At 65.7% G+C, this 52,299-nt stretch carries 47 protein-coding genes and 2 pseudogenes; 30 read left to right on the top strand and 19 right to left on the bottom strand.

The features are described from left to right. Both HV773_RS32380 and HV773_RS32375 read right to left on the bottom strand, forming a co-directional pair. Positions 1 to 225 (bottom strand): annotated as a pseudogene (locus tag HV773_RS32380) (sulfonate ABC transporter permease); the annotation flags it as partial. A gap of 875 nt (positions 226 to 1,100) precedes the next feature. Further along, positions 1,101 to 1,565, bottom strand: a complete 465-nt coding sequence (locus HV773_RS32375) for a hypothetical protein (RefSeq protein WP_175197964.1) — start codon at positions 1,563 to 1,565, stop codon at positions 1,101 to 1,103. Between the two features lie 322 nt (positions 1,566 to 1,887). Between HV773_RS32375 and andR the strand changes: the two genes are divergently transcribed. The 7 genes from andR to HV773_RS32340 all read left to right on the top strand — a co-directional run bounded on the left by andR (position 1,888) and on the right by HV773_RS32340 (position 9,020). Beyond that, entirely contained in the window at positions 1,888 to 2,880 is a 993-nt protein-coding gene (gene andR, locus HV773_RS32370) for an anthranilate 1,2-dioxygenase regulatory protein AndR (RefSeq protein WP_175197963.1), read from the top strand. A 165-nt stretch (positions 2,881 to 3,045) separates the two neighbouring features. Continuing rightward, a complete protein-coding gene (locus tag HV773_RS32365) occupies positions 3,046 to 4,002 on the top strand; it encodes a PDR/VanB family oxidoreductase (RefSeq protein WP_175197962.1) in 957 nt (318 codons plus the stop codon). A 29-nt stretch (positions 4,003 to 4,031) separates the two neighbouring features. Continuing rightward, on the top strand, positions 4,032 to 5,375 hold the full coding sequence (locus HV773_RS32360) for an aromatic ring-hydroxylating dioxygenase subunit alpha (protein WP_175197961.1): 1,344 nt from the start codon (positions 4,032 to 4,034) through the stop codon (positions 5,373 to 5,375). Continuing rightward, the gene (locus HV773_RS32355; RefSeq protein ID WP_175197960.1) at positions 5,375 to 5,917 is read left to right on the top strand and encodes an aromatic-ring-hydroxylating dioxygenase subunit beta; all 543 of its coding nucleotides are present in this window, start codon (positions 5,375 to 5,377) and stop codon (positions 5,915 to 5,917) included. The genes HV773_RS32360 and HV773_RS32355 overlap by 1 nt, the downstream gene beginning before the upstream one ends. 35 nt (positions 5,918 to 5,952) lie before the next feature. Continuing rightward, a complete protein-coding gene (locus tag HV773_RS32350) occupies positions 5,953 to 6,585 on the top strand; it encodes a cysteine hydrolase family protein (protein WP_377729402.1) in 633 nt (210 codons plus the stop codon). Continuing rightward, complete coding sequence (locus tag HV773_RS32345) at positions 6,582 to 7,385, top strand: SDR family oxidoreductase (protein WP_175197959.1); 804 nt, start codon at positions 6,582 to 6,584, stop codon at positions 7,383 to 7,385. Before HV773_RS32350 ends, HV773_RS32345 begins: the two co-directional genes overlap by 4 nt. 33 nt (positions 7,386 to 7,418) lie before the next feature. Continuing rightward, the gene (locus tag HV773_RS32340) at positions 7,419 to 9,020 is read left to right on the top strand and encodes a phytoene desaturase family protein (RefSeq protein WP_175197958.1); all 1,602 of its coding nucleotides are present in this window, start codon (positions 7,419 to 7,421) and stop codon (positions 9,018 to 9,020) included. A gap of 64 nt (positions 9,021 to 9,084) precedes the next feature. On the opposite strand, the gene HV773_RS32335 is transcribed toward HV773_RS32340, so the two are convergent. Beyond that, complete coding sequence (locus HV773_RS32335) at positions 9,085 to 9,537, bottom strand: zinc-finger-containing protein (RefSeq protein WP_175197957.1); 453 nt, start codon at positions 9,535 to 9,537, stop codon at positions 9,085 to 9,087. Positions 9,538 to 9,869: 332 nt separating this feature from the next. Between HV773_RS32335 and HV773_RS32330 the strand changes: the two genes are divergently transcribed. Beyond that, entirely contained in the window at positions 9,870 to 10,409 is a 540-nt protein-coding gene (locus HV773_RS32330; RefSeq protein WP_175197956.1) for a hypothetical protein, read from the top strand. 112 nt (positions 10,410 to 10,521) lie between these two features. Beyond that, positions 10,522 to 11,856 (top strand): DUF2325 domain-containing protein, encoded by a 1,335-nt coding sequence (locus HV773_RS32325; protein ID WP_175197955.1) that lies wholly within the window; start codon positions 10,522 to 10,524, stop codon positions 11,854 to 11,856. 11 nt (positions 11,857 to 11,867) lie between these two features. Here the strand turns inward: HV773_RS32325 and HV773_RS32320 are convergent, their stop codons facing one another. From HV773_RS32320 to HV773_RS32310, 3 genes are read right to left on the bottom strand one after another with little or no spacing between them, the layout of a single operon-like run. Then, a complete protein-coding gene (locus HV773_RS32320; RefSeq protein ID WP_246282553.1) occupies positions 11,868 to 12,266 on the bottom strand; it encodes a winged helix-turn-helix domain-containing protein in 399 nt (132 codons plus the stop codon). A 46-nt stretch (positions 12,267 to 12,312) separates the two neighbouring features. After that, complete coding sequence (locus HV773_RS32315) at positions 12,313 to 12,942, bottom strand: nitrogen fixation protein NifQ (protein WP_175197954.1); 630 nt, start codon at positions 12,940 to 12,942, stop codon at positions 12,313 to 12,315. A gap of 38 nt (positions 12,943 to 12,980) precedes the next feature. Next, positions 12,981 to 13,409, bottom strand: coding sequence for a TOBE domain-containing protein (locus HV773_RS32310; RefSeq protein ID WP_175197953.1), 429 nt, complete (start codon positions 13,407 to 13,409; stop codon positions 12,981 to 12,983). Between the two features lie 241 nt (positions 13,410 to 13,650). Between HV773_RS32310 and HV773_RS32305 the strand changes: the two genes are divergently transcribed. Beyond that, positions 13,651 to 14,502 carry an extracellular solute-binding protein gene (locus tag HV773_RS32305; protein ID WP_377729411.1) on the top strand — a complete coding sequence of 284 codons (852 nt, stop codon included), beginning with the start codon at positions 13,651 to 13,653 and terminating at the stop codon, positions 14,500 to 14,502. 16 nt (positions 14,503 to 14,518) lie between these two features. After that, a complete protein-coding gene (locus HV773_RS32300) occupies positions 14,519 to 16,375 on the top strand; it encodes an ABC transporter ATP-binding protein/permease (RefSeq protein ID WP_175197951.1) in 1,857 nt (618 codons plus the stop codon). Positions 16,376 to 16,777: 402 nt separating this feature from the next. Here HV773_RS32300 and HV773_RS32295 read toward each other — a convergent pair whose 3' ends face one another. Beyond that, positions 16,778 to 17,800 carry a hypothetical protein gene (locus HV773_RS32295; RefSeq protein WP_175197950.1) on the bottom strand — a complete coding sequence of 341 codons (1,023 nt, stop codon included), beginning with the start codon at positions 17,798 to 17,800 and terminating at the stop codon, positions 16,778 to 16,780. 296 nt (positions 17,801 to 18,096) lie between these two features. Between HV773_RS32295 and HV773_RS37600 the strand changes: the two are divergent. The 5 genes and pseudogenes from HV773_RS37600 to HV773_RS37125 form a co-directional block, all read left to right on the top strand. Further along, positions 18,097 to 18,279: pseudogene (locus HV773_RS37600) on the top strand (4-hydroxyacetophenone monooxygenase); the annotation flags it as partial. A 152-nt stretch (positions 18,280 to 18,431) separates the two neighbouring features. Then, positions 18,432 to 19,400: a DUF1571 domain-containing protein gene (locus tag HV773_RS32290; protein WP_246282552.1), complete on the top strand. Its 969-nt coding sequence runs from the start codon at positions 18,432 to 18,434 to the stop codon at positions 19,398 to 19,400. Positions 19,401 to 19,893: 493 nt separating this feature from the next. Continuing rightward, positions 19,894 to 20,946 (top strand): glycosyltransferase family 2 protein, encoded by a 1,053-nt coding sequence (locus tag HV773_RS32285; protein ID WP_175197949.1) that lies wholly within the window; start codon positions 19,894 to 19,896, stop codon positions 20,944 to 20,946. Positions 20,947 to 21,036: 90 nt separating this feature from the next. Next, positions 21,037 to 22,185 (top strand): DegT/DnrJ/EryC1/StrS family aminotransferase, encoded by a 1,149-nt coding sequence (locus HV773_RS32280; RefSeq protein WP_281365320.1) that lies wholly within the window; start codon positions 21,037 to 21,039, stop codon positions 22,183 to 22,185. Continuing rightward, on the top strand, positions 22,182 to 23,447 hold the full coding sequence (locus tag HV773_RS37125; RefSeq protein WP_246282551.1) for a glycosyltransferase family protein: 1,266 nt from the start codon (positions 22,182 to 22,184) through the stop codon (positions 23,445 to 23,447). The genes HV773_RS32280 and HV773_RS37125 overlap by 4 nt, the downstream gene beginning before the upstream one ends. 135 nt (positions 23,448 to 23,582) lie before the next feature. On the opposite strand, the gene HV773_RS32270 is transcribed toward HV773_RS37125, so the two are convergent. From HV773_RS32270 to HV773_RS32250, 5 genes are all read right to left on the bottom strand, one after another. Beyond that, entirely contained in the window at positions 23,583 to 24,038 is a 456-nt protein-coding gene (locus HV773_RS32270; RefSeq protein WP_175197966.1) for a hypothetical protein, read from the bottom strand. Positions 24,039 to 24,304: 266 nt separating this feature from the next. Beyond that, positions 24,305 to 24,799: a nuclear transport factor 2 family protein gene (locus HV773_RS32265; protein WP_175197947.1), complete on the bottom strand. Its 495-nt coding sequence runs from the start codon at positions 24,797 to 24,799 to the stop codon at positions 24,305 to 24,307. A gap of 55 nt (positions 24,800 to 24,854) precedes the next feature. Next, positions 24,855 to 25,517, bottom strand: coding sequence for a TetR/AcrR family transcriptional regulator (locus HV773_RS32260; protein ID WP_175197946.1), 663 nt, complete (start codon positions 25,515 to 25,517; stop codon positions 24,855 to 24,857). Positions 25,518 to 25,640: 123 nt separating this feature from the next. Next, positions 25,641 to 26,570 (bottom strand): DMT family transporter, encoded by a 930-nt coding sequence (locus tag HV773_RS32255; protein WP_175197945.1) that lies wholly within the window; start codon positions 26,568 to 26,570, stop codon positions 25,641 to 25,643. A 115-nt stretch (positions 26,571 to 26,685) separates the two neighbouring features. Then, positions 26,686 to 27,519, bottom strand: coding sequence for a helix-turn-helix transcriptional regulator (locus tag HV773_RS32250; RefSeq protein WP_175197944.1), 834 nt, complete (start codon positions 27,517 to 27,519; stop codon positions 26,686 to 26,688). Between the two features lie 297 nt (positions 27,520 to 27,816). Between HV773_RS32250 and HV773_RS32245 the strand changes: the two genes are divergently transcribed. Beyond that, on the top strand, positions 27,817 to 28,509 hold the full coding sequence (locus HV773_RS32245; protein ID WP_377729393.1) for a YceI family protein: 693 nt from the start codon (positions 27,817 to 27,819) through the stop codon (positions 28,507 to 28,509). Positions 28,510 to 28,528: 19 nt separating this feature from the next. Here the strand turns inward: HV773_RS32245 and tdh are convergent, their stop codons facing one another. Both tdh and HV773_RS32235 read right to left on the bottom strand, forming a co-directional pair. Beyond that, entirely contained in the window at positions 28,529 to 29,560 is a 1,032-nt protein-coding gene (tdh, locus tag HV773_RS32240; RefSeq protein ID WP_175197943.1) for an L-threonine 3-dehydrogenase, read from the bottom strand. Between the two features lie 18 nt (positions 29,561 to 29,578). Further along, positions 29,579 to 30,778 (bottom strand): glycine C-acetyltransferase, encoded by a 1,200-nt coding sequence (locus HV773_RS32235; RefSeq protein WP_175197942.1) that lies wholly within the window; start codon positions 30,776 to 30,778, stop codon positions 29,579 to 29,581. 123 nt (positions 30,779 to 30,901) lie between these two features. Between HV773_RS32235 and HV773_RS32230 the strand changes: the two genes are divergently transcribed. The 3 genes from HV773_RS32230 (at position 30,902) to HV773_RS32220 (ending at position 33,173) form a co-directional block, all read left to right on the top strand. Further along, on the top strand, positions 30,902 to 31,618 hold the full coding sequence (locus HV773_RS32230) for a helix-turn-helix domain-containing protein (protein WP_175197941.1): 717 nt from the start codon (positions 30,902 to 30,904) through the stop codon (positions 31,616 to 31,618). An 81-nt stretch (positions 31,619 to 31,699) separates the two neighbouring features. Next, the gene (locus HV773_RS32225) at positions 31,700 to 32,104 is read left to right on the top strand and encodes a DUF2471 family protein (RefSeq protein ID WP_175197940.1); all 405 of its coding nucleotides are present in this window, start codon (positions 31,700 to 31,702) and stop codon (positions 32,102 to 32,104) included. A gap of 73 nt (positions 32,105 to 32,177) precedes the next feature. Beyond that, positions 32,178 to 33,173 carry a tyrosine-type recombinase/integrase gene (locus tag HV773_RS32220; protein ID WP_246282550.1) on the top strand — a complete coding sequence of 332 codons (996 nt, stop codon included), beginning with the start codon at positions 32,178 to 32,180 and terminating at the stop codon, positions 33,171 to 33,173. Between the two features lie 116 nt (positions 33,174 to 33,289). Here the strand turns inward: HV773_RS32220 and HV773_RS32215 are convergent, their stop codons facing one another. Beyond that, entirely contained in the window at positions 33,290 to 34,501 is a 1,212-nt protein-coding gene (locus HV773_RS32215) for a DNA-binding protein (protein WP_175197938.1), read from the bottom strand. 2,008 nt (positions 34,502 to 36,509) lie between these two features. Here HV773_RS32215 and HV773_RS32210 point away from each other — a divergent pair. After that, positions 36,510 to 37,868, top strand: a complete 1,359-nt coding sequence (locus tag HV773_RS32210; protein ID WP_175197937.1) for a replication initiation protein — start codon at positions 36,510 to 36,512, stop codon at positions 37,866 to 37,868. 143 nt (positions 37,869 to 38,011) lie between these two features. Here the strand turns inward: HV773_RS32210 and HV773_RS32205 are convergent, their stop codons facing one another. Both HV773_RS32205 and parA read right to left on the bottom strand, forming a co-directional pair. Continuing rightward, a complete protein-coding gene (locus HV773_RS32205) occupies positions 38,012 to 39,073 on the bottom strand; it encodes a ParB/RepB/Spo0J family partition protein (RefSeq protein WP_175197936.1) in 1,062 nt (353 codons plus the stop codon). A 24-nt stretch (positions 39,074 to 39,097) separates the two neighbouring features. Continuing rightward, positions 39,098 to 39,760 (bottom strand): ParA family partition ATPase, encoded by a 663-nt coding sequence (parA, locus tag HV773_RS32200; RefSeq protein ID WP_175197935.1) that lies wholly within the window; start codon positions 39,758 to 39,760, stop codon positions 39,098 to 39,100. A 704-nt stretch (positions 39,761 to 40,464) separates the two neighbouring features. On the opposite strand from parA, the gene arsC reads away from it, so the two are divergent. Together arsC and HV773_RS32190 are read left to right on the top strand one after the other, a co-directional pair. After that, positions 40,465 to 40,824: an arsenate reductase (glutaredoxin) gene (gene arsC / locus HV773_RS32195; protein WP_175197934.1), complete on the top strand. Its 360-nt coding sequence runs from the start codon at positions 40,465 to 40,467 to the stop codon at positions 40,822 to 40,824. Between the two features lie 396 nt (positions 40,825 to 41,220). Continuing rightward, positions 41,221 to 41,775 carry an NADPH-dependent FMN reductase gene (locus HV773_RS32190; protein ID WP_175197933.1) on the top strand — a complete coding sequence of 185 codons (555 nt, stop codon included), beginning with the start codon at positions 41,221 to 41,223 and terminating at the stop codon, positions 41,773 to 41,775. A gap of 57 nt (positions 41,776 to 41,832) precedes the next feature. Here HV773_RS32190 and HV773_RS32185 read toward each other — a convergent pair whose 3' ends face one another. Together HV773_RS32185 and HV773_RS32180 are read right to left on the bottom strand one after the other, a co-directional pair. Then, entirely contained in the window at positions 41,833 to 42,585 is a 753-nt protein-coding gene (locus HV773_RS32185; RefSeq protein ID WP_175197932.1) for a hypothetical protein, read from the bottom strand. A gap of 80 nt (positions 42,586 to 42,665) precedes the next feature. Further along, positions 42,666 to 45,032: a hybrid sensor histidine kinase/response regulator gene (locus HV773_RS32180; protein WP_175197931.1), complete on the bottom strand. Its 2,367-nt coding sequence runs from the start codon at positions 45,030 to 45,032 to the stop codon at positions 42,666 to 42,668. A 522-nt stretch (positions 45,033 to 45,554) separates the two neighbouring features. Here HV773_RS32180 and HV773_RS32175 point away from each other — a divergent pair. The 7 genes from HV773_RS32175 to HV773_RS32145 all read left to right on the top strand — a co-directional run. Beyond that, entirely contained in the window at positions 45,555 to 45,923 is a 369-nt protein-coding gene (locus HV773_RS32175) for a response regulator (RefSeq protein WP_175197930.1), read from the top strand. Beyond that, positions 45,916 to 46,533, top strand: coding sequence for a chemotaxis protein CheC (locus tag HV773_RS32170; RefSeq protein WP_175197929.1), 618 nt, complete (start codon positions 45,916 to 45,918; stop codon positions 46,531 to 46,533). The genes HV773_RS32175 and HV773_RS32170 overlap by 8 nt, the downstream gene beginning before the upstream one ends. 44 nt (positions 46,534 to 46,577) lie before the next feature. After that, on the top strand, positions 46,578 to 47,516 hold the full coding sequence (locus HV773_RS32165; protein WP_175197928.1) for a sensor domain-containing diguanylate cyclase: 939 nt from the start codon (positions 46,578 to 46,580) through the stop codon (positions 47,514 to 47,516). Positions 47,517 to 47,756: 240 nt separating this feature from the next. Further along, complete coding sequence (gene hpnD, locus HV773_RS32160; RefSeq protein ID WP_175197927.1) at positions 47,757 to 48,608, top strand: presqualene diphosphate synthase HpnD; 852 nt, start codon at positions 47,757 to 47,759, stop codon at positions 48,606 to 48,608. After that, the gene (hpnE, locus tag HV773_RS32155; RefSeq protein WP_175197926.1) at positions 48,608 to 49,876 is read left to right on the top strand and encodes a hydroxysqualene dehydroxylase HpnE; all 1,269 of its coding nucleotides are present in this window, start codon (positions 48,608 to 48,610) and stop codon (positions 49,874 to 49,876) included. The genes hpnD and hpnE overlap by 1 nt, the downstream gene beginning before the upstream one ends. Next, entirely contained in the window at positions 49,873 to 51,897 is a 2,025-nt protein-coding gene (shc, locus tag HV773_RS32150) for a squalene--hopene cyclase (RefSeq protein ID WP_175197925.1), read from the top strand. Before hpnE ends, shc begins: the two co-directional genes overlap by 4 nt. A gap of 95 nt (positions 51,898 to 51,992) precedes the next feature. After that, positions 51,993 to 52,299: phosphorylase family protein (locus tag HV773_RS32145; RefSeq protein WP_484555907.1), on the top strand; the 307-nt coding region annotated here is incomplete at its 3' end.

Raw genomic sequence — 52,299 nt, 5'->3', positions numbered from 1 at the left:
CATGCGCAGCGTGGTGCGCATGGCGTACTCGGGCAGGTTGGCCGGGTCGAGCGAGATCGCCTGGGTCTTGAGCGTGGCGATGGGCGCCATGGTCTCGTGAAAGCCCACCACGGCCATGGCGATCAAACAGATGATCAGCGGGAACGCCACGAAATCCCAGCGATTGGGCAGCACGCGCCACGCCGAGGCGTTGGCCGTACGGTTCAGGTTGAATCTGAACTCCATCAGCGGCCTCCTGGGGCGAATAACAGGTTGAACTGATTCATGTCTTGAAGCACCAGCGTTTCTGGATGTTGCTGCTTAATGCATGCTAAATGCTGCTTAATGCGGCTTGTTGCGGTTTATTGCTGTTACGCGGCCTCAGGCGCTGCCTGCAACGCCGGCACAGGGCGGGCGGCATGGAAGCGCGGCGAATCCCGAATGGCGGCAAGACGGAGCAACTGGCGCGCGCTGGCGGGCGCCCGTTGCATCGGCCTGGGCCATGCGCAACGCAAGTGACGGCCCGTGGGTTGCGCGGCATCGACTGCCTGCCGATGCGCGCAATGAACGGACCGTGCCGCGAGCGAAATTCGCTCACGGCGCGATGTCGGCCTTACGCTGCGCGCGAGAAAAAACGCGGCTGCGCCGGGTCGACGCTAATTAGAGTGCACGGAAATTACTGCGAGACGCGCACCATCTGCCTGGCTGGCAAGACGGCGGCTGAAAGAAAAGGGAGCGCGGACGTCGTGCCGGTCAGGCAGCGAAACTATTCGAAGATCGACAACTGCTACTGTCCAAGGCGTCAGCCCCTTTTGTTAAGACGGGCGAATTTTAGTCACGCCCACTGCCGGAAGTCAACACGATTCGCGCCGCTCGTCAAATGTCGTGCCAATGCTGCCACACGGCCACTGCACGGCCATTGCACAGGCATGGCCGTGGCGCGGGACGATGCGCCAGAGACCCCTGCTTTTATCCGGCCCTGTTTGCAGGCAATACGTAAGCTATCGAGGTCTCGTGGCGGCGATGCATGTGGGGACTGATCGGCAAAAAACAGGCCATTCCGGTGAATCGCGAGCCGCAATCGACGTGCCCGCCTGAGCCTGAGCGTCTGTCCGCCAGCCTCAGGCGTGCTTGCGCATCGGCTGCCGGGTGTCGCCCGCGCCGCCCGTGCGCATGCGCTCCAGCCGCTCGCTGGCCTCGGCCAGCACCCAGAACGGCGCGCTCTGCAACTGCTGGTCGTAGACACCCACAATCGCCTTGACCGCCTCGAACTCGGGTTCGTCGAACCGCCAAACGCTCTCGGCTGCACCACGCGCGAAGCACGCGAGGATCGCCTCGTCGGCGCAACGGACCTGGTCGGGCGTCAGCGCGCCGTAGCCCGCGCCGGCAATCGACTGCGCGAGCACGTGCGCATGCAGGAGCGCCTGCGCATCGTGCTGTGCGCCGCCCGCGCGCAGCGAAGCGAGCGCCAGATGCAGTTGCAGCGCGAGTTCGTCCGCGTTCGCGCGCGGCATCGGCAGCAACTCGGCCTTTTGGCGCCGGGCGCGGGTGGTCTTGTGCTGCGGAAAGGGGATCGTCTTGGCCATGTCGCCCATCGGTATCGATTCAGGTGCGTGTACAGGTGCACTTTCAGGTTCATTAACGGCACGCGGCGGCCAAGGTTGAGCGCCGCCGCTCAAGATCGATGTAACAGTGGGTGACAGGCCGATGCTCGAAGCTGCGGCGTTGTCCACTCTGGCAAGTGGTTCGTCCCCGCGCGAGGGCATTTTTTTGATGTAGGTCACGAACGTGTACAGTGAGGTACGCTCGGGACATTGCGCGGGCAACCGACTCGCGCCGCCCGATCCTTACGCTTCCCGTGGCCCTCCAGGGCCTTCGAGTCGCCAAAACACGCAGCGAAGAACGCCTATGCCGCCTGCTTCCATGCTGATCGAACCGGCCCTGTTGCGCCAATACCGGTACTTCGAGTCGAACGACGTCGACGACACGCGCCAGCGCATCGCGGCGGTGCTGCAGCCGCACCGCCTGATGCCGGGCGTCGCGCGCGCCGGCCATTCGGCGTACATGAACCATGTGCGCATCGACAGCCTCGGCTTCGGGACCATCGGCTATGCGGGCGCGATGGGCGTGGACGCGGGCGAGATCGAGGACTATTACCTCGCGATCCTGAGCCTCTCGGGCTATGCCGACGTGACGGTGGCCGGGCGCCGCGCCATCGTCGGGCCCACGCAGGGCGTGATCGTCGGGCCGCAGATGCGCTTCGGCGGCACGTTTTCCGGCGACTGCGAGCAGTTCTTCGTGCGCATCGACAAGCGCGCGATGCTCGCGCACACGGGCTACGACCATCTGCACATCGAGCCGCTGCTCGACCTGACGCGCCCCGAACTCGCGCCATGGCTCGCGCAGTTGCGGCTGCTCGCGTCGTCGCCGGAGACCATCGCGCTTGCGCAGCGCGACCGCCGCGTAGCCGTCGAATTCGAGCGCCTGCTGGTGACGATGCTGCTCGCGGGCCAGCCCCACCATTGCCAGACGCGGGCCACGCCCGCCGCACCCGCCGCGTTCGTGCCGCGCACGGTCAAGCGCGCGAAAGCCTACATCGACGAGCACGCATGCGAGCCGATCACGCTCGCCAATATTGCACAAGCCGCAGGCGTGCCCGTGCGCACGCTGCTCGACAGCTTCCAGCGCCACTCGCACGCGAGCCCGATGCAGATGGTGCGCGAGGCGCGGCTCGAACGCGCGCGCGACCTGCTGCTGCGCGCGAGGGACACCGAGCGCGTGGCCGACATCGCGCTCGGCTGCGGGTTCGCCAATCTCGGCCGCTTCGCGAACGCCTATCGCGAGAAGTTCGGCGAAACGCCTTCAGCCACGCTGCGCGCGGTGCGCCAGCGCGCGAGCTAGGCGTCGCCGGGGGGGGCGCCCCACGCTCGCCCCACGCTCGCCGCGCCCCGGAAAAAGCCGCGCCGCCGATTCCTGCGCATGCCGGACAGCCATTGCGTTCCGCGGATATCCGGCCGATTTTGACCGCCATACAGTCGATCCGTCTCACCACCACGGAGCCGCTGTATGTCCCCGCTCAGGATGCGCGTTGCGCATATCGATTCCCTGACTCCCGCAATCCGCCGCCTGCGCCTCGTCGCGGCCGACGGCGCGCCGCTGCCCGCCTTCACAGCGGGCGCGCACATCGGCGTGCACGTGCCGCTCGGCGAGCGCACGCAGCGCCGCGCCTATTCGCTCGTCAATGCCCACGGCCCCGCCGATCACTACGAAATCGCCGTGCTGCTCGAACCCGCGAGCAGCGGCGGCTCGCGCTGGATGCACGCGCTCCAGGCAGGCGATGAATTCGACATCGATGCGCCGCGCAACGACTTTGCGCTCGCAACCGGCGCGCGCCGCCATCTGCTGATCGCGGGCGGCATCGGCATCACGCCGATTCTCGCGATGGCGCACGCGCTGGGCGCCGCGGGCGAGCCGTACGCGCTCCATTACGCGGCGCGCGACGCGAGCAGCATGGCTTACCACGACGAAGTGGGCGCGCTGCCCGTGGCGACGCGCTGGTTCGACGGCGGCGATCCGCGCCACGGCATCCCGCTCGCCGAGACGATCGGCAAGCCCGAGGCCGGCGCGCATCTCTACGTGTGCGGCCCGGCGGGCCTGATCGCGGCGACGCTGGCGGCCGCACGCGCGCTCGGCTGGCCCGACGACGCGCTGCACAGCGAGTTGTTCGCAGCAACGCCAGCCGCGCCCGGCGACGCCGAAGCCCCCTTCGAAGTGCGCCTCGCGGCCTCCGACCGCGTACTCGTCGTGCCTCCCGGCACCTCGATTCTCGACGTGATGATCGACGCCGGGCTCGACCCGCTTTACGACTGCAAGCGCGGCGACTGCGGTGTATGCGCGACGCAACTGATCGACGGCGAGCCCGACCATCGCGACATCTGCCTGAGCGACGACGATCGCGCGCGCGGCGCGTTCTGCCCCTGCGTGTCGCGCGCGAAAAGCGCGTGCCTCGTCCTCGATCTTTAACGGTCTTCACCTCACTGCAAGGAAGCGGCATGAGCCTTAATCATGAAACCCTCGCCAGCCTCGTGCGGCCGGACAGCGTCAACAAGCGCGTCTACACGGACCCGGAGATTTTCGTGCTGGAGATGGAGCGCATTTACGGCCGAGCGTGGATCTACGTTGGCCACGAAAGCCAGGTCAAAGCGCCGGGCGACTATCACACCACGCGCCTCGGCGACCAGGACGTGGTGATGGTGCGCGCCTCGGACGGCCAGATTCACGTGGTCTACAACCGCTGCCCGCACAAGGGCGCGCAGATCGTGCCCGACGGCGACGGCTCGGCCGGCAAGTTCTTTCGGTGCCCCTATCATGCGTGGACCTTCAAGCTCGACGGCACGCATCTTTCCGCGCCGCTGCGCAACGGCCTGCAAAACACCTGCTTCGACCCGAAGCATCCCGACTTTTCGATGCGCCGCCTCGCGCGCGTGGACAGCTATCGCGGCTTCGTGTTCGCGAGCCAGGCAAGCGATGGACCCGACCTCAAGACCTTCCTGAACGGCGTGGCCTCGTCGATCGACAACCTGTGCGACCGCTCGCCCGTAGGCGAGGTCGAAGTCACGGGCGGCGTGTTCCGCGTGCTGCAACGCTCGAACTGGAAGGTGTTCTACGAAAATCTGCACGACACCATGCATGCGCCGGTGACGCACGAATCGTCGGTGGTCTCGGCACGCTCGCAGGCTGCCGAAATGGGCGCGATGCCGTTCGAACTGCTGATCATGGACGGCAATGGCGAGCCCTACGAGTTTTGGGAAAAGCTCGAACTGCGCGCTTATGAATATGGCCACGGTTACATGGAAGGCATTTTCGACCCCACGGCCGCCACGCGCGACCCGGTGTCGAACGCGCACTTCGCGGCGCTCGCCGAGACTTACGGCGAGGAACGCGCGCGCGGCATTCTCGGCATGAACCGTCATAACACGGTGATTTACGGCAGCGGCTCGCCGCATACGGTGTTCCAGCAATTCCGCGTGATCCGGCCGATAGCCGTCGACAAGACGCTCGTGGAGATCCAGGTATTTCGCCTGAAGGGCGCGCCCGAGGCGGTGTTCGATCGCGCACTCACCTACGCCAACGTGATCAACTCGCCTTCGTCGAATGTGATGCCCGACGATGTCGAGGTCTACGCGCGCTGCCAGCAAGGCAATCAGACACATGGCGGCGACTGGGTCAGCATGCACCGCTACGCAGGCACGGACCGCGCCGTGGAAGACGGCTTCGTGTCGATCAACGGCACCAGCGAGTTGCCGATGCGCAACCAGTTCGCGGCGTGGAAGCGCTTCATGGTGGACGACGCCGCGCAAACCCAAAAGCAAACGCAGAATCAGGGAGACGCGTGATGCTCAACGACCCGACCTTCGATCTTTCGACCGTCGCAGCGCGGAGCGCTTCGGTCGATGGCCAGCTCGACGCGGCGCTGCGCGCCGAAGCCGAGCAATTTCTCTATCGCGAGGCGCGCCTGCTCGACACACGCGCGTTCGACGCATGGCTCGACCTGTGGACGCCCGACGGCATGTACTGGCTGCCGCACGAGCCCGGCCAGACCAGCGCGCGCGATCACATTTCGCTGTTCTGGGAAGACGCAACGCTGCGCGAAGTGCGCGCGCGTCGGCTCTCGAACGCACGCAACTGGTCGCAGCAACCGCCCACGCGCACGGCGCGCCTGGTCGGCAACGTGATTGTCGACGGTCATGACGAGGCAGGACGCCTGATCGTGCATTCGACGCTCTTCGTCACCGAATGGCGGCTCGGGCAACGCACGCTCGCGGGCCTCGTCACGCACAAGCTCGACACGCGCGGCGACGAGTGGAAGATCTACCTGAAGCGCGTCGATCTCATCAATTCGACCGATGCGTTCGCGAATCTCGAGGTGTTCTTGTGATGGCGCCTGCTGTGTCAGCTTCGGTGTCAGCCTCGGTGTCAGCCTCGGCATTCGCGCGCAGCGCCGTGATCGCGCTGCACTACCAGAACGATGTGCTCGATCCCGGCGGGCAGATTCGCGTGGGTTTCGACGCGGTGCAGCCCGAGCGCGCGGCCGTGCTCGACGCGGCGCGCGCACTGCTTGCGGCGGCGCGGCGGCATGCGTTGCCGCTCCTTCACATTCGCATCGCGTTTCGCCACGACTACGCCGACCTGCTTCGCAACGCGCCCATCTTCGTGCGCACGGCCGAGGCGGGCGCACTGCGCGAGGGCACATGGGGCGCGCAGTTCTACCCGGGCCTCGAACCCGACGATACGCGCGCGCTCGACTACGTGCTGCATCACCGGCGCACCAGCGGCTTCATCGGCACGCCGCTCGAACAGATCCTCGCCGCGCACGACGTACGCCATTTGATCGTCGCGGGCGTTGCCACGCATTCGACTGTCGAGATGACCGTGCGCCATGCCGTCGATCTCGGCTACACCGCGACCGTGGCCGCCGACGCATGCTCGTGTGCGGACCGGCGCGCGCACGATGCCTCGCTCGAAGCAATGCGGTTGATCGCGGAAATTTCCACTGTCGCGGATATCTTCGGCGCGCCGCATTCAAGCGATAAGGATCACGAATGAAAAATCATCAAGTCGGCAAGCTCGCAGGAAAACTCGCCATCGTTACGGGCGCCACGCAAGGCCTGGGCGCCGACATCGCGCGCGGTCTCGCCCACGAAGGCGCCCATGTGCTGATTGTCGGACGCGGTGCGCAAGCGGGCCGCGCGGTGAGCGAATCGATCGGGCCGCTCGCGCGTTTCGTCGAAACTGACATCACCGACGATGCGCAACTCGATCGTCTGGTCGAGATTGCGCGCGAGATGCACGGCGGCATCGACTTCGTCGTGAACAACGCGTGCAGCTACGACGACGCGGGCATCGCCTCCACGCGCGAACAATGGCTACGCCTGCTCGACGTCAACCTCGTCTCGGCGGCGATGCTCGTGCAGAAGGCCGCGCCGCATCTGCGCGATACCGCCGTGATCGTCAACCTCGGCAGCACGGGCGGCAAGTTCGGCGCGGCGGGACGCGCCCTCTATCCCGCTTCGAAAGCGGCAATGCTGCAGTTCACGCGTAATCTCGCGATGGAGTTCGGGCCGCGCGGCATCCGCGCCGTGAGCGTCTCGCCCGCGTGGACATGGTCGCCTTCGCTCGAAAAGCTCGCAGGCGGATCGATCGACGCCGCCGATCGCGTGGGCAAGCGCTTGCATCCGCTCGGCCGGGTCGGGCGCGGCGAGGAAGTCGCGCGCGTGGTGGCGTTCGTTTGCTCACCCGACGCCTCGTGGATCACGGGCGTGGACGTGCCCGTCGATGGCGGCTTTTCCACCTTGGGCCCCGATCAGGGCGTGTCGCCGCGCGAGTGGTTCGCACGGGACCAGTAAATTTGTTTCGGATAACGATATAATGGAGGGGCGATGGAAGAAACCGATGTCATCATCGTGGGCAGCGGCATCAACTCGCTCGTGTGCGCAGCGGTGCTCGCGCGGCGCGGCAAGCGCGTGGTCGTGATGGAACGCAATGCGCAGCCGGGCGGCTGCATTCGCAGCGAGGAGCTGTTTCCGGGCTATGTGCACGACGTGCTGTCGTCGTGGTATCCGCTCTTCGTCGGCAGTCCCGGTTACGCCGAGCTCAAAGACGAACTGCACGCGAACGGACTCGAGTTCGTGCAGAGCGAATACTCGACGGGCGTCGTCACCCCGGCCGGCGAGGCGATGGCATTTCGCACCGATATCGCGGATACCGCGCGCCGCTTCGATGCGGCGCACGCGGGCGACGGCGCGGCGTTCGAGGCCGTGGCGAGCCGCCTCTTCGGCGCGGATGCCGCGTTGACCTTCGGCTTGCTCGGCGAGCATCCGTACGGCTGGAAAATGGCGAAGTTGCTATGGCGCGAATGGCGTGCGCGCGGCACCGACGGGCTCGTGTCATTCGCGGGCAGCGCGCTGGAAAGCTTCCGGCGCTGGGGGGCACGCGAGTTGCGCGCCGACCTCACGCGCGCCGCCATCGCCCCGTGGACGCTGCACACCGGGCTCGGCCCCGACGACGCGGGATCGGCGCTCATCGGCAAGCTCACGTTCGCCGCCGTCGTGGCGGGCGGCATGCCCGTGGTGAAGGGCGGCAGCGCGAACATCGTCAAGGCGTTCCGCGCCTTGATCGAACAGCACGGCGGCGTGTTCCTCACCGGCACCGAGGTCGAGCGCGTGCTGACCGAAAACGGGCGCGCCGTGGGCGTGGTGACCAACGACATCACGAACGACCGCGCGGGCAGCAAGACGTGGCGCGCGAGGCTGGCCGTGATCTGCAACGTCACGCCGCATCAGCTCTACGAACGGCTGTTGCCCGACGCGCCCGCGCCGTGGCGCGAGCGCGCCAGCGCCTATCGTTTCGGGCGCGGCGACATGCAGATTCACTTCGCGCTGCGATCCGCGCCAGACTGGTGCGCGCCCGAACTCGCGCGCGTGCCGCTCGTGCATCTCACGGAAAGCATGGAGTCGGTGTGCATGGCCGTGGCCCAAGCCAACAACGGCCTGATTCCAGCGCGACCGACGATTGCGATCGGCCAGCCCACGGCTGTCGACCCGAGCCGCGCGCCCGCCGGAGGCGCGATTCTCTGGCTGCAATTGCAGGAGATGCCGTCGCGCCTGCAAGGCGACGCGGCGGGCGAAATCGACGTGCCCACCGATGGCCGCTGGACCGAGGCCGTGCGCGAGCAAGTGGCCGACCGCGTACAGCGCCGCCTCGAAACCGTGATGCCGGGTCTCGCGTCGAAAATCGTGGGGCGGCGCGCGTATTCGCCCAGCGACCTGCAGCAACTCAACTGCAACCTCGTAGGCGGCGATCCGTATTCGGGCGTGTGTTCGCCCGACCAGTTCTTCTGGCTGCGGCCGTTCGCGGGCGTGCGGGGCAAGCGCGTGCATGCGACGCCCTACGCGAACCTTTATCAGATCGGCGCTTCGACGCATCCGGGTCCGGGCCTGGGCGGCGCTTCGGGCTGGATGGTCGCGAACGCGCTCGCCTGAGCCCTTCGCTGCGCTCGCGCCTGCCCGTTGCCGGATGGGCGCGGCAGACCCTCATCTGCCCGCGCTAGCGCGCGTCGTCGGGGGCGCGACGTGCGGCCATAAAGGCTTCCACGTGGCGGATGGCCGCCTCGCACTGTTCGAGTGTCAGATGGTGGATCGACGGATTCGGCAACTCGAAGCCGAGTTCCCCGGCCACCCAGCGCAACGCGCGGCCGCGCGCCTCGAAGACATTCACCTTGTCGCGCCGCACCTTGGCGGCAACGAGCGGCTCCAGCGCATCGTGCAGGCGGCTCTTGGCGTCGCGCAGCGCGGCGTTGGCGAGCCGCCCGAGCGGCACGTTGCGGGTGCTGCGCGCGGGCACGCCAATCCACGCCTCGCAGGCCGCGCAGACCCAAAGCGGGCCGTGGTCGTCGCGGTACGGATAAGCTTCTTCGCCGTAACGGGCGAGCAGCGCCTTTGCGCCGCAGTAATCGCACAGCGGCTGCGGCAGCGCCTTGACGGGGCGGCCTACGCGCATGCGCGGCTCCCACGGGCGAAATTCGACGGTTCCATAAACTTGCTTGATTCAGTGATTGCCGGGCGGACGTGAAAATAACGCAGAAGCACGTCCATCAGCAAAAGGATACCGGGAACCACCAGCATGCGGCACCCTGGCCGGATGGCTCAGGCCGACTAGCCCAGGCCGAATAGCCAACGCAGCGGCGGGTGGCCGTCGCGATTCAGCGATTCATCGATTCATGCGCACAGCGGATTACCGGCATCGATATATACATTAGAATACATCGATGGCATCGGGCCTCCCGTCCTGATATGCAACTTGAGATCCAGCGATCATAAAGAGAGAGTTGAGTGAATCGACAGCCCCTGGCGATGAACGCGGCGGAAAGCTCCCCAGGCATACGTGCATTCGATGCTGCCCCCGCCACGTTCACGATCTTGCGCCCCGCCTCCGGCCAGCAACGCGCGGAGCAGATTCGCGACGTGATCGACGCATTCCGGCGCTTGCGCGAAAGCATCGATCGCTTCAACCGCCTGTTCTCCGCCAGCGCCAGCGAGCCCTCGCTGCGCGGCGACAGCGGGGTTTCGCTTCAGCCCTTGCTCACGGTGCTCGCGCGTCGCGTCGCCGATACGCGCTTTGCGCGGCATCGCGAGCTCAAGCGCGCGATCCGCGACGCGCGCCGGCTCGACAAGACCCGCGACGCCATCTTCTCCGACGCCTTCAGCCTCGACACCGAAGCCATGAGGCAAGCCGCGGACGAACTGGAACGTCTCGACGCCGTGTTCGTCCGCCTGGGCGTTGGGCACGCGCTTGCGCGGCATCAGGAGCGTCTCGAAGACGCGCGCGCCGCGACCGAAGCAGCCGCGCCCATGCAAACAGGCGCGGCCTGACCTCGCTATATTCCGTGGTATATTTCGAACTCGGCCGGCAGCCGTACGTCACAGCGGACGCCCGTGCCACGCGCATCGCCATCCCGTGCTCCCAACCGGAACAGAGGTCACCATGCACGCACCGCCGTTTCGCCTCGCCCGCACGCCGGGCGCCGCGACGCCGGACGAGCCGCCGCATCTGCGCGCCTTCGCTCCCGCCGCCACCTGCTGCACCCCAACGCCCGCCGATCTGGATCGATCGCGGCGTCGCCCACGTCTCGCCGAACTCGACGCGCACCTGCATTGCTCGATCATCGGCACCTGTCTTTCGACGCACGAACTGCGCAAGCTCGTGCCGAAATTCACCGCGCTCGACGGCGCGCGCGCAAGCGATCTAGAGATTCATCACACGGCGGTCGAGCACGCCATTCAGGGCGGTGCGCTCGGCAAGGCACTGCAAAAAGCGCTCGACATGCGCTACGCCGGCGCGCTGCGGCGCTTTTCCGCCGCGCGCGATGCCGACGCCGTCCTCGCGCTCTGGCACGAGGCCCGCGCGAGCGGCGACATTCCCCCCGCCTACTGGGCGCTGATGACCCATCCGGCAACGACGATGGCCGTGCGCCAGGCCGCGTTCGGCGATCTGCACATGCTTTCGCATCTCGTGGGCGCGGCGAACCGCGCCGACCTGCGCCGCCTCGTGGCGCTCGAAGAAGAGAACACCGCCTTGCAGACGAAGGTGGAGCGTCAGCAGATGCGCCTGAACACCATGAGCCGCGAACGCGACGACGCCCGCAAGCTGCTCGAAGAGCTGCGGCCTGGGACGCGGGACAACATGGACGAAACGCACGAGACCACGGCGTTGCACGCGCGACTGGCGGCATTGCAGGAAGCGCTCGCGGCCCGCGACGCGCGGCTCGCGCTGCAAACGAGCCGCTGCGAAGCCGCCGAGCAACGCGCCACCGCCGACGCCAACGTCCTGTTAACGTTGCGCACGCAACTAGATGAAGCGCATGCGCTGATCGACGCCCTGCGCGCCGAAGCGCACGCAATGGAAAGCGCCGCGCAGCCCGACGAGGAGCATGGGCCCCGCGCGCTACCGCGCGCGGTGCTCAAGGGACGGCGCATTGTCTACGTGGGCGGACGCCCCGGATCGAATCACGCGCTGCGGCGCTGGGTGGCTGCGGCGGGCGGCGAACTCACGGTGCACGATGGCGGAGTCGAGGACCGCAAGGGCCTGCTGGCAGCCTCGCTCGCGGGCGCCGATCTGGCCGTGTTTCCGGTCGACTGCATCGACCACGATTCGATGGCCATGCTCAAGCGCGTGTGCGAACGGCACCAGGTGAGCTGGCACCCGCTGCGCACCGCGAGCCTCGCGAGCTTTGTCGAATTGATGATGCGGCTGCACGAGAACGCCGCGCCCGCGCTGGCAGCCGTGCCGGTTTCGCGGTTCTGCCTGCGTCACGGCTAGGCGGCGCGGGTTCAGCCCTTGACGAGTTTCATCAGCGCCTCGATCTCGGGCGCGCAGGCGGCGGCGGCCCGCGCCTCGATGCCGCGATAGAGCCGGATGATCTCTTCGCCCACGGGCGTGAGCGTGCTGCCTCCGCCGCTTTGTCCGCCGTGCTCGGACACGGTGGCCGGCGATTCGAGCGCGCGATTGAGCTCGTCCATGAGGAGCCACGCGCGCCGATACGACATGTTCAGGCTGCGCGCCGCCGCTGAAATCGAGCCCTGCTCGCGCACGGCCTCCAGCAATTGCACCTTGCCTGGCCCGAGCGCGATGGTGCCGTCCTGAATGACACGCATGCGAAAACGCACTTCAGGCGCACTGCGCCGCGTTGGCGTAGCGGCCTGGGTCTGATCTTTTGGGGGTGGGGTCATGGGCGCAAGCATACACGATGCCCCAGGCCGTGATGGCCCGCGTTGTTCAATTCCCCAGCGGAAAGCAGAAGCCGAAATCCTCACAACCCGGGCAGCCCGGCGCGGGTCCCGGCACCCCGCCCGTGGCCCGCGCCAGCTCGCGCGCGAGCAGCTTCTTCCAGCGCAGGCCTTCGCGATTGCGCGCGACCACTTCAGGGAAAAAGCGCGTGAGCATGTGCGTGACGTCGTCGCGGCCAGCAAGACCGAGATCGCGCCACAGGTGATCGGGGCGCAGGCACGCATGCGCGAGTATCGCGGCGAGACACTGGGCATCGGCGGCGTCTACGTCGCGCGACGCAAGGCCGATCAGCCATTCGCACATCGAAGCAACAAACGCGGCGTGCGTTTCATCGGCGATCGGCACCGCTTGTTGCATTGGCGGTTGATGAGGTGACGAAGGCAGCAATGCCATCGCGTCCGCCACGAAATGCCGCTGTGCGAGGCCCGCGAACGCTTGCGCCGATAACCCGAGCAAGGCCCGTTCGCCACGCACTTCGCGTGCCGCCACGAGCCGCGCGAACAGCCACGCATCTTCGGAACGCGCGCCGCCCGGCACGCCGGTCAGGCTGTCACGGCAGGCCGCGGCGCGGCGCTCGAAATCGGGCGCCGCCGCGTCGCCGGGCAAGGTCTCGGTCATGTCGGCCACCGTTGCCGCGCGCCTCGCACGTCAGTCGATCAGGCGTCCACGCCCACGATCACGCTCGACGCCTTGAACAGCGCCGCAGCCGACTTGCCCGCTGCGAGGCCGAGACGGTCCACGCTGTCGTTCGTGACGATGGCCGCGATCTGCGCGCCGCCCGCCGCCGTGATCACGACTTCGGCGTTCACTGCGCCCTTCGTGACCGAAGCGACGGTGCCCGCAACGACGTTGCGCGTGGAGACCTTGTTGGCGTCGCCGTCGACCATCACGATCACCGACGAAGCCTTCACGAGCGCAAACGCGTTCTTGCCGGCCGCGAGGCCCAGCGAAGCGGCGCTGCCGTGCGTGATGATGGCGACGATCTCGAGGCCGCCGTCGACGCGCAGCGTGACTTCGTCGTTGACTGCGCCGGCCTTGACCGCGGCGATCTGACCGGAGAAATGATTGCGAGCGCTGGTACGCATGAGAGCCTCCATATAAAAGATGAAATTGACTGACGAAAGCACCGGTGCGGCACGCGCGCCGGTGCGAATCCGAATCCAAGGGCCCAGTGTAGCGGCACAGAGCGACCATCCCCAGACGTTATTGAGAACATTGCCCATGTGGCCAGGTGCATAAAATCGGCGGTCCGTCGTAATATATGCACCTTTATAACGCTACGGGGTAGAAGAAATGATCCGCAAGCTGATCGCGTCTGTCGTGGTGATGTCCGGCGTACTCGCCGCGAGCACGGGCGCATTCGCCGCCGACGACAGCGACGTCAACGTGCTCTACGCAGGCTCGCTCGTGAACCTGATGGAAAAGAGCGTGGGACCGGCATTCGAGAAGGAAACAGGTCTGCACTTCAAGGGTTACGCAGCCGGCTCGAACAAGATCGCCAATGAAGTGAAGGGCAAACTGCGCCGTGGTGACGTGTTCATCAGCGCGAGCCCGAAGGTCAACGCGAACCTCATGGGCGAGGCCAATGGCAATCATGTTTCGTGGTACGTGAATTTCGCGGAGTCGCCGCTCATGATCGGCTACAACCCGAAGAGCCGCTTCGCCGCCGACTTCAAGACGAAGAAGTGGGACACCGTGCTGCGTGAGCCGGGCATCCGCCTTGGCCGCACCGATCCCAAGCTCGACCCGAAGGGCGCGTTCACGGTCGAGCTCATGACGAAGGCGGCCCAAGCGTACAACCAGCCTGATCTCGTCGAAAAGACGCTCGGCGCGCCGGAGAATCCCGCTCAAGTGCTGCCCGAGGAAACGCTCGTAGGCCGTCTGCAATCGGGCCAATTGGACGCGGGCTTCTTCTACTCGACCGAAACATCGGACCTGAAGATTCCGTCGATCCACCCCGCGCCCGAACTCGGCATCAAGGCGAACTACACGCTTACGATCCTCAACGACGCGCCCAATAGCGCGGGCGCAGCGCGCTTCGTCAACTTCCTCTTGAGCGCGGAAGGCCGCAAGCTGCTCGCTGAGCACGGCGTGGACGTCACGAAGCCCGCAATCAAGGGCGAGGCGCAAGCCATTCCGCCCTCGGTGCAGGCCGTGATCGACGCCGCACAGCAATGACGCCGCAATCGCAATCATGACTCAACCCGCGCAGCGCGCCGCAAGGCCGCTCTGGTGGCTCGGCGCGTTGCTCGCGGTTTATCTGTGCGCGCCGTTTTTCGCCAGCATCCCGCAGATCGGCCAGGCGGACTGGGCCGGCGTCGACTGGCGCACCATGGGCTCGGCGGTCGGCGTGTCGGTGGCGAGCGCGAGCGTCGCCGCGCTCGTCATCCTGGTGGGCGGCGTGCCGCTCGGCTATTGGCTCGCGCGTTCGCGCGCGCGCGGCGTCGCGCTGCTCGGCTTCGTCGTGCAGTTGCCGCTCGCGCTGCCGCCGCTCACGAGCGGCGTGCTGCTGCTGTTCCTGATCGGCCCGTATAGCGGCCTCGGCCAACTCTTCAACGGCACGCTCACCGACTCCTTCACAGGCATCGTGCTCGCCGAAACCTTCGTGGCCGCGCCGTTCCTGGTCGTGGCGGCGCGCTCGGCGTTCGCCGCCGTCGATCCGGTCTACGACGACGTCGCCGCCACGCTCGGCCATCGCGCCTTGAGCCGTTTTTTTCGCGTCACGCTGCCGATCGCCTGGCCCGCCATCCGCGCCGGGCTCGCGCTTGCGTGGCTGCGCGCGTTCGGCGAATTCGGCGCAACGGTGATGGTCGCCTATCACCCGTACTCACTGCCGGTCTACACCTATGTGGTGTTCGGCGGCCAGGGGCTGCCCGCGATGATGCCGCTGCTGCTGCCGACGCTGGGCATCGCGATCGTCTGCGCGGTGCTCTCTGTCTATAGCCGGGGCGCGCGCGCCACGCCTACGGTGAGCACCGACAACGGCGACGAACTCACCGCATTCACGCCCGCCGCCGCGGCAGCGAATGCGGACAACCTGCGGCTCGCGTTCGCGGCGCAGCGGCGGCTCGGCGCGTTCACGCTCGACGTCGCCTGGCAGCCGCGCACGCGGCGGCTCGCGATCATCGGGCCGTCGGGTTCGGGCAAGTCGCTCGCGCTGCGCATCGTCGCGGGCCTCGAGCGCAACGACGCGGGCTTCGTCTCGCTCGGCGCGACCGACATCGGCGCGTTGCCGCCCGAAGGCCGCCAGATCGGCTACATGCCGCAGGACTACGGCCTGTTTCCGCACATGACGGTGGCGCAGCAACTGGCGTTTCCCGTCGATGCGGATGCCGCCAGCGCGCGCTACTGGCTCGCGCATCTGGGCCTCGACACGCTCACGCAGCGCCTGCCGCGCCAGCTCTCGTTCGGCCAGCGCCAGCGCGTGGCGCTCGCGCGCGCGCTCACGCGGCACACTCAATTGCTGCTGTTCGACGAGCCGTTCGCCGCGCTCGACACACCGCGCCGGCGCCGCCTGCAGCAAACGTTGCGCGCGCTACAGCGCGAGATCAGCGCAGTCACCGTGATCGTCACCCACGATCCCGACGAAGCCGCCCTGCTCGCCGACGAGGTGCTCGTGATCGAGCATGGCCGCACGCTGCAAGCCGGTCCCGTCGACGAGGTGTTCGCGCGACCCGCTTCACTGCGTGTGGCCGAATTGCTCGGACTGCACAACATCGGCACGGGTGTCGTGCTCGAATCGGGCGAGATCGAAACGGCGGGCGGACTGCGCTTGCCGTGCCGAATCGCTTGCGAGAGCGCGCGACTCGCCGCGGGCACGCGCGTGATGTGGCGCGTGTCGCCGCGCGCGCTGCGCGCGACGCCAGACGGTTCGCTCGAAGGCCGTCTCGCCGGCGTCTCGCTGCGCCACGGCGACCGCTACGTCACGCTCGAACTGGCTGGCGACACCTTCGACATCCCCGCCGAAGACGCGGCGCTCCCGCACGCCGGCGCACTGCGCTTCGAGATCGACCCTGCGGGCGTGAGCGCGTGGCCCGCCAGCCACTCCTGAAAAGCCTCACCTTTCGGTCTTACCGAGATCCCCACGGCGTCATGCCGGGCGCTGCGGCACTTCGCAGAAAGCCTTGTTTTCCAGCGTTTTCAAGGCTTTCTGCGCGAACGGTTAGTGTCTCGAAACAACCGCGCGCACCGTTCCCGAATAACCTCACCTTTGGCATTCGGGTGCGGCTTCGCGTATCGCGCGAGAGAACAGTTCGCGTCGCTTAACCTGGGACTACCAGGAATTTTCTGCCGCAATCCGGCTTGAAATCGTCGTTTCTTGCACAAAATGGTCATTTCGGGTGAGTAGTCCTGAAGCCTTGCGGTTCACCTCACGTCACGCAAGGCCGCACGCGCGTGACTGCGCGCGACTCCCGAAAATGCTCACCTTTCGCTCAACCACGTCGCCTTCGGCTCAAATCACGAAGTGGCTGCCACTGTCCAATAGCTTCGGCCGCGGCATCAGGTCCGCGCGCGCGAAGCGGATCAGCGAGAACGCGCGCACGCCCTGCGGACTGGCCGGCAAACGCGCGAGCGGAAACTCGATCTGCGCGCCGCTGCCCGGCGCGTCGTGCTCGATCACGACGTTCATCGGGCTCAGCCGCACCTGCTTCATCTCGACGTTCGCGTGCTGCGCGGGATGCGCGAGCACATCGCAAATCACGCCCATTTCGTGTTCGAGCGCGTCCGTCTTCAAGCCGAGCTCCGCGAGCGCCTGCTCGTTCGCGTCAATCTGCGCCTGAAGTTGCGCGAGTTCCGCGGCGTTCTCGACCGCTCGCTCACCCACCATCTTCTGCGTGCCCGCACCCTGGCGCGTGAGCAACTGGCGGCGCGTGCGCAACAGCGCGCGCTCCTGCTCCAGCGCGTCGCGGCGCGACTCGTCGGCGCCGATCTGCGCGAGACCTTCGAGTGCAATCTGCTCGACCACGCGCTGTACGATCTGCTCGCGCAGGTCCGCTTCGGATTCGCCGCATACGCGCACCTGATGGTCGTCGAAGCTCAGCGTGGTTTGCGAAACGTCGGTGTGCACGTGGTCGCCGTGCTGCGCGACGCCGAGGCTGCGGCGCTCGGCCATCGCCATGCCGAGCACGGCCCAGGCTTCGCGCGCGAGCGGATGGCTCTCGAACCACGCGTGCAGTTCGGGCGAGCGGCTCAGCACCGGCGCCACGTCGGCGGGCGCAGCGAAGAACGCGTGGATATGGGGATTGGCCAGCCAGTTCGCAGCGCTCGCCTCGCACGCGGGCGGCAGGCGCTCGACGATTTCGCGCACGTACGCGACCGACTGTGCGAGCGCGGGACTCAAGCGCTCGCGATAGTCTCGCGCGAATTTCAGCGAGGGGCTGAGCACGATCAGCCGCTCGACGAGCGCGCGCGTCTGCTCGGTCTCCTGCACGGGCGTCGCGCGTTTGCGCGGCCACAGTCGGTCGAAGAAGCCCATGGTGCTACTCCGTAGCGCCGCGCCGGTGGCGCGTTTCCCGAGTCACTATACCGTGCGCGACTCACAGATCGATGACAGGTTGCCTCTCCGCGCGACTCCCGAAAACGCTCACCTTTGCAAATCCACCCCAGACGCTTTGATTAAAAAAATCTGCGAAGCAACTTATAGACGGCGGGTAAAACGCGTCTTTTTGCACTGCTCAGTGAATATCCGCTCCCGCAGACGCTCACCTTTGTCATTTACGAACGTCGTAACCCGGTTGTCGGCGATGTTTCGGTGCCCTGCGGCGAGCGCCCCCGAAAACACTCACCTTTGGAGCCGGCGCGCTGCAGACACAGCGTACCGGCGCGCATGCCTACCTTGGCACGACTTTGCCTGGTAATCCAAATTTTTTCACGAGCGTCGGACCGAACACCGGTCTCAGGCATCACTCGATGGTGTTCACGATTGAGACGGACGAGTGGCTGCGTGCCGCGATCGCGCGCGCGGTATGCACCACCCAGCGCGCGGCGTGAAGGGAATTTGAGAGGCGGTGCGCCGCGCAGCCGTTACCATCGCGCTTTTTCGCCACGCCGTTTGCGGTTCTGTTTAACGCCTCGTTCAAGAAAATAGCGACACAGGGAGCCCAACCATGAATAACGATCCTATGCATTCGATCCCGCCCGGCGCGCGGCCGACGGGGCGTGCGCGACGCCTCGCTGCGCCCGTCGCCTGCGCCGCGGTGTTTGCATTCGCATGTGTCACGGCCAGCGCGCAAGACAGCGCAGCGGCCGATGCAAGCGCCCCCCCCAACGCGCAAGCGAATGCTCAGCATGACACCATCGCAAGCCCATCGGCCAACCCCGCCGCCGAAGTCGGCAAGCTCCCGCTCGAGCAGCAAGTGCGCTGGCTGTCCCGCGCGCAAAAGAGCGGCGCGCTCGTGAAGATGAGCGACGCACAACTCACCGCGCTCGTTCAGGCGTTCGATCCGCTCGTCGTGCCCGCGCTGATCCAGATCGGGCCGTCCGGGTATCCGTCGTACGAATTCGTGCTCTCGCGCTGGGAGCGCCTGAACGGCAAGTGGCCCGCCAAACCCGCACACATGCTCGTGAAGCTCGACCGCGAACCGCTGCGCATCTACGCGAAGTGGCTGCCCGACGGCGAGAATGCGGGTGAAGAAGTGATCTACGACGCCACCAAACGCACCGATCAGATGTACGGACATCTGGGCGGCCTGCTCGGCGTCATGCCGATGTGGACGGCGATCGACGGCTCGCTCGCGCGCTCGCAGTCGAATCACAAGATCACCGAGCTTGGCACGGAGTTCATCGTGAGCCGCTTCATGGCGGACGCGAAGAAGTACGCCGAAGTGGGTTCGCCCTACAAGCCGCAAGTGGAAGTGAAGACGCTCAACGGCGTGCGCGTGGTGGCGCTCACGTATGCCTCGCCAGCCGGCAAGAAGCAGACGCTCGGGCTGGACCTTCGCCGCCCGTATTTCCGCACCGTCGAGGCTTATGACAACGACGGCCAGGTCCTCGAAAGGATCGTGATCGAAAGCATCACGCCAAAGACCTTCGAAGCCGATGCCTTCGATCCGAAAAATCCCGAGTACAAGTTCTGATACGCCACACGCACGGCAAAGGTGAGGTTTTTCGGGGGCATCAACTCCTGGAATTCCTCACCATTACTCAATACACCGGTGAAGTTGTGGCGCTTCGCATGGCTCACCATCCACGTCTCCTGGAATTCCTCACCATTACGCAATAACCGGTGAAGTCGCCGCGCCCTTCGCGGCTCACCATGCCCCCTTCTCCTGGAACCGCTCACCTTAGCGCGACGATGCGTCGATAAACGGGCGGGGCGCGTCTTCGCACCAAGGTGGGTGTTTGCGGGAACCCCTTTCGCGCGCGCTCGCGTACGTCTGCGCCGTTGTGTTGAACACCGCACACATAGGCCGCGATAGCGGTGGCGTCCGCCGACGACCCTGAGCTATAAGATTACCAATTACTTTCAATTCGCTATCAGCGCGAGAGCGATGTAAGTCTTTGGTCGCCGACGAGGTGGCGTTGCGAAAGCACACCCGCCGACTACAGGGCAAATACGGGGTAACCGCAGTGAAGGACATCACAATCGTCATATGTAGCTACAACTACGAACGCTTCCTGCGTGAAGCGATCGACTCGGCGCTCGCCCAGGAACCGCAGCGAACCCGCGTCGTCGTGATCGACGACGGCTCGACCGACAGTTCGCGCGCCATCCTCGCGAGCTACGGCACGCGCGTGACGCCGGTTCTAAAAGCCAATGGCGGCCAGGCGAGTTCGTACAATCTCGGCCTCGAAATGGCCGATACCGAGTACATCCTGTATCTCGACTCCGACGACGTCCTTTACGAAGGCGCGGTGGCGCAGGTTCTCGACACGTTCGAGCGCGGCGGCTATGCGAAGGTGCAATTCACGCTCGACGTGATCGACGGCGAAAGCCGCTCCACCGGCGTCTGCGTGCCGCACTCGCAACCGCCTGCCGAATGCGCGGGGCTGTTGCGCAGCGGCTGGCTCTACCCATCGCCGCCGGCGTCGGGCAACGCGTATCGCGTCAGTGCGCTCAAACGCGTGTTGCCGCTGCCGAAGACGACGCGCCGCGGCATTGCCGCCGACTTCTTCGCCATTTACGGCGTAGCGCTGGTTGGCCAGGTAGGCGTCATCGATACACCGCTCGGCGGCTATCGCGTGCATCGGATGCCTGAGGACAACGCGGGCGCAAACACGGCGTCCGCCGCGCCGCGCCCCGGGCTGTCGATTGCGAACAGCCAGGACGTCGCCGAAGTCGTGCGCGCCTTTCCCCAGCGCTGGGACGCGCTGCGCGAACTCGTGAGCGAGCGCCTCGGCGAGCAGTTGCCAGAACAGGCCATGGATTTTTCATACGAAAAAGCGCATCTGTGCATGTGGGTGTATGACGCGCCGTTGTGGCGGCGCTGGCATTGGATCGTGTTCGGCTCGCGGCGCTACTTTCACTCGATCCTCGCCAATCCGTTCTGGACGACGCGCAAGAAGTTCGCGGCGGTCTCGTTGACGCTGTTGTGCCTGCTGCCGCTGCGCAGCGTCAGCGACCACGCCATTCGCTATCTCGCCAATCCGCTCGCGCGAGGCACCCAGACTCATCGCTCCTGAGTCTGCCGATGTTTGCCGATCCGAGGTCCGTTACTCAGCCATCAAATTCGGCATCCTGAATAAATAAACACGATTACGGGACACAAGACCATGATGAACGACACGAAAGCCGCGGTAGTGCCGGTCACCCAGCCGTTTTTGCCGCCCCTCGCAGAATTCCTGCCTTATCTCGAGCAGATCTGGTCGAACCGCTGGGTAACGAACGACGGTCCGCTGCATCATCAGTTAGAGCAGGCGCTGTGCGAGCATCTCGGCGTCGAGCACATCAGCTTGTTCTCGAACGGCACGCTCGCGTTGATCACGGCCCTGCAAGCCCTGGAGATCACGGGCGAAGTGATAACCACGCCGTTTTCGTTCGTCGCGACCACGCATGCGATTCACTGGAACGGCATCAAGCCGGTGTTCGCCGACATCGACCCCGTGAGCATGAATCTCGACCCGGCGCGCATCGAAGCGGCGATCACGCCCGACACGCGAGCCATCATGCCCGTGCATGTCTACGGCAACCCGTGCGAGGTCGAAGAGATCGAGCGCATCGCGAATCGATATAACCTGAAGGTGATTTACGACGCCGCGCATGCATTCGGCGTGCAGCGCCACGGCCGTTCGGTGCTGAGCTTCGGCGACATGTCGGTATTGAGCTTTCACGGCACCAAGATCTTTCACACCTTCGAGGGCGGCGCGATCGTCTGCCGCGACGCGCAAATGAAGCGGCGCATCGACCGCCTCAAGAACTTCGGCATTCAGGACGAAGTGACCGTGGTGGGCCACGGCATCAACGGCAAGATGAACGAGGTTCAGGCCGCGTTCGGTCTCGTGCAGTTGCAGCACGTGAGCGAGGCCCACGCGGCGCGCGCGCGTATCGACGCTTACTATCGCGAGCGTCTCGGCCACGTGAAAGGGCTGCGCCTGCATGAGATCGGCGCGGGCAGCACGCCTAACCATGCCTATTTCCCGGTGCTCGTAACGCCGGATTTCCCGCTCAGCCGCGATGCGCTCTATGACGAACTGCGTGCGCGCCAGATTGCCGTGCGGCGTTACTTCTATCCGCTGATCAGCGAATTTCCCGCGTATAACGGCCTGGATTCGGCAGCGCCCGGCAATCTTCCGGTGGCGCAGACGATTGCGCAGCAGGTGCTGTGTCTGCCTGTGTTCCCCATGCTCGAGCGCGAAGTGCAGGACCGCATCATCGACATCGTGCTGGCCGTTGCGGCCTCGACGGTGGACGCCGTGCAATGAACATGCGGGACGCCACGCGCCCGTCACACGAGGGGCGCAAAGAAAGCAAGCGGGCGCCGCGCGTGCTGCTCTCGCCGTTCACCAATACGACGAATCCGTACATCGATTTGCAGAAGCAACTGCTGCGCGACATCGGCTACGACGTCCGGCCGCTGTCGTTGCGGTACCTGCTGCGCGGCGGATTCGTCGACCTGTTCAGGCGCTCGACGGTGCTGATGCTGCACTGGATCGAACTGCGCGCGTTCATCGACAAGGGGCGCGGAGTCGTTCCGCGTCTGCGCGGCGTGCCGGTGGTGCTGCTCTATTGCGCGCTGATGGCGCTCGGCCGCGCGCGGGCCGTGTGCTTCGTGCACGACCACGCGGTTCACAATGCGCGCGGCGTCGTGCGCGTGCTCTCCGTCGCGTTGATGTCGCTCGTGCGCGGGCTCGCCGATATGCGCATCGTCCACGATCCTCACTACGCTGAGCATTTTCGCGCGCGGTATCTGCCGCATCCGCTCTATTGGGATGTGCCGGAGCGCGCGGTATCGGGCGTGAAGTCCACGCAGGAAGGCACGCACGCACCCTCGTTTGCGATTCTCGGCACCGTCGAGCCCTACAAGGGCATCGCTCAGGTGCTCGCGGCGTGGCCCGCCGGCCACGCGCTGCTGATCGCGGGGCGGGGTCAGGCGGCCTATGTCGAAACGCTGCACGCAATCCTGCGCGAGCGCGATCTCTCGGCCTGCGTCACCCTCGAAGCGCGCTTTCTGAGCGACGCCGAATTCAACGCACGAATCGACGCCGCCGATGTCCTGATTCTGCCGCACGTGGCCGATTCGATGCTCGTGAGCGGCGCATTCTTCGAGGCGATCGGGCGCGTGCCGGTGGTGATCGGCCGGGCCATTCCGTTCATGCGATGGGCGGCGGAGCAGTTCGACAATGTCCTGCTGTTCGAACACGAAGAAGCCCTGCCCGAGGTGGTGCGCTTCGTCACGGAAAACTGGCCGCGCTTCTCGGCGGCGCAGGCGGTGGCGGCGCGGCGGCAGCAAGCCATCGACATGTTCGGATGGGAGACGTGCCGGCACCGCTATCGCGAGTGCTTCGACGCCCTCGCGCAACACCCGCGCACGCCAGGGGCTGTTCACATTAGAAACAGGCTTGCGCTGGCCGCCAGAAGGGCCGAGCGCGAGGATTGCGACGAAGCGAATACTCGATGTATTCGTGAGGAGCATGACGCGGCGATCGGCCCTTCTGGCGGCCAGCCCCTGGATAGAAATAGTTAACGTGGGGAACGTGCATTGCCGGGCACATTGCGGCGTCGAGCGTCGCTTGTTTGGCTCGGCCAAACGGCGCGCCGCGCTCCTTGCACTGCACCCGGCAATGCACGTTCGCAAGCCTGTTTCTAATGTGAACAGCCCCTAGAACTTCACCTTCAGTTGAAAGCCGACCGTGAACGGCAGGTCGTCGGAAGGAATCGGCGGGATGAGGATGAAGTTCACGCCCACACGCTTGTACGCGACCATCACGATGGGCGCGACCACGGGCCCGATCGTGTGATCGTGGCCGAGCCCCCAGTTGCCGTAGTTGTAGCCGGAGATGAGGCCGCCCATCGCCGCGAGGCGCACGTAGCCCCAGTGCAGGAATTCCGGCGCCCAGACCGCGCCGCCATACCACGAGGGCCGGCTCAGCGAATTGCGAAAGCCGCCCGCCGTGAGCGCCCAGGTTTCGCCCGGCCAGCATTCGATGCCGAGACCCGGATTGAATTGCTCGAAATCCTTGTCGGGATGGATGTGATACGAGCCGACCATCGCGTCCACCCACAGGCCGCCGCCGCACCAGTCGCCCGCGCGGGCGCTCGTTGCGGCGACAAGCATCAGCACTGAGAGCGCCAACGCGCCGGCGATTGTTTTTGTCCTGCCACCGCGCACTTGCCAACACCGCATGGGCTCTCCGTCCTCTTGCTCGCCGAATCGCTTCGGTTCGTCAGCTGCTGGTTCTGTTCATGGTCTGCTTCCGGTGACTGCAAACTTTACAGCAAGACAGCGCGGGCGCAACCTCCGGCGCGTGCATGTTGCCAGTCCGATGAGTCGCCACGATGAACGATCGACGATGCGCACTGGCAAGAAGCGAGGCGGCCCGCTCAGAGCCCGAGATCGCTCAAGCCCGGATGATCGTCGGGACGGCGGCCAAGCGGCCAGTGGTACAGCCGGTCTGCCTCGCGAATCGGCAGGTCGTTGATGGACGCATGGCGGCGCGCCATCAGCCCGTTCTCGTCGAACTCCCAGTTCTCGTTGCCGTACGAGCGGTACCAGTGACCGGAATCGTCGTGCCATTCGTAGGCGAAGCGCACCGCGATGCGATTTCCCGTGAACGCCCACAGTTCCTTGATGAGCCGGTAATCGAGTTCGCGCGCCCACTTGCGCGTGAGAAACGCGACGATGGCTTCGCGGCCCGTCACGAACTCGGCGCGGTTGCGCCAGACGCTTTGCGGCGTGTACGCGAGCGCGACGCGCTGCGGATCGCGGCTGTTCCAACCGTCCTCGGCGCCGCGCACTTTCTGGATCGCGGTCTCGCGGGTGAAAGGCGGCAGCGGCGGGCGGGCTTCGGCGGGGGGCGTGGGGTTCGTAGTGCTCATGCGTGGACTCCTTGGAGAAGGCAGGAAACGGCGTGACCTGACAAAAAACGCGCGGCTAGCTGCGGCCGCGCGCTTCCTGCGCCGCGCCGCGTGTTCGCGACGATCGAGGGGACTGCGGCGATCGGGGCGCAAGCGCATCGAGCAACTGCTGCCCGGCGGCGCGCGCATCGAGCGCCGCGTCCGCCGCGCCGCTCACGAGTGCCACGCCAATCGCGCCGTCGATCAGGATCAGCCACTGGCGCGCAAGCCGCGCCGCCACGCGCCGGTCCGCGCCAACGGCTTCGGCCCATGCTTCGCATTGCCCGGCAATGAACGCGAGCAGCCGCGCCTTGTGCAGACGGGCGATCTCGCGCACGGGATCGTCGGGCGAAGCGGTCTCGCCCGCGGCATTGAGAAACGCGCAGCCATGAAAGCCATCCGAGGCAAACCACTCGCGCAGCACATCGAACATGCCGATCAGACGCGTGCGCGGCGTGCGGCCGCGCTTCATCGTGCCCTCGATGAACCAGCGCATCCAGCGCTCGTCGCGGCGCGTGAGCGCGGCGGCCACCAGCGCGTCCTTCGACTCGAACCAGGTGTAGAAGCTCTTGCGCGCCGCGCCCGCCGCGCGGACGATCGCGTCGACCCCAGTGGCGTGAATGCCGCCCGCGTAGACGAGCGCCTCGGCAGCGTCGAGCAGACGCTCGCGCGCATCGGCGGCAATGGGGCTACTGCTCATGGCTTCACCTCTTGAATCTTGAACGGTACGCTACCGCGCAAGGTGGAACGATCGTTCTCCATGGGTCGTAATGTAGAACGATCATTCTCCGAAGTCAAGGCGCGTTCTGATCGCGGGCTAGCGCTAGCCCGGGCGCCGCCGCAGGGCCGGCGCGGCGGTCACAAACACCGCCGCAACCACGAGCGCAAGCCCGGCGAGGCGGGCGGGCGTGAGCGGCTCGCCCAGCAGCAGCGCCGCGAGCACGACGCCCGCCACCGGCGCGACGGCCGTGAAGATGGCCGCCTCGGCGCCCGACACGCGCGATGCGCCCGTGTACCAGAGCCAGAAGCCGCCCACGGTCGGCACCAGCGCGTAGTACGCCACGGCCAGCAAGGCATGCGGCGGCAGCGCGTGCAGCGTGGCCGCCCAGTCGGGCAACGCCGCCACGGCGGAGACGGCGAAGCCAATGCCCGTCATCGCGGTCGACAGCGCGAGCGGCGGCCAGGGCGTCGCGAGCCGCTTGTTCAGCAGCACGAAAAGACTCTCGCAAATCACCGCGCCAATCAGCAACGCATCGCCCGTGAGCGAGCCGCCGCCATGCTGCGCGGCGGGCGCTAGCGTGACCAGCGCCACGCCGAGGGTCGCCACCATCACGGCGACCAGCGTGCTCGCGCGCAGGCGCTCGCGCAGCACCACGGCGGCGGTGAGCGCGCACACGGCGGGCAAAGTGCCGAGGATGATCCCCGCATCGGCGGCCGAGGTCCGCTGGGTTCCGGCGATCAGCAAGACGGTGTAGCCGACACTGCCGATCGCCGCCTGGGCGATCAGCAGGCCCGCGTCGCGTAGACCAGGGCGGGGGAACGCGGTGCCGGTCACGCGCATGAGCACGAGCAGCACGGGCAAGGCAAACGCGAAGCGCAAGGCGGTCGCCGGCATGGGATCGAGCCCCGCGCCGATGATCTTGCTGGCGATCACCGTGCTGCCCACGGTGATCATGGCGAGGCTCAACTGCAGATGCGCGACGGACCGCGACGACGCGTGCGGCGATTTTGCGGGTGACAGCGAAGAGGACATGGAGGCGCTCCAGGGGATTGAAACGCCTGTATAAAACGCGGCGTTTGCGCCGTCTTGGATCGGTGTGCGGCGAACGCCGGCCACCAGCCGCCGTCACAACGACCAGGCGCAGCCGTCAGGCGGGAGCGCCCTCGTGCGCGAACCGGTAACGCCCCGGCGATACGCCGAACTGGCGCGCGAACGCGCGATTGAGATGGCTCTGGTCGCAAAAGCCGGCCGCGAGCGCGGCTTGAGCGGGCGCCTGGCCGGCCTTGAGCAGGCGTCGCGCGAGTCCAATGCGGCAATGCAATAAGTACTGATGCGGCGCCACGCCGAACGCCTGCACGAAGCCGCGATGGAGCTGAAAGCGGCTGAGCCCCGCAGCCTGCGCGAGGTCGGCGAGCGAGAACGCCTGGCCCGGATCGGCGTCGATCATCTCGCGCACGCGCGCCACGGCCAACGGCGAACACGGCGCGAGCGGCCGGCGGTGGCCGAGTCCGCGCACGAGCCGCGCCATCGCGTCGAGCGCCGCGCCGTCGAATGCCATGGCTGCGAGGTCGCCGCCGTCCGCCGTGGCGCAGGCGAACGCGGCATCGAATAGCGCGCGCAGAAGCGGATCGGCGATCACGGGCGCGAACAGCGCGAAACCCGTGTCGTCGCCCTCGGTGATGTCGGCCTGCAGCGCGTCGATCCAGCGCGGCTCGAAATAAAGCATGCGCCAGCTTCGCGCCTGCGCGCCGAGCGGGCGGCCATCGTGCACTTCGCCGGGATTGACGAGAATGAGGTTGCCGGGCAGCGCCTCGACCACGCCCGCATCGGAGAGCGATACGTGACCGCCCGCGTCGATCACGCCGATGCCGTACTGGTCATGCGCATGGCGCGCGAAGCTGCGCGCCGTGGCGGCCGTCATGGCGTCGACCTCGCGCAGGTGCGTGCTGTGAAAGCAGACCGAATCATTCGCGGTGGGCATGCGGCGCTTCCTCTGGGTGGACCGGCTCCGATCCGCGTATCAAACCCGAAAACGGGCCGCGTGGCAATCCGTGAGGCGAATCTTCCATCGGGCCCGAAAGCTGCGCGCCTCTGCACGTGGCCACTGGCAAGGCACACGCACGGCGTGGCGTGAAAGAATGACGATCCGCGTGCGGGATACGCCGTTCAACAATCGAGACTGTCGATGGAACAAAAAGGCGCCGCCCCTCGTAACTACCGTAACGACAGTAACAGCGCCAACTACCATCGGACGCCAGGCATCCGAAACGGAGACACCATGCATCGCCCACCCGCCGCAGCCGCCCCTGACGCACGGCGCCGCACATTGTGCGCCGCGCTGGCCATGGCCTGCCTGCTGCCCGGCTGCATGCCGTTGCGCGTGGTGACGCATAGCGTGAGTCCCGTCGAAGCGTCGGTGCCGGCGGGGCATTACACGCTCGACGCGCATCATTGGAGCATCGTGTTCGACGTCGACCATCTGCACTACTCGCGCTTCGTGATGCGTTTCGACCGGGCGAGCGGGCAGCTCGACTGGCCCGCGAACGCGCTGGAAAGTGCGAGGGTAGAAGCCGTGATCGACGCCGCGAGCCTCGACACCAACGTGCCGCTGCTCGACCGCATGGTGAAGGGGCCGCAGATGCTCGACGTCGAGCACCATGCGCAGATCCGCTTCGCGAGCACGCATTTCGATCGCATCGCCGACGTGGACGGCAAGCCCGCCGGCAAGCTCACGGGCGACCTCACGATTCATGGCGTGACGCAGCCGGTCACGCTCGACGTGGTGTTCAACGGCTACGCACCGGACCCGCTCACGAAGCAGCCGACGCTCGGCTTTGCCGCCACCGGGCGCTTCAGCCGCGCGAAATTCGGCCTCGCGACGTGGTATCCAGCGGTGGGCGACGAGATCGACGTGCGCATCCAGGCCGAGTTCGAACAAGCGCCGCCCGATGCTGCCGCGGCGGCGCAATGACCGCTTTGAGGCTTCAGCTTCAGGCGCCAGTCCAGTCGAGAATCACCTTGCCGCTCTCGCCCGAGAGCATCGCGGCGAAGCCCTTCTCGTAGTCGTCCACGCTGAAACGGTGCGTGATGATGGGCGAAAGATCGAGCCCGCTCTGCAGCATCGCGACCATCTTGTACCAGGTCTCGAACATCTCGCGGCCATAAATGCCCTTGATTTCGAGGCCCTTGAAGATGACCTGATTCCAGTCGATGGCGGTCTGCGCGGGCGGAATGCCGAGCAGCGCGACCTTGCCGCCGTGGTTCATCGATTCGAGCAGCGCCGTGAACGCGCTCGGCACGCCCGACATTTCGAGGCCCACGTCGAAGCCCTCGGTCATGTGCAACTCGCTCATCACGTCGCGCAGCGATTCGCGCGAGACGTTCACCGCGCGCGTCGCGCCCATCTTGCGCGCGAGCTCGAGCCGGTAGTCGTTCACATCGGTGATCACCACATTGCGCGCGCCCACGTGCTTCGCGATCGCCACGGCCATGATGCCGATGGGCCCCGCGCCGGTAATCAGCACGTCCTCGCCCACGAGGTTGAACGAGAGCGCCGTGTGCGTGGCGTTGCCGAACGGGTCGAAGATCGCGGCGAGATCGTCGGAGATCTCGGGCGGAATCTTGAAGGCGTTGAAGGCCGGAATCACGAGATATTCGGCGAACGCGCCTTCGCGGTTCACGCCCACGCCCGTGGTGTTGCGGCACAGATGGCGGCGCCCCGCGCGGCAGTTGCGGCAAAAGCCACAGGTGATGTGCCCTTCGCCCGAGACGCGGTCGCCGATGGCAAAGCCGCGCACTTCCTGGCCCATCTCGACGATCTCGCCCACGTATTCGTGACCCACGTGCATGGGCACCGGAATGGTTTTCTGCGCCCAGTCGTCCCACTTCCAGATATGGATATCGGTGCCGCAGATCGCCGTCTTGCGGATCTTGATCATCACGTCGTTGTGGCCGACTTCGGGCTTCTTCACGCGGGTCAGCGTGAGGCCCGGCGCGCGTTCGAGTTTGGCAAGCGCTTTCATGTTATTTCGTCATCCTGTTCAAATCACGCCAAGCTGCTTGCCGGTGCGCGCAAACGCAGCCACGGCGCGGTCGATCTGCTCGGGTGTGTGCGCCGCGCTCATCTGCGTGCGGATGCGCGCGCGCCCCTTGGGCACGACCGGATACGAAAAGCCGATCACGTAGACGCCTTCGTGCAGCAGCGCCTCCGCCATCTGCGCGGCCACCCGCGCGTCGCCCAGCATCACCGGAATGATCGGGTGCTCGCCGGGTACGAGCGTAAAGCCCAGCGCGCTCATCTCGCGGCGGAAATGCGCGCCGTTGGCCTGCACGCGCGCGCGCAGTTGCGCGCCTTCGTCGCTCGCGATCAGTTCCAGCACCGCGAGCGACGCGGCCGCGATGCTCGGCGTGAGCGTGTTCGAGAACAGGTACGGACGCGAGCGCTGGCGCAGCAGCTCGATCACTTCCTTCTTCGCCGCAACGTAGCCACCGGACGCGCCACCCAGCGCCTTGCCGAGCGTGCCCGTGATGATGTCGACGCGCTGCGCCACGCCGCAGTGCTCGGGGGTGCCGCGGCCATGCGCGCCGATGAAGCCCACGGCATGCGAGTCGTCGACCATCACGAGGGCATCGTAGCGGTCGGCCAGATCGCAGATGCCCTTCAGGTCGGCGATGATGCCGTCCATCGAAAACACGCCGTCAGTCGCGATGAGCTTGTAGCGCGCGCCGGCTTCATCGGCTTCGCGCAGTTTCGCTTCGAGATCGGCGAGATCGTTGTTCTTGTAGCGATAACGGCGCGCCTTCGAGAGCCGCACGCCGTCGATGATGCTCGCGTGGTTGAGCTCGTCGCTGATGATCGCGTCCTCTTCGCCGAGCAGCGTTTCGAAGAGGCCGCCGTTGGCGTCGAAGCAACTCGAATAGAGAATGCAGTCTTCGGTCTGCAGGAATGCGGCGAGCGCGCTTTCGAGCTGCTTGTGCACGGTTTGCGTGCCGCAGATGAAGCGCACCGAGGCCATGCCGAAGCCGTCGCGATCGAGCCCGTCCTTCGCGGCGGCGACCAGGCGCGCGTCGTTCGCGAGACCCAGATAATTGTTGGCGCAGAAGTTCAGCACGCCGCTGCCGTCGGCGAGGCCGATGGACGACGACTGCGGCGTCGCGATCACGCGCTCGCTCTTGTAGAAACCGTCCGCGCGAATCTGGTCGAGCGTCGCGCGCAGGTGATCAAGCCAGGAAGTGCTCATTGCATCGTGCTCCTCACATGAAGAACCGCGGCTGGTATAGTCGCCGTCAGCTCCAAGCGAATTTATTCGTTTTTCCGAACTTAAGTTCGGTATGTCGAACAACTTTAATCGATGAGGCAGTCCATGGCAAGCACCGGCTCAGGTTCCCCATCCGGTTCCCGCGCAGGGGGCAACGCAAACGCCGATTCCGGCACCCATGCGGACACCGGCGCCGGCGTTAAAACCCGGCCGCGCAAAACCCGCGCCGCGGCCATCCCGGCGACGGAACGGTCGGGCGCCGCCGCGCCTGCCGCACCGCCGCGCGTGGGCGAGCAGATCCAGCGCCTGCGCAGCGAGCGCCGGATGACACTCGACGAACTCTCGCGCGCGGCCGGCGTCTCGAAATCCATGCTATCGGAAATCGAGCGCGACAAGGCAAACCCGACAATCGCCGTGGCCTGGCGGCTCACTAACGCGCTGGGCGTGAAGCTCGACTCGCTGTTCGCGGCGCCGCGCGCGCCCGACGCCATCACGGTGGCCGGGCCGCACGACATCCCCACCTTGCACGGCCACGAGGCCGGCTATCAACTGCGCGTGTGGGGGCCGATCGAGCTGGCCGGCCATTTCGAGTGGTACGAACTCACGCTCAAGCCGGGCGGCGCGCTGGTGTCGGCCGCGCACGAGCCTGGCACGCGCGAGCATCTGACCGTGTTGCAGGGCACTATCGAAGTGGAGGCTGCCAGCGCGCACGAGCGCCTGAAGACGGCGGATACCGCGCGCTATATCGCCGACCAGCCGCATGCGATCCGCAACGTGGGCAAGGGCGAGGCGCGCGCGCTGCTTATCGTGATTCACGGCTGAATGCATGGCTGAACGGATGAGGCTGCACGAACGCTCCGACTACTGTATATTTATACAGTAAAAAGAACGACCGGAGAGCCCATGCAGACCTCGCCCATCCTGAACGAGCAGGAACTGGCCGCCTTGCGTTTTCAGGCAGCCGCACGCGACCTCGAACAGATCGTGCGCGACATTGCGCAGCGTTACATCGCCCAGCAAGTGCCGCTTAGCTGGCGCCTGCTGCACGCGATCGAAGCGGAAGCGCTCGCCGACCTCGGGTTCGCGAGCCGTCACGACGGACTCATGCTCGGTCTGTTCCAGCGTCCGGGCGATCTCGCGTACCCGGAAACCGACGAAACAGTCCATTTCGGGCAGTCCAATGCCCTGCCGGCCGTCTTCGCCTTCGCCGTCAACGCCTATGAGCGGGCGGCCCAAAGCACCGAAGAGGCGCGGCGCGACGCCCAGCGACATGCCGCGGCGACACGCCCGCGCGCCTGGGGCGGCTGACTCGGAAGGAAGCCCCACAGCGGCAAATTTCGCTAGAATGCCTCCCTGCTACGCAACTAACGGAAGCATAGTAATGAGCGCCTCCCAATCCTCTCGCGATCTCTTCGACCAGCAGCGCAAGGACTGGCAAGACGATCCGGTCGCCGCCTTCGATGCCTGGCTCGCCGCCCAGGACTTGCGCCAATCGTCCGCCGACGTCTACCGCGTGCAATGGGGACGCTTCCTCGAATGGCTCGCGCTCAGGCGCAAGACGATTATTTCCGTGGACACCGGCACGATCGCCGAATTCGTCGCGGGGCTCGACGTGAAGAAGCCGCAGCGGCTGCGCTATCTGCGCCTCATCGAGCGCGTGCTCGACCACGTGCGCCAGATCGAGCTGGCTTCCACGAACCCCGCGCGCTTCATCGCCCAGGACGGCGAGGCGGCCTGGCGCAACGCACGCGAGAACGAACCTACCGGTTTTCTCACCGCGTTGGAACGCGCCGCCGTGATCGCGCGGCTGTTCGCGCCGCTCACCGAGCAGTCGGCCGCGAAGCGCTGGCGCGAACGGCGCGACCGGGCGCTCGTCGCGGTCTTTCTCGGCGGCGGCCTGAAAACCGGCGACGCCATCGCGCTCAAGCTCGACGCCACCTCGATTGGCTCGGACTGGATCACCATCGAAGCCGACAATCCGGCCTTCACGCACCGCACGCAGCTCGCGCCGTTCGCGATCGACGTGATGGGGGCATGGCTCGAAGCGCGCCGCCTCGCGGGTCTGCCCGGGCAACTCGCGTTTCCCGGCTCGCCCAACGGGCGCCCGATGCACAAGGCCACGGTGCTGCGCGCGATCGATGCGCTCATGGATGAGGCCGGCATCGCGCAAACCCGCGCCGAACGCGCGAGTCCGCAAACCCTGCGCAACAGCTACGCGGCGGATCTGTTCGAGCGGGGAGTGGACGCCGATCAGGTCGGCCAGTGGCTCGGGTTCCTGCAACCAATTTCCGCTGGCCGGCTCCATCGCGCGTGGCGCGTCTGGGCCGACCGGAAGACCTCCGGGCAATCCACGGACGCAGCGCCCGACGCGGGTTGAAACGCTAGTTGAGACACACCGGGCAACCGTGCGCAGACGCTGCCCGCCGGCCTCGCGTCACGCCGAGCCCCCCGTAAAAGCTCACTGTTTTGGCGCCCAGTGCGTCCCGTAAGCACTCACCTCACCGGGTTGTCGGCATCTTTCTTGCGCGTGACGAAGCGTGCCACGACCTCCAGCCGCGACGCCCCAAGGCCCGAGGTGTATTCACATTCGGGGCACGACAGTTCGAAGCGGCCATCGACCTCGGCCAACTCCGGCTCGCCGTCTTCACAGTTCGGACAATGCGCGGGCAAGCTCACCTGGGCGTCGACGCTCGTGCCGAGCCGCGCCAGATCTTCGTCGCCAAGACGGCCCGACTGCGCAAGCGCGCACAGCACACCGGCCACCGAACCATCGACACCCTGTTGCGCGCGCAACGTCGCCACCTGACGCGTAAGCACCTCGACCTCGTCCGAGCGCTCGCGCAGCACGGCGTCGAGCCGGTCTGCCCGCGCCTTGGCCGTGGCCAGTTGCTGGATGAACTCGAATTCCTTCTTGCTTGCGTCGCGCTGCGCCGACTGCCACGTGGACGACATCGTGCGCAGCGAATCGAGCTCGACCAGCATCGGCTTCACGCGGCGCTCGGCTTCAGCAAGCGCATCCTTGATCTGCTGCGCGTAGTGCTCGGTGCTTTTGCGCATGTCTTCGTGCAGGCGGTCGATCCGGTCGCGCAACCCGGCGTTGGTGGTCTGCTCGGTGTCGATACGCTTCTGAAGCGACTCGTTTTCGGTCTCGAGGCGGCGCACGGTGGCCTGCAGACTGTCCTGATGCGATGCGCCATGCGCGGACGCCGCCGCCAACTGGTTTTCGAGCTCGCGCACGCGAGTCCAGGCCGCTTCGATACGCGCCTCGCTGCGCTGAAGCATTTCATCGGCGGCCAGGCTTCGGGCTTGGGCATCGCGTAACGCCTGCTCGGCGTCCTGGCGACCCGACTCGATTTCCTTGCGCTCAGCTTCGAGGGTATGGCGGGCAAACGTCTGCGCCTCTTCATAAAGAGCGCCAAGAAACTCGCCTGCGCGTTCTTCCAGCGCGGGCGGAATCGCGCCACTGCCGACGCGCACCTTGGACGCTGCACGAATGCGTTGCCAGAAAAGCTCGATGTCCTTCGGAATGTCGCTGGCGCTGCCGGTCTGAGTCAAATCCCGGACGGTGGCCATTGAGGGACGGATGCCGAAATCGAAAAAGAGCCGCTTGCAGGCATGCAGCGACAAGTCCTGACGCCTAGCGCCGTCTTTGCGCAACGCTTCCAGCTCTTCGCGGAGGGCGTGGCGATCTTCGTCTCGAATCATGGTCGTCTCTGCGGGGGATAACGGATCGAATAATAACAAATTACGTATTGATCGATACGATTATCACCATGACTTTTGGCGAGCGAGAAATTCAGGTGAAACAGCGGCTTCAAAAACCCATTTTGGTGTCGCCAGGGTTGGTGTTTCGTGAAACAAAGCTAAGTATGCGCTATAAGCGATTGAAAATGCTGGCTTTTCTGGTTGCTAACTGTTTATCGGCGTTGTTTCACGAACCGATGTGCTGCCAATAACGTCTTTGCAGAGCGGTTGGGGTGTGGATATCCCAAAGGGCTCGCGGGGTAGAGGTGCTAGAGAGTAATAAAAGTAAACACCCTTGATACCTGTTAAAAGACGTTAACGCCACAGCAAACCCTTACCTGGCATGGGTTTCAGCCCGATGAGGTGAAGTTTTACGGGAGCGGTGGTGAGACTCTGCGGGACAGGCGGGTGATGGGCTTCAGGGACAGCGGTGAGCGCCTGCGGGACAGGACGTGAGGGGGTTCAGGATCGGCCTGATTCTTGACCAGGAAGCAAGGGTGAGTCAATACGGGAGCTATTCGTGGTGCCAGCCCGGCTACATCGGGACAGTGGATGTTGTTACATGAAATGCAACGGTGAGTGGATTCAGGACCATCGATTTGGCTGCTTTTTGACGTCAATCTGGGGCGCCTGGAAGCTGTGGTGAGGGAGATCGGGAAAAATCGCCAGGCGAAGGTGAAGTTTTTCGGGAGCCGAGGGGGCATTTTGACCGGATTTGCGGCTGAACGGAGCTTGAGGTGAGCTTTTACAGGAGTACAAGAGTCCTTGTCCGTGCGGGGAGACGGTTGCGCTGGAAGGGATTTCAATGTTTTTCCGATGCCATCTGCGTATCAAGGTGAGTCTTTACGGGAGTTTGTCGCAGTGCCGCGAAACCGGCCGCGTTCTTGGTCCGGTGTGCGCATGAGGTGAGTCTTTTCGGGAGCAGATTTGGGCCAAAAAAGCGACTCAGGTGAGTTTTTTCGGGAATAAATCGATATTTGACGGCCCTGGAAGGTTGATAGGTAACGGCATGGGACTGCCGTTGATGTTTCCGTGAATTCTGGAAGGTGAGATTTTTCAGGGGCATCTGGCGACCGGTCGTAATTCGCTCGTTCCGCTTGCATAAGGTCTTGAGGTGAGGTTTTTCGGGAACAACAGGACGCGTTGGCCGCATCCAGTGCATTGTGGATAACCCTAGGAATCTATTGGCTTTTTCAGGGGTACAGGGCTAAAGGTGAGGCTTTTCGGGAACGATCATGGCGGCTCGAGGTATCCGGGTCTCAGATTCCTGCCCGACTTAAAGGTGAGCGTTTTCGGGACCGGGATGGCGGGTATCCGGTTTGCTGCAATGGCCAGAAGGATTGCTGGATCGGGAACCATGCTGTGCCTAAGGTGAGCTTTTTCGGGAGATCTGAGGCAAGCTGGCGGATTGACAGGTTCTTTTGACGGTCCGGGTCTCTTGAGGTTAGCCCTCTGAGACCGAGGCACTGCAGGAGGCAGGCACCGGAAGTGCTTTTTGCGCGGCGCGGCACCTTCGTGCAACCGGCTTCATCGTGGGCAGGCAGGCTTGGCGCGTTGCAGACCCCGCTGCGGGCCCGCCGTTCTGTTCGTGTCGCAGCGATACTGGGAGCCCGTGTGGCAGCCGTCAGGGCCCTTTTGAGGGCCTGTTGCGCCCGTCTGGCGGGGCGGTGAGGCTCCGGCTAGTCGTTGTGTTTGGTTGCGTTTGCGCCAGGAAATTTTTCAGGTGAGCATATTCGGGAGCCGAACGACACCTTTCGAATCGACCTGGAACACACGCGGCAAGCCGGAACCCAGAGCCGGTCAGGAGCCCGGCAAGCAGGCGCAGACCTCCAAGGTGAGCGTTTTCGGGAGTCTTTCGTGGTGAGCCACGCGTTGCGGCGCTGCTTCACCCCCAATGGTGAGGGGGGACCTATAGACGCGTTTCACCACAGGCGGTATCCTTTCGCGAAATCTCACCTCGACCCGACGCATGGCCACAAAGCGCGTGAAAAAAACCGATGTGGTGAGCCCCAGTTCGGCGGAATTGCGCAAGGCCGTCGAGGCGATCGCGATTCAGCCGAAGAGCGGCAAGATCACCCTGTTGACCCGCAAGCTCTTCAACGTCCTGCTCGCTGTCGCGCAGCAGGCGGATGAGTCTGGCGACACCTATCGCGCGCTGCTGTCCGACATCGTCGCGAACTCGGCGTTCGACTCGAACGACACGGCGCTCGTGAAAGAGCACCTGCGGCGCATGGTGTCGGTGCAGGTCGAATGGAGCCAGGGCACCTCAAGCCAGAAGCCGGGCCGCAAGTGGGGCATCTCCACGCTGATTGCCGACGCCGAAATTCTCGAAGACCCGGCCACACGCCGCGTTTGGGTGGAGTTCTCGTTCGCGCCCAAGATCAAGAAGAAACTGCTGGATCCGGTTCAGTATGCCCGGCTGAGTCTGCAATTCCAGAGTCAGTTGCGCAGCAGCGCGGGCCTTGCGCTCTACGAGATCTGCGTGCGTTATCTCACCAACCCGAGCCATCTGACGATGCGCGAGACGTGGGAGTGGTGGCGGCCGATCCTGTCGGGTACGCCCGACACCGAGGCCGGCGACGAAGCCAAGCGCGAGTACAAGTACTTCAAGCGCGATTACCTGCGTCCGGCCATCGCGGAAGTCAACGCGGTCACGAATATTTTTGTCGAATTGATCGAGCATCGCGAAGGTCGGCGGGTTGCCGAGATCCAGTTTCGCGTGACCGAGCGCAAGCAGCCGATGCTCGCGCTCGACGAGCATCCGAACGTTTTCGACAGCACGCTCGTCGACCGCATGGTCAAGATCGGCATTCCGCTGAAGGAAGCGCAGTCACTTTACGCCGACAGCGAGGAAAACCGTATTCGCGCAGCGCTCCAGTTGACCGAACAGCGCATGCGCAGCACGAGTCTGCCGCCCGTGCGCAGCGCGGCAGCGCTGTTCAAGGATGCGCTGAAGAAGGGCTACGCGCCGCCGGTCGAGGACGCTGCTGCGGGCGCACCGGCTGCAGCGCGCGCAGTGGCTGGAGGCGTGGCTGCGGACGACCCGAAGGCCCGCCTGATGGACGAGTACGCGGCCTACCGGCGCAAGGAAGCGCGCGCGCTCTACGACGAGCAGGGCGAGCTCGAGCGTGAGGTTGCACGCACGTCATTCGAGAACGACGAGTTGCCGGCGCTTGGGGCGCATCTGCGCGATGATTGGCGCCGCCGCGGCCTCGACTCGAAACTGGCCGATACGGCATTCTTCGATTGGCTTGCCCGTAAGACGTGGGGCGAGCCTACCGATGGCGATTTGCTCGCCTTTACGCTAAGCCAGTCGCGCGCGGCCTGAGCGGGTAGCGTTGCTGTTGCTGGCGGGGGGGGGCAGCGCAAACATCCGCTGTGATCCGGTTCACACTGCGATTCCGGTACATTCCCAACAAAAAAGCGGTCTTCACGTTCAGTACGTGAAGACCGCTTTTTTGCTTTTCACAATTACTTCGCTTTCAGCATTTCTTCGATCAGGTGAAGGAGCGCGTCGCGCCGATCCTTGGTGAGGCCCTTCAAACGCAGTTCGAGTCGATCGTCGCCATAGGACTTCAGGTCGCCGACCGCCACGCCGTCAAGCTTGATCTCCAGACGCTGGGCATAGCGCTGCCGGCCGGCAGGCTTGGGGCTTTCCTGCGGCGCTGCCCGGCCCTTGACGATGTCCGCCACCTGGCGCGTGCTCAGGTCGTCGGCAAGGATCCGGTTGATGAGACGCAGCGTGGCGTCCGTGCCGCGTGCACCGTGATAGCGGCCAACCTGATATGCCATGTTCGAGCCGAAGCGGTCGGGGCGCACAACCATTTCGTGCATGATCGCTTCGGGCAACTTGGCGACCGACAGCGCTACGGCTACCGTCGATTCATCGAGGCCAAGATGATCGGCGAGCTCTCGCTGGCTCTGGAAATGCTTTTCGTCAATAAAGCGCTTCCAGACGATGGCGTTGTCGAAGACCGTCTGTGAATCGCGCTGGACGTTGAGATCGTAGCCGAGCTTGTAGCTCTCGAGCCCGATGGGCAGATCGACAACGATCGCCTTGACGATTTCCTTGTTGGCTTCCTTGAGCGCTCGCACACGCCGTCCGCCGTCGCTGACGTAGTAGCTGCCCGGTGCGGCGTAATCGGGGATCACATGGATGGCCTGCTGTTGTCCCTGTTTGGCGAGATTGACTGCGAGTTCTGCAATCGACGCCTTCAGATAGAAATGGCGTGGATTGAACGGGCTCGGCTTGATCGCCTTCAGCGGCAGTTCGATGATCTGGCCGGGACGATATCCGTGCTCGATACGCCACGCACGATATTCCACAGACTCGTTTTCGGTCGACGGGGGCGCGGCTTCCTCCGTGCTTGCGACAGGCTCAGGCTGGCTTGCGCGGCCAACCGGTTCACGTGCCTTTGGCTTTTCCTGGACGAGGCCGTCGATGGCATTGAGCCGGTCGAGCGCCGTACGTTTTTCGCTGCTCGTCGTGTCAGGCCGTGCCTGAAAACCTTTGGCAAATTGTGAGGGCTTCATTCAGGGTCCTTTATGCGCATAAAGTCAGGGGAGCATCGCCGCGATTTCGTCCGCGCATGCGCGCACTTCGACGGCAGCGAGTCGCGCGCCGCGATCGTTCATCTGCAGGACGGTCTGACCGAGGGCCATGGCCTGCTTGTACGCTTCGCGGGTGGGTATTTGGGTTTTGAGCAAGGGAAAGCCGAGTTCTTCCAGCGCACGCTTCAGTTCGCGCGTGAGCATGCGCTTCTCTTCTGTCTTGTTCAGCAGAAAAACGGCCTTGAGATCTTCGTTCATGACTTGCGCCTGCTGGATCAGCTTGACGAGCCCAACGCTTGACCAATAGTCGGCCGGTGAAGACGACGTGGGAATAACGGCGACGGTGGCCGCGAGCAGGACCACGCCAGAGACCTTTTCGGTAATCGACGGCGGGCAGTCGACGATGATGATGTCGTAGTCGCCGATGAATTTCTTGATCTCGCGGTGGATCTGGCCACCCGCCTCCGAGAGATTCACCACCGGGAACGGGATGCCGGTTTCACCATCTGCAGAAGCGCTTGCCCAGTGAACCAGTGTGTTCTGGCCGTCGGCATCGACCACGAGGACACGCTTTCCTTTCTCATGAAATGCTGCGCCGAGATGCATCGCGATCGTGCTCTTGCCGACCCCGCCCTTTTGCTGCGTGACTGCGATTATCTCTGCTGCCAATTGGTTTTCTCCTTTTTGCTAATTGTTTTGGATTTTACCTGGATTAAGTTGCGATTCAACGGCAGTTGTATGATTTTCATCGCATTCGATGAAGGATTGGCCGTTCGGCCAAGGTTTATGCGCATAAAGGTCGCTGGGTGTTCGGCATTTGCCGGGATGCTGGGTTGATAGATCATCTGGACGGGTGCGTGTCACAGCGCTGGTCCGAGCCGTGCTTGGTCGGTAGACGGGCTTTATGCGCATAAAGATTGCGGCATCGCGATGATGCAGCCGCTTGAGCGTCGAGTCACACTCGTCGTCGTATGAACCTCGCAGAACATATCTGCGCGCGAGGTTACGTCTCGTCAGCGCGCGAGGGCTTTATGCGCATAAAGATAGCCAGCATGAGTTGGCCATCCGTCTTCCCATGTATCGGGTGCCGATCTATCAGCCCCCGCAGTTACCATTTCGATGAGGTGTCGCCATGGCAACAAACGGAACGGATACGCAGCGGAGGCTGCGGACTATCTCCCCGCTCGCTACCCTCTTCAGCCAGGCCGGTAAAATGAACGACCCGCGCGAAATTCGACCAACGCAGACGCATTGGGTTTAGCTTGGCCGGCGCCAGCGCTCGTCCGCTCCGAGTAACCGAACAGGTGTCGCGGCTCCCCCTGTCCAATGTCCGATCCATTCAAACCGATCTCTCACGTCCTGAACCTGAACCCATGATCACGATCTACCACAACGCTCGCTGTTCGAAGTCCCGTGCCACATGCGAGTTGGTCTCGAGCACCTACAACAAGGCCAATGAACCAGTCGAGGTTGTCGAGTACCTGAAAACCCCGCTCACGGTTGGCCAGTTGAAGGCGCTGCATGCCATGTTGGGAGGTCCGCTACTCGACATGATTCGCACTAGTGAAGCGGAATACGCAGCGCTCGGGCTCGATGCCAATGGCGCAACAGATGATCAGTTATACGAAGCAATTGCGAGTCACCCGATTCTGCTGCAGCGTCCGATCGTCGTGCGTAACGGCCGCGCGGCGATTGGACGTCCGCCGGAAAACGTCGCTGTGCTGTTCGAATGAGTGGCACAGGATCGCCCGGGTTGCGTGACCGCTTCCCTGGCGGCGATCCAGTCGGACATTCGTCGATCGTGCACTTCTCACCCGTCGCCGCCTACGCGTGTGGCACCACGAGGCGGTGGCTCAGAGATTTATTCATTAAGCATATATCGGGGCGTGCCTCGATCCCGAAACTTGCCCGGCCTGATCAGGCTTCGCGCGGAATTATCCACAAGGTTGTCCAGAAAATCTGTGGATAAATCCTCGCTCAGCCCGCTTATCCACATGGCCGATAATCGCCACGCATTTCGCGACCCTCTCCCGTCCTTCTGACACACCGCGGATTTTTCTAGCGCCTATGATGGCGTTTCTCTCCACTGCGCTTCGCGCACATTCGAGGAAACCGAGGAGGACTCAGAGATGGCCTATCAAGTTGCGGTCGTAGTTGGCAGTCTGCGTAAGGATTCGTGGAACCGGCAGCTCGCGCATGCCGTGACATCGCTTGCGCCAGCCGACTTTTCATTCGAGTTTCTCGACATCGGCGTGTTGCCGCTCTACAGCCAGGACTACGACGCCGATTTCCCCGAGGTCGCGCGTCAGTTCAAGCAGAAGATCGAGGCGGCCGATGCGCTGCTCTTCGTGACACCGGAGTACAACCGGTCGATACCTGGGGTGCTGAAGAATGCAATCGACTGGGGCTCGCGCCCGTGGGGCAAGAATTCGTGGACCGGCAAGCCGGGCGCGGTGCTCGGCACGTCGCCGGGGGCCGTTGGCACGGCGCTTGCCCAGGCGCATCTGCGCAATGTGCTCGCGTATCTCGACGTGCCAACGCTTGGCCAGCCCGAGGTGTTCATCAAGCACGATGCCACGCGGATCAACGAAAAAGGCGAAATTGTGAACGACGATACGCGCAAGTTCCTGCAGGCGTTCGTCGACCGCTACGTCGAATGGGTCAAGCGTCAATTGGGCCGTTAAGCCACAGCAGCAGGCTTGACGGGACGCGGCGGCAACTTGCCGCCGCGTCCGATAGTGTCAATGCAGCGTCGGAGGCTGCCCGGTCACGGGCCGATCCGGCGCATCAGACGCGCGGTGGTCGTGCGAGTCCTCTTCGTACTCGATGAATTCGTCGGGAATGCGCGGCGCGGCAACCTCCGCGGGTTGAGTCGGTTGAGTCGCCCGAGGGGCGGGTGCGCCCATTACCGCGCCTGCGCCCGGCGCACTTGCCGACGCGAGCACGGTGGCTTCAGCGTCGTTCACCGGTCGCGACGGCTGCGCCGGGGTGTCGGTCGCCCCCTGCGCCGCGTCGCTGGCGCCGCCAGGCTGAACGTCGCTTGCGTTATCGTCGGCCGCCTGCGCCAGGCGGCGGTGCATCGCGTCGGCCAGATTCGCGAGGCCGAGCTCGTCGAGTGCGGAGTGCTCGCGTGCGACCGGGTCGGCGTCTGTCGCGGCCCACGTCCAGTTGCCGCCGCGCACGGCGACTTCGAGGGCATCGTTGCCGCGCAGCGTGTTGCTGGCGAGGTCCGCGTGGGCTTCGTCGGCGACGCGCACGCCGATCAGCACATTGCCCGAGGGTCTGACGGGCTCGGGTGATGCGCCGGGGTTCGAGCGCCCGTCCCCGGTCGAGGAGAAGAAGCTCCCCACAAGCCGCTCGATGCCGGCCAGCACGCCCGACTCGTGTACGGGCAACTCGATGTCGCTGGCATGAAATCCGCATTGCAGCAGCGCTTCCTGCGCATGCTGCGCTTGGTCGATGGTCTCGAAGAGACCGGTCACGGTCTGTTTCATGGCTTGATCCTCCTCATAGCCCTTCCCTCGTACCGCACGACCCATGACGCAATCCGCGTGCCGGGTCTATCTATTCCGACCTACAGCGTCGCGTCCCGTTCCCGCCGCGCGCGCGTCTGGCGGTCAAGCTGGATGGCTTCCAGCATCTTCTCCAGCAATGCGATGTCGAAGGGCTTCGAGAGCACGCGCACATCCACGCCGCGCGTGCGCTCGAGCTCCTCCGCGTAACCGGTGACGAGAATCACCGGCAACCCTGGCTCGCGTGTCTGCAGCGCCTCGGCGAGATCGATGCCGTTCATCGTGCCTGGCATGTGGATGTCCGAGAGCACGAGGTCGAAGCGCGGCGCATCGTCGTCGCTAGCGCGTGCGGTGCGGGCCGCATCCACGAATTCCAGCGCGCTCGCCGCGTCGTTCGCGCAGATCACATGATGGCCCATCATCTGCAGCAGCGCCTCGGTGCCCGCCGCGACTTCGTCGTTGTCCTCGACGAGCAATACGCGCAGCCCTTGCGGCGGATTCGCGCTGTGTTCGCGCGGCTCGGTTTCGCGCTGCACGGCCGGCGCGGCGCTTGCTCGGGGCAGATAGAGATGCACCGAGGTGCCCGCGCCAATCGCGCTGTCGATGGCGGCGAGCCCGCCCGAGCGCTCGCAGAATGCGAACACCTGCGGCAGCCCGAGGCCCGTGCCCATGCCCTTGGGCTTGGTCGTGTAGAGCGGCTCGAAGGCGCGTGCGAGCACGTCGGGCGGCATGCCCACGCCCGTGTCCTCCAGCGAGACGTGGACGAATTCGCCGTCGAGCGGGAAGCCCTCGCCGGGCCGGAACGCGATATTGCGCGCCCGTACGGTGAAGCGGCCGCCGTTGGGCATGGCGTCGCGCGCGTTGACCGCGAGATTGATGAGCGCAAGCTCGAATTCGGCGACGTCCACGAGCACCGTCCACACGGCTTCGTCCACGTCCATGACGAGCGCGACTTTCGCGCCGAGCGAAGCGCGCAGCAGTTCGCGCGACGCGGGCAGCCAACGGTCGACGGCAATCGTTTCGTTGCGCAGCGGCTGCTTGCGCGCGACGCCGAGCAACTGGCGCGTGAGCGACTGTCCGCTCTTGAGCGCGCGCTCGACCGCCGAGAGTTCGCGCTCGAAGCCCGTCACGCCGCGCCGTCGCGCGATCTGCACGTTGGCCGAGACGATCATCAGCAGATTGTTGAAGTCGTGCGCGACGCTGCCCACGAGATTGCCGAGCGCTTCCATCTTGCGTGACTGCCGGTAGGCCGATTCGATCGAGCGGCGCATTGCCGCTTCGGCCTGCCAGCGCTCCCAGGCTTCCTCTTCGGCGGCGAGGCGGCGCAGCGAGAGCCAGATCACGCACCACAGCGCGATCGACGGCGTGAACATCGAGATGATCAGCACGCTCAGGTGCCGGTACCACGCGGACCAGATCGCCGAGGTGCGGTAGAAACAGGCGACATAGACCGGATACGCGCCCACGCGCCGGAACGCGACGATCGCGTTGTCGCCGATCAGCGGCGAATGCATGCGCACGACCCCCGATTCCTCGCTGTGCGTGAGTGCGGCGGCGAAGGGCGAGCCGGGCTCGACCATGGCCGGCGTTGTCGTGCCGCCGGCGCTGCTGAATGCCGCGCCCGCGCTGGTGGCCTGAGGCGTGGCGGTCGATGCGCCGATTGTTTTCCTGGCACGGGCCATCCGCGCGCCGGGCGGCGGCTCGAACGCGAGAACTGCGCCGTCGCTGCGCACGAGGCCGAGCGCCATCGGCGAGCCGTCGCCTAGCAACTCGTTGTAGAACTTGTCGAAGTAGCTGGGCCGCAGCGCGACCGAAACCAGTCCGGCGAACTCGCCCGCAGCGTCGTGACGCGCGATGCCGGTATTGAACACCGTTTCGCCGCTCACCTGGCCCTGCATGACGCGTGAGACGTGGTCGAGCATGCGGCCGGCGCGAATGCCCACGAAGTCCTCGCGCGCGACGATCGAGACGGGCGGCGGCGGTGAGTAGCGGCTGCTCGCGAGCAGTTCGCCGTCGCGGCCGAAGATCGACACGGCGGCCACCTGCGGATAGCCGCCGCCGATGGTGTCGAGTTTCTCGTGGATCTGCGCTTCGTTCGCGCGGATACCGCTGTCGTCGAGGTCCTCCACGCCGTCCACGATGCGCGCGTCGAGCGCATCGTTCATGTCGAACACTTTGAGCGCGTGCTCTTCGGCCACGCGCACGGTGCGCAGCGTGGCGTCGGTAGCGTCGGCCTCGCGCGTGCGCAGGTCGTTCCACGCCATCGTGGCGACGTAGACACAGGGCAGCACGATCGCGGCAATCAGCAGCGCGATCAGCGTGCGTCGGCGCACCGTGAAGTCGTGGCTGGGCGCAGCCGGGAACGGCGCCTCCTCGGCGCGCGGCGGCGGCGTGCGGTCGTCGGGCCCTGCGGGCCGGTCGGGATTCATCGTAGGGATAAGGCTGAAGGCGGCGGCGGAGCTTTGAACATGGCTTTTGACATGATAAACGACCGGGCTTGCGCTTCGATTCGTTCGGTCGCATCGTGCGCCGCCGCGAGGCACGCGGATCGCGCGAACATCGGCGTGCTGGAAGCTTTCCTCGCGGCTTCCGGTGATTGCGCGACATTTCACGTAGCGCAAACGTACACAAAAGCATAATTTCTGGCCTTTAATTCGAAGGCGGATTATTTTTTTCTCGAAAAGCCATGGAGCGGGTGATTTTTGTTCGCTGAACGATTATCGGCGAGTTGCATTTGGTTCGATTTGCTTCGAGAATCGCGGCCACGATCAATGCCATGCACAAGCGCTGGCGTTGCATGCTGCGCAATATGCCGTGTTTTCCGAGGTGCTTCGCGCCGGCGCATTTCATGCAATACGCATAAAAATCCCCCACTCGCTAAAGAACTCGCGCTCGCGGCCGTTAATACGCTTTAACGCATTCCGTTCAACGCTCACTCATCCCGCATATCCATGTCTTTGCCCATCGTGATCGCCGACGATTCGCTGCTCGCTCGCAAGGTGCTCACGAAGGCGCTGCCCGAGGACTGGGATGTCGAGATTACCTACGCGTCGAACGGACCGGACGCGCTGGCGCTGTACCGCGCCGGGCGTGCGCCGGTCATGTTTCTCGACCTCACGATGCCCGGCATGACGGGCTTCCAGGTGCTCGAAGCGATGCAGCACGAGGACCTGAACACATTCGTGATCGTGGTTTCCGCCGATGTCCAGCCGCGCGCCCAGGAGCGCGCGCTCGCGCTCGGTGCGATGGCGTTCGTGCCGAAGCCGGTCACGCAGAAGGCGCTGCTGCCCATCCTGAGGGAGTACGGGTTGTATGCCTGATCAAGTGTTCACGGAAATACAGCGCGACGCGCTCCAGGAGATCGCCAATCTCGGCATGGGTCAGGCCGCGACGCGCCTGTCGGGGCTGCTCGACGCGTTCATCGAACTGTCGGTGCCGCGCGTGCGCGTGGTCGCCGTGAGCGAGGCCGCGCACGCGCTGCGCGAGATGACCGGCATCGACGGTCCGGTCACGGCGGTGCGCCAGGGCTTTCGCTCCGAGATCAAGGGCGAGGCGCTCGTGATCTGCCGCAGCGGCGAGATCGACGAGCTGGGCGCGCTGATCGGCGGCCCGCAATCCACGCGCGATGCGCTCACCGGGCAGGAGCTGATTTTCGACGTGGCGAACGTGCTTTGCGGCGCGTGCGTTTCGTCGATGCTCGACCAGCTCGGGCGCCTGCCCGTGTTCTCGCAGCCGGGGCTGCTCGGCCTGACGATCATGCTGGACGAGGTGTTCCAGCCCGGCATGCTCGCCAGGGACCTCGCGCTGCTCGTGGAAGTCAATTTCGCGCTGGAGGACCAGCGCTTTCGCGCGCATCTCGTGATGCTGATGGCCGAGGAATCGATCCATCGCGTGAGCCGCGCCATCGACGCTTTGCTGCTCAGCCTATGAATACGCGCGACCTGTCTGTCCTGGCCCCTGCTGTAGAGCCGTCGATGCCATCGCTCTCCGATCTCGTGGTGGAGCGCGTGGGCTTCGGCATCTTCGTGCTCGACCGCGACATGAACGTGCTGATGTGGAACCGCTTCATGCAGGACCACAGCGGCGCGGCGCCAGCCGAGGTGATCGGCCGTTGCGTGTTCGAGCGCTTTCCCGAGTTGCCACGCGCATGGCTCGCGCGCAAGGTCGAGAGCGTGTTCCAGCTCGGCGGCTTCGCGTTCAGCTCCTGGGAGCAGCGGCCCTGGCTGTTCCGCTTCGATCACGACCGCCCCATCACGGGCGGCGTGGACTACATGCAGCAGGACTGCACCTTCATGCCGCTCATGCAGGACCGCGAGGTGATCGCCGTGTGCGTGACGATTTCCGACGTCACGCACGTGAGCGTCATGCAGCGCGAGCGCGAGGACGCCGTGGCGAAGCTGCGCGAATACGCCGACCGCGACGGCCTGACGGGCATTGCGAACCGGCGCTATTTCGAAGCGCGGCTCGCCGATGAATTCGCGCGCTGGCAGCGCTACGGCGGCGAGATGTCGGTGCTGCTATTCGATCTGGACCACTTCAAGAAGATCAACGACGAATTCGGCCACGTTACCGGCGACGCCGTGCTGCGTGCCATGGCGCAGCGCGTGGCGCAAGTGGTGCGCAAGCAGGACGTGTTCGGGCGCTTTGGCGGCGAGGAGTTCGCGCTGCTGCTGCCGTGCACGCCGCTCGACGACGCGCTGTGCGTCGCCGAAAAGATTCGTCACACGATCGGCGACGCGCCCGTGGAGGTGCAGGGCGTGGTCGTGTCCGTTACGGCGAGCGTGGGCGCCGCCGCCGCCCGGCCCGGCGCGAGCGGTTATGAGGTCATGATCAACGAGGCCGACGCGGCGCTCTACAGCGCCAAGCGCGAGGGGCGCAATTGCTCCGTCGCGGGGGTTCCGGAGATTTCCTGAGATCCCGTTACCGGGTCCCGACCCCCTGCCTTTATCGGCCATTTTCCCCCGCTGCCACTGACCTGCCGCGCCTGCGGCGGCGGGTAAAGATTGCTATACTTTTGGCCGTTTCCGGCCGCACACCCTCAATGGCGTTCAAGTGGCCGGTGCCTCGCGCGTGTCCGCGCGCGCGGGCGACCCGCGGCATGCGGGCCCGAATATCTGAAAAGCCCCGCCGGGGGCGCCCCAGCGGAGATCGTCTTGGCCGTTTCCAACCTCGTCGTGGACGATACACAGCAAACCGACGCCGCCGCCGCTTCGTCGGGTAGTTCGTTTTATCTGGCAATGCGGATTCTGCCGCCTGCGCAGCGCGACGCCATGTATCAGGTCTACGCCTTTTGCCGCGCTGTCGACGACATCGCGGACAGCGACCTGCCGCGCGCCGAGCGTGCGGCGGGGCTTGACCAATGGCGCGCCGACATCGACGCGTGCTACGCCGGCACGCCGCGCGCCTCGCTCGCGGCGCTCACGCGCCATATCCATACGTTCGGGCTCGTGCGCGAGGACTTCCACGCGATGATCGACGGCATGGCCATGGACGCCGCCGAAGACATCTGCGCGCCCGACGAAGCCACGCTCGACCTCTATTGCGACCGCGTGGCGAGCGCGGCGGGCCGCCTTTCGGTGAAGATCTTCGGCATGGCGGACGAGCCGGGCCGCCTGCTCTCGCACCACCTCGGGCGCGCCTTGCAGCTCACCAACATCCTGCGCGACATCGACGAAGACGCCGGCATCAACCGCTGCTACCTGCCGCACCAATTGCTCGCGCGCGAGGGCATCGCGACGTCGAATCCGCACGAGATCGCCGCCGATCCGTCGCTGCCGCGCGTCTGCGCGACGCTCGTGAAGCGCGCGCTCGCCCATTTCGCCGAAGCCGACGCCATCATGGACCGCACGCCGCGCGTGCAGGTCAAGGCGCCGCGCATCATGTCGGGCGTGTACCGCGTGCTGCTCGAGCGCACCGTCGAGCGCGGCTTCGATCTGCCGCGCACCAAGGTCGTCAAACCGCGCGCGCGGCTCATGTGGATCGTCGCGCGCTACGCGCTGTTCTGATGCGCGTCCACGTGATCGGCGCGGGGCTCGCGGGACTTGCCGCGGCGATCCGGCTCCAGCAGCACGGGGTCCAGGTCGCGCTGCACGAGGCAGCCTCCCAGGCCGGTGGACGATGCCGCTCGTACTACGACCGCACGCTCGCGCTCACGCTCGATAGCGGCAATCATCTCGTGCTGGCGGGCCATGAAGCCACGCTCGACTACGTGCGCACGATCGGCGCCGCCGGCGAGCTCGCGGGCCCTGACGAGCCAGCCTTCGCATTCATGGATCTCGCGGCGCGCTTGCGCTGGAGCGTGCGTTTTTCGCGCTCGCGCGTGCCGTTCTGGATCGGCGACGCTCACGCGCGCGTGCCGGGCACCAAGGTGTCGGACTATCTCGCGCTGCTGCCGCTCCTGTTCGCGAAGCCCGGCCGCACGATGGCGCAGACCATGCGCTGCGACGGCCCGCTCTGGGATCGCCTGCTGCACCCGCTTTTTCTCGCGGCGCTCAACGTCGAGCCGCGCGAGGCGAGCGCCGAGCTCGCGGCCACGCTGCTGCGCGAGGTGCTGTCCGCGGGCGGCGACGCGTTCCGGCCGCTGATGGCGCGCAACGGACTGTCGAGCGCATTCGTCGATCCGGCGCTGCGCATGCTCCAGCATGGCGGCGCGGCGATCCGGCTCGATGCGCCGCTCAAGGAGATCGCGTACGACGATGCGGCGAGCCGCGTAGTCGCGCTCGATTTCGAGAGTGGCAGCGTTCCGCTGGGCGAGGACGAAGCCGTCGTGCTGGCGGTGCCGGCCCCTGCCGCCGCCGCGCTCGTGCCCGCGCTGCAGACGCCGCAGCGCCATACGGCGGCCGTCACGGTGCACTTCGCCGTGGAGCCGCCGCCCGGCATGGCTACGCCGATGGCGCTCGTGAACGGCACGGCCGAATGGCTGTTCGCGGGCGCGGGCCGCATCTCGGCAACGATCCACGACGCCGCGGCCTTCGACACGCTCGACGCGCTCTCGCCTGAAGACCTCGCGCGGCGCGTCTGGACCGATGTGGCACAGGCCGCGTCGCTGCCGGCGCAGCCGCTGCCCGCCTGGCAGGTCGCGCGCGAAGCCCGCGCGGGCTTTGCCGCCGTGCCGCAAGAAGAGCTGCGCCGCCCGGCGGCGCGCACCCGCTGGACCAACTTGACGCTCGCCGGCGACTGGACCGCAACCGGCCTGCCCGCCACGATCGAAGGGGCGATCCGCTCAGGCCACAAGGCTGCGGACCTGCTTTTAGAGACCAGGATGTATCGATGAACGATCTTTCAGAGGCCATGCCGGCCGACGACCTCGCGGACGCGCTCGGCGTATCCGCGCCAGCCGCCGCGCCCGACACCGGTGCTGCCGTGGTCGATGCGCTCGACGCCACCGTCACGCGCGCGACCGACGCGATCCTCGCCGACCAGCGCGCCGACGGCCACTGGGTCTACGAACTCGAAGCCGACGCGACAATTCCCGCCGAATACGTTCTGCTCGTGCACTACCTGGGCGAAGAGGCGAACCTCGAACTCGAAGCCAAGATCGCGCGCTACCTGCGCCGTATCCAGCTGCCCGGTGGCGGCTGGCCGCTCTTCGCCGAAGGCGAGATGGACGTGAGCGCGAGCATCAAGGCTTACTTCGCACTCAAGATGATTGGCGATGCCGAAGACGCCGAACACATGGTGCGCGCACGCGAGGCGATCCTCGCGGCGGGCGGCGCGGAAAAGGCCAACGTGTTCACGCGCATCCTGCTCGCGCTCTACGGTGTGGTCAGCTGGTACGCGGCGCCGATGATGCCGGTCGAGATCATGTTGCTGCCCCAGTGGTTCCCGTTCCATCTCACGAAGGTCTCGTACTGGGCGCGCACCGTGATCGTGCCGTTGCTCGTGCTGGGCGCGAAGCGGCCGGTCGCGAAGAACCCGCGCGGCGTGCGCATCGACGAGCTGTTCCGCGGCGCGCCTGTCACCACGGGCCTAAATGAGCGCTCGCCGCATCAGAGCAAGGGCTGGTTCGGTTTCTTCCGCGCCGTGGACGGCGTGCTGCGCATCACCGACCCGCTGTTCCCGAACTATCTGCGCCAGCGCGCGATCGACGCGGCGGTGGCCTTCGTCGACGAACGCCTGAACGGCGAGGACGGACTTGGCGCGATTTTCCCGGCCATGGCCAACGCCGTGATGATGTACGAGGTGCTGGGCTATCCCGCCGATCATCCGCACCGCGCGATCGCGCGCCAGTCGGTGGAAAAGCTCGTGACGATCCACGCCGAGGAAGCGTACGTCCAGCCGTGCCTCTCGCCCGTATGGGACACCTCGCTCGCCGCGCATGCGCTCATTGAAACCGGCGACGCGCGCGCCCACGAAGCGGCGCGGCGCGGTCTCGAATGGCTGCGCCCGCTGCAGATTCTCGACGTGCGCGGCGACTGGATCTCGCGCCGCTCCGCCACGCGCCCGGGCGGCTGGGCATTCCAGTACGCGAACCCGCACTACCCCGACGTCGACGATACGGCTGTGGTCGTGGCGGCGATGCGCCGGGTGGACCAGATCGACCAGACCAACGCCTACGACGAGGCCATCGCGCGCGGGCGCGAATGGGTGGTCGGCATGCAGAGCGGCAACGGCGGCTGGGGCGCGTTCGAGCCGGAGAACACGCACGAGTACCTGAACAGCATTCCGTTCTCGGATCACGGTGCGCTGCTCGATCCGCCGACGGCCGACGTCTCGGGCCGCTGCCTCTCGATGCTCGCGCAGCTCGGCGAACTGCCCGCGACGAGCGAGCCGGCGCAGCGCGCCTACAACTACATCCTCGCCGAGCAGGAAGCCGACGGCAGCTGGTATGGCCGCTGGGGCATGAACTACATCTACGGCACGTGGACGGCGCTGTGCGCGCTGAACGCCGCGGGCCTTGCGCGCACCGATGCGCGCATGAAGCGCGCGGCGCAGTGGCTCGTCGCGATCCAGAACGACGACGGCGGCTGGGGCGAGGACGGCACCAGCTACAAGCTCGAATACCGGGGCTACGAGCGCGCGCCGAGCACGGCGTCGCAAACGGCCTGGGCGCTGCTCGGCCTGATGGCGGCGGGCGAGGTGAACCATCCCGCCGTCGCGCGCGGCGTTGCATGGCTGCAGGCCACGCAACGCGAGCACGGCCTGTGGGACGAAACGCGTTTCACGGCCACGGGCTTCCCGCGGGTGTTTTATCTGCGCTACCACGGCTACCGCAAGTTCTTCCCGCTGTGGGCACTCGCGCGCTATCGCAACCTCAAGCGCGACGGCGCCACGCACGTCAAGGTTGGCTTGTGACGATGGCGGTGGAATCTGCAACAGCCGCCACCACGGCACGCGCGCAACCTGCGAATAGCACGCGAGGTGCGCTGCCCGTGATCGCTGTGACCGGCATGGCCTTCGAGGCGAGCATCGCGGCGGGCAAGGGCGGCGACGGCATCGCGGCGGTCTACGCCGCACGCGCCGACCTGCTCGAGCACGCGCTCGCGGCGGCGCTCGATCGCGGCGCATCGGGCGTGATCAGCTTCGGCACGGCGGGCGGCCTCGGGCCGGATCTCGAACCGGGCACGCTCATCATTGCCGATGCCGTGGACGGCCCGCTCGGCCGCGTCGCCTGCGATGCGGCGTGGAGCGAGCGCATGGCGGCGGCCTTGCTCGGCTCGCCGCTGGCCGCGCGCACGCGGCGCGGCGTGGAGGCCG

The organism is Paraburkholderia caffeinitolerans, assembly GCF_902859945.1.
Classification (GTDB): domain Bacteria; phylum Pseudomonadota; class Gammaproteobacteria; order Burkholderiales; family Burkholderiaceae; genus Paraburkholderia; species Paraburkholderia caffeinitolerans.
Note: the sequence above shows the minus strand (reverse complement) of the source record. Positions and strands in the feature narration are given on the sequence as shown.

Excerpts from the sequence above, each read along its gene's own strand:
- HV773_RS32315 (WP_175197954.1), bottom strand. The coding sequence starts at position 12,942 with ATGACCGAGACCTTGCCCGGCGACGCGGCGGCGCCCGATTTCGAGCGC.
- HV773_RS32345 (WP_175197959.1), top strand. The coding sequence starts at position 6,582 with ATGAAAAATCATCAAGTCGGCAAGCTCGCAGGAAAACTCGCCATCGTT.
- HV773_RS32180 (WP_175197931.1), bottom strand. The coding sequence starts at position 45,032 with ATGAATCCCGACCGGCCCGCAGGGCCCGACGACCGCACGCCGCCGCCG.
- HV773_RS32165 (WP_175197928.1), top strand. The coding sequence starts at position 46,578 with ATGCCATCGCTCTCCGATCTCGTGGTGGAGCGCGTGGGCTTCGGCATC.
- HV773_RS32175 (WP_175197930.1), top strand. The coding sequence starts at position 45,555 with ATGTCTTTGCCCATCGTGATCGCCGACGATTCGCTGCTCGCTCGCAAG.
- HV773_RS32210 (WP_175197937.1), top strand. The coding sequence starts at position 36,510 with ATGGCCACAAAGCGCGTGAAAAAAACCGATGTGGTGAGCCCCAGTTCG.
- HV773_RS32310 (WP_175197953.1), bottom strand. The coding sequence starts at position 13,409 with ATGCGTACCAGCGCTCGCAATCATTTCTCCGGTCAGATCGCCGCGGTC.
- hpnE (WP_175197926.1), top strand. The coding sequence starts at position 48,608 with ATGCGCGTCCACGTGATCGGCGCGGGGCTCGCGGGACTTGCCGCGGCG.
- HV773_RS32260 (WP_175197946.1), bottom strand. The coding sequence starts at position 25,517 with ATGAGCAGTAGCCCCATTGCCGCCGATGCGCGCGAGCGTCTGCTCGAC.
- HV773_RS32170 (WP_175197929.1), top strand. The coding sequence starts at position 45,916 with ATGCCTGATCAAGTGTTCACGGAAATACAGCGCGACGCGCTCCAGGAG.
- HV773_RS32360 (WP_175197961.1), top strand. The coding sequence starts at position 4,032 with ATGAGCCTTAATCATGAAACCCTCGCCAGCCTCGTGCGGCCGGACAGC.
- HV773_RS32265 (WP_175197947.1), bottom strand. The coding sequence starts at position 24,799 with ATGAGCACTACGAACCCCACGCCCCCCGCCGAAGCCCGCCCGCCGCTG.
- HV773_RS32215 (WP_175197938.1), bottom strand. The coding sequence starts at position 34,501 with ATGATTCGAGACGAAGATCGCCACGCCCTCCGCGAAGAGCTGGAAGCG.
- andR (WP_175197963.1), top strand. The coding sequence starts at position 1,888 with ATGCCGCCTGCTTCCATGCTGATCGAACCGGCCCTGTTGCGCCAATAC.
- tdh (WP_175197943.1), bottom strand. The coding sequence starts at position 29,560 with ATGAAAGCGCTTGCCAAACTCGAACGCGCGCCGGGCCTCACGCTGACC.
- arsC (WP_175197934.1), top strand. The coding sequence starts at position 40,465 with ATGATCACGATCTACCACAACGCTCGCTGTTCGAAGTCCCGTGCCACA.
- HV773_RS32235 (WP_175197942.1), bottom strand. The coding sequence starts at position 30,778 with ATGAGCACTTCCTGGCTTGATCACCTGCGCGCGACGCTCGACCAGATT.
- HV773_RS32270 (WP_175197966.1), bottom strand. The coding sequence starts at position 24,038 with ATGCTTGTCGCCGCAACGAGCGCCCGCGCGGGCGACTGGTGCGGCGGC.
- HV773_RS32305 (WP_377729411.1), top strand. The coding sequence starts at position 13,651 with ATGTCCGGCGTACTCGCCGCGAGCACGGGCGCATTCGCCGCCGACGAC.
- HV773_RS32230 (WP_175197941.1), top strand. The coding sequence starts at position 30,902 with ATGGCAAGCACCGGCTCAGGTTCCCCATCCGGTTCCCGCGCAGGGGGC.
- HV773_RS32365 (WP_175197962.1), top strand. The coding sequence starts at position 3,046 with ATGTCCCCGCTCAGGATGCGCGTTGCGCATATCGATTCCCTGACTCCC.
- HV773_RS32295 (WP_175197950.1), bottom strand. The coding sequence starts at position 17,800 with ATGGGCTTCTTCGACCGACTGTGGCCGCGCAAACGCGCGACGCCCGTG.
- HV773_RS32185 (WP_175197932.1), bottom strand. The coding sequence starts at position 42,585 with ATGAAACAGACCGTGACCGGTCTCTTCGAGACCATCGACCAAGCGCAG.
- HV773_RS32375 (WP_175197964.1), bottom strand. The coding sequence starts at position 1,565 with ATGGCCAAGACGATCCCCTTTCCGCAGCACAAGACCACCCGCGCCCGG.
- HV773_RS32220 (WP_246282550.1), top strand. The coding sequence starts at position 32,178 with ATGAGCGCCTCCCAATCCTCTCGCGATCTCTTCGACCAGCAGCGCAAG.
- HV773_RS32190 (WP_175197933.1), top strand. The coding sequence starts at position 41,221 with ATGGCCTATCAAGTTGCGGTCGTAGTTGGCAGTCTGCGTAAGGATTCG.
- shc (WP_175197925.1), top strand. The coding sequence starts at position 49,873 with ATGAACGATCTTTCAGAGGCCATGCCGGCCGACGACCTCGCGGACGCG.
- HV773_RS32245 (WP_377729393.1), top strand. The coding sequence starts at position 27,817 with ATGCATCGCCCACCCGCCGCAGCCGCCCCTGACGCACGGCGCCGCACA.
- HV773_RS32325 (WP_175197955.1), top strand. The coding sequence starts at position 10,522 with ATGCACGCACCGCCGTTTCGCCTCGCCCGCACGCCGGGCGCCGCGACG.
- HV773_RS37125 (WP_246282551.1), top strand. The coding sequence starts at position 22,182 with ATGAACATGCGGGACGCCACGCGCCCGTCACACGAGGGGCGCAAAGAA.
- HV773_RS32290 (WP_246282552.1), top strand. The coding sequence starts at position 18,432 with ATGAATAACGATCCTATGCATTCGATCCCGCCCGGCGCGCGGCCGACG.
- HV773_RS32320 (WP_246282553.1), bottom strand. The coding sequence starts at position 12,266 with ATGACCCCACCCCCAAAAGATCAGACCCAGGCCGCTACGCCAACGCGG.
- HV773_RS32225 (WP_175197940.1), top strand. The coding sequence starts at position 31,700 with ATGCAGACCTCGCCCATCCTGAACGAGCAGGAACTGGCCGCCTTGCGT.
- HV773_RS32205 (WP_175197936.1), bottom strand. The coding sequence starts at position 39,073 with ATGAAGCCCTCACAATTTGCCAAAGGTTTTCAGGCACGGCCTGACACG.
- HV773_RS32300 (WP_175197951.1), top strand. The coding sequence starts at position 14,519 with ATGACTCAACCCGCGCAGCGCGCCGCAAGGCCGCTCTGGTGGCTCGGC.
- HV773_RS32355 (WP_175197960.1), top strand. The coding sequence starts at position 5,375 with ATGCTCAACGACCCGACCTTCGATCTTTCGACCGTCGCAGCGCGGAGC.
- HV773_RS32280 (WP_281365320.1), top strand. The coding sequence starts at position 21,037 with ATGATGAACGACACGAAAGCCGCGGTAGTGCCGGTCACCCAGCCGTTT.
- HV773_RS32335 (WP_175197957.1), bottom strand. The coding sequence starts at position 9,537 with ATGCGCGTAGGCCGCCCCGTCAAGGCGCTGCCGCAGCCGCTGTGCGAT.
- HV773_RS32340 (WP_175197958.1), top strand. The coding sequence starts at position 7,419 with ATGGAAGAAACCGATGTCATCATCGTGGGCAGCGGCATCAACTCGCTC.
- HV773_RS32250 (WP_175197944.1), bottom strand. The coding sequence starts at position 27,519 with ATGCCCACCGCGAATGATTCGGTCTGCTTTCACAGCACGCACCTGCGC.
- HV773_RS32255 (WP_175197945.1), bottom strand. The coding sequence starts at position 26,570 with ATGTCCTCTTCGCTGTCACCCGCAAAATCGCCGCACGCGTCGTCGCGG.